Raw genomic sequence first — 57,197 nt, 5'->3', positions numbered from 1 at the left:
CCACGTGCGCGACGCGCGACGCCAGAAGGAGGGGGACACATGGCGGACATCGATGTGGACACCGAGCTGCTCAGGGCCACCGGCCGACAGCTGGGCGACATCGTCGAGACGCTCAAGGGTGCCAAGGAGGACGCGGCGGACCTCGCTGCCCACGTGGGTCACGGCGGCCTCGCCGACCGCGTGCGGGACTTCGCCGACAACTGGCAGAGCCGCCGCCAGGAGATGGTGGAGACCATCGCCGGCCTCGGCAGCGTCTCGGAGAACGTCGGCATCGCGTTCGAGGAGTGGGACAGCGAGCTGGCGCGCGCCATCACCCAGGACCCCGAGACCACGCAGGGAGCGCGCTGATGACCAGGCCCACCGACTGGAGCCCGCTGAACATGTGGGACGACCCCGTCCCGGGCGACCCGGAGGCCGTGGCGACCGGCGCCGACAGCATGGTCGCGACGGCGAGCACGATCTCGGCCGCCGCCGAGAACCTGCGTTCGATCGCGGCGTCGGACGGGATGACGAGCAAGGCCGTGGACAAGTTCCGCGAGCGTGCCAACGAGGTGGCCGCGGAGATCGAGCTCGCGAAGGACCGCTACGCAGACACCGGTACGGCGCTGAACGGGTACGTCCCGCACCTGCGGCACGCCCAGACCTGGTCGGAGACGGCCCTGGAGAACGCGCGGGACGCCCGCACCGCGATGGCCACGGCGTCGGAGGACCTGGCGCAGCACCGCCGCGCCGGGTGGAACGCCGAGGACGACGCCGCCCGGACCAGGGCGGAGGAGAACGCCGACGCGGCACAGACGGCGTACAACGCCGCGGACGGGCGCCTCGAGGCCGCGTTCGCCCTGCTGCGGACCGCTGCGAACCACCGCGACGAGCACGCCGAGATCGCCCGGGGCAAGATCGAGGACGCGCTCGAGATCAACGACCTGGACGACTCGGGCTGGCGGCAGTTCCTCAACAAGAACGCCGAGTTCCTCGACGGCGTCGCCAAGGTGCTCGGCGCGATCGGTGCGGTCATCGCCGTCGTCTCCCTCTTCGTGCCCGGTCTGAACCTGCTCACGATCGCCCTCGTGGTGGGGGTGGGGGCCGCGGCGATCAACTTCGCCCTGGCGGAGAACGGCAACAAGGGCTGGGGCGACTTCGCCTGGGACGTCATCGGCCTGGCCACGCTCGGCGTCGGCAAGATCGGCGCCCTGGCGCTGCGCGGCGTGCGTGCCTCCCGCGCCACGCAGGTGGCCCGCAACCGTGCCTCCGTCCTCACCCCGGCCCGTCCGCGCGGCGTGCCGCGGCGCGGACGCGCCGGCAACCGTGCTTCCCGGCGCCGCTCGCGCACCGGGCGCGAGAGGGCGCGTCAGGAGTACCTGGACGCGACGACCCCGCCGACCACGCGCAACCCGTTCCAGTCGGCCCGGCAGAACGTCGCCGACAACGGCTGGGCCAACGTCCTGCGCTCCGGCGGCGGGGCGGACGCCTACCAGATGAGCTACTACCAGCGCATGGCCGTGCAGGGGCAGGGCGGTGGCCAGGCCGCCGACCAGCTCGTGCGTCTGCAGATGCTCACGGGTGGCTGGTCCAACGCCGAGGGCGCGATGTCGATCTACGGGACCACCGGGTTCGCCAACCCGGTGGCCAGCTGGGGCGGCAACGTCCTCGACTCGATGGTCGGCGACCAGCGCCAGCAGGACGACGTGGGCGGTTACCTCAGGTGAGTGCGTGAGCGGACCTGACGCCGCCCGTGGCCGCCAGGGCTCCTCCCTGACGGCCACCCCCGTGCGCCAGTTCCAGGTGGTCGCGCTCCTCACGCTCGCCGTCTTCGCGTGGGTGTCGCTCTACATCTCTGCCGCGCGGCACGTGATGCCGCGCGGCGGGCTCGTCGGCACGCTCGCCGACGTCACGGCCGGGGGACTGGGGGAGCGCTGGTACTCCTTCGTCGTGGCCGCGCTCTACTGGGGCCACGCCCCGGCGCTGTACCTGCTCGCCGGGTGGGGGCTCGTGCTGGCGGTCCGCACCGTGGCGACCTACCGGCCCGCGACCGCCGACCAGGACCCGCGGGCCATCCCGATCGTGCTGCTGTTCTGGGGCGCGGTGGCGCTGGCAGGCGCCTGCCGGGCCGTCGCGGGCTTCTTCGCGGCGACGTCGTCCTTCCTCGGCAGCGAGTACTTCGGGGTCGCCTTCGGTGCCTTCTGGGTGTGGATCGGCGTGGCCGTGCTCGCGCTGGGGACGGGTATCGTCGGAGCGGTCCTGCGGCGCCGGGAGCGGCGCGAGCGCGCAAGGCGCCGCCGTGAGGGCGCCGAGCGCAAGAGGGCGAGCAGGCAGGCTCGCAAGCGGCCTGGGCGCCAGGACGGCCACGCAGCCGCGACGAACCGGGGAGAGAACCGATGAATGCCGCCGTGACGAGCAGGGGGCGCGCCCACGTGCCGTTCACGATCGTCGTGCCGACGGGCTGGGGTCGCATCCCGGTCGGCAAGGGATCGCGCGAGGCGGTCGAGAAGATCCTCGACAGGACGTTCGCGGGAACCTCCGGGCCGCAGGCGGCGAGGCTCCGCAGCCAGATCCAGGGCGCCCTGCACCGCCAGCTGCGTGCTGCGGCGGCGCAGTCCGGGGTCGAGCTCTACCTCCCCGTGGAGCGGGTGCACGGGATCACGGTGCCGGCGTCCGTGATCGCGAGCGTGCCGAGCCTCGACGGCGACGACGAGCCGATGGACGTGCTGCTGGGCGTCGCCGCCCGGCACCCCGGCGCCGAGGTGATCGAGGTCGGCGGGACGCCCTGCGTCCGTGCGACGCGCGCGGGGCTCGCCTCCGACGGCGGCGGGGAGCTGTCCGGCTCGCCGGTCGCCAGCCGGCAGATCAGCTACTACCTGACCGACCCCACCGACACCTCCCGGTACGTGATCCTCGCGGCCACGATCCTGGAGGCGGACGGCGAGGGCGGAGCTGCGGTGGCCGACGCGGTCACCGAGCTCGTGGACGCGATGCTCACCACCTTCCGCTGGGTGGGGACGGAGGCCGCACGATGAAGTCCGTGAACCTGACCGCGCACCCCGACCCGGCCGTCTGGGTCCTCGTGCCGAACGGCTACCCCGACCGGCGCGGGACCGACCCGCTCGGGTGGGCGCGCTCCGTGGCCGAGGACTACGGCCCGACCGACGCCGAGGGACGCGAGCGCTTCACCCTGCTGATGCAGGACGTCGCGGAGAGCGAGCGGGGACGGGACGAGGGGGACGCCTACCTGTTCCTGCCCGAGGACCTCGGCGCGATGGCCAAGGCACGGCTGCTGTTCGTGCCCACCGCCGCGGTCGGGGAGGACGCCGCGCACGGGCCGCTGGACCCCGCGACCGAGACCTTCGACGCGCAGTACCTCGGCCGTGGCACCCGGACGGTCTCGGCCGGGCGCGCCCATCCCGCCAACGAGGACCTGCTCGTCACGGTGACCTACCGGTGGGACGTCGCGGACCTGACGGTCCTGCTCGTGCTCACCACGCTCGACCCGGCACAGGCCGTGACGATGCTGGACGAGCTCGACGAGTTCGCGGACAACCTCTGGCTCGAGGACTCCGACGGTGAGCTCGTCGGCAGCTGGGACCATGCCGAGGCATGACCCGGCCCGGGCGGACGGCGGCGACCGCGAGCGGGTGAGGTCCTACAACGAGCTCGCCCGGCTCACCCGCGCGGGCCGCCGGGACGAGCTCACCGACGCCGAGCGCGACGTGGTCGGCGCCGGCCGCGGGGACGCCGCCGGCCTGGTGGCCCTCGGCCTGGGCCTGGCCGGCCTCGGACCGATCGGTCTGGTGCCCGGGATCGTCTCCGTCCGTCGCTCCGCCGTGGGCCGGTCGTCCTGGCTCGGCCGCGTCGGCCTGCTGCTGTGCTGCGTCAGCACCGCGGTGATCGTCGGGGCGCTCGTGCTAGCCGTGCGGACCGGCTGAGCCGGCGCCGCCGACGTAGCGTCGCCCGACCCTGCACCGGCACCTCGTCCGTGCAGCCGTCACGCGCTCCACGCGGGCCTCTCGCGTACCCCGGATCGCCGCCGTCGGGTGCCACGCGGAGAGCAGTCAGCTGGGGCGTGCCGGAGCGCATCACTGCAGGTCAGAGCGGTGATGGGTAGTTGTCCCCATCGCCGGGACGCGACAAACGACCGGGCGCCCCGGTAGGAATGACTCAGCGGTTCCCGCCGGTCGGCGGTGGGACCACCAACCCGAAGGGGGAGTGACGCGAAGATGTCGAACATCAACGTCAGCTACGACGAGATGGAGCGCGAGGCCAACAGCCTCGCGACGGCCAAGGAGCAGATCATCGGGGACCTGAACCGGCTTCAGTCCCAGATCCAGAGCCTTGTCGACTCCGGCTTCGTCACGGACCAGGCCTCGGTCCGGTTCAACGAGTCGTACCAGCAGTTCACCCAGGGTGCGCAGTCGACCATCGAAGGCCTGCAGGACCTCTCGGCGTACCTGACCAATGCCGCCAACGCGCTCCGGGACACCGACAGCCAGCTGGCCGCCGGTATCTGATCGACCCGCCGGGCAGCGCCCGGCGTGGGGCGGGCACGGGCCGAGCGCTCGTGCCCGCGGTCGTCCGGCCAGGGTTCCGCGGCACAGGCCCGGTGAGGAAGGCGAGGAGGGGACGTTGCCGTTCGTACCGACGGTCGCCCGCCCCTACCTCTCCGCGGCGGAGGTCAGCGAACCGTGGTCGGCCAACGACACTCTCGCGCCCATTCGGCGCGAGGCGCTGGACGTGCTCGGACGTGCGTACGCCTCCCGTGCCCGGCTGGGCGCCGGGGCGGCGGCATGGCTTCTCGGCATCGCCGCCGCGATGCTCGGTGCCGCGGCGTACGAGCGCTGGCAGATGGCGGCGGCGGACGCGGTCGTGACGTGGCTCGCAGGGGGAGCTACGTTCATCGCCGTCTCCGCCGCCGTCCTCGGCCTGCTGGTGATCCGCGCCGGCAGCCTGCTCTCCCGTGCGGTCGCGGCCTGGCTCGCGACCCCCACCCGGGCGGGGCGGTTCCGGGACGCCGCCCGACCGCACCGGGCCATCGCCACCCGCACGGTCCTGGGGTTCCTGGCGCTGGCCGCCCTGCTGGGCGTGCTGGCCGTCCTGGCCGGGGAGATCCTTCCCAGCGCCGCGGCGCTCGGGCTCACGCCGCTCGACGTGCACGAGCTCAGCCGCGCGGAGGCCAAGGCCGGCGTCACGGTCGATGTGGCCCGGGTGCTCGGTTCCGGCGTCGCCGCGCTGGCGACGGGGCTCGCGACCGTGAGCCTGCTCTCCGGCGCGAACCGGATCCACGCCGCCGCCTGGACCCCCGCTCCCGAAGTGCCGCCCGTCGGGCCGGGGACACCGGGGGCGCGCACGGCACGGCAGACTGTTGCCATGCTCCTCGTGCCCGGCCCGGCCCAGCCCTTCCTCGACCCCGGCGACTACCGGCGCGACTGGACCACCTTCGGCTCCATGATGATCCGCCGTCAGGTCGCGCTCCGCACCCTCTACCCGGCCTACGCCGACCTCGGACGGCTGGCGGTCGGCACCCTGGCCTGGGTCCTCGGTCTCGCCGGCGCCACGCTCGTGCGGGCGGGTGCCGGGCGTGAGAGCGCCCTCGGCCTGACAGGTGCGCCCGCGGTCGTCACGGGCGCCGTCCTGCTGCTCCTGGGCGCCGCGACCGGCGCGCTCGTGATCGTCGCCGGGGCACGGCTGTCCCGCGGGACCGCGCTCTGGGCGATGCTGCCGCACCTGCTGCACGGGGACGGCTCGCGTCGTCCGGCCGGGACCCCGCCGCCCGGCCGCCCGGTGCCGTCGGGAGACCAGGCACCGGCGGGAAGCCTGGTGCCACGGCTGCTCGCCGGGACCGTCGCCGGCATCGTCGCGGTGGTCTGGTCGGTCGACGTCGTCCGGGACGGCGTCGAGGCGCTGGCCGCCTACGCCACCCCCGCCGACCGCGGGAGTGCCCTCGGCTCGCTGCTCGGGGCGACGGTCTCGTGGACCGCCGCCGTCTGCACGCTGCTCGGGCGAGCCCGCGTCCGCGCGGCCGTGACCGGCCGGGTCGGCCCCCGGCTGCACCGGAGCGTGCTCGCCGAGCTGCACGGGCAGGCCGCTGGCTTCGCGTCGGGCCCCGCGACCGGTCCTTTCGCTTCCGGTGATGCCGCCCGCTCCGGCCTCGCCGCCACCTCCGGCCATGTCGCCGGCTCCGGCCCTGCCGCCGCCTCCGGCCCTGCCGCCGGCTCCGGCCTCGCCGCCGCAGCACCGTCCGGGGTCGGCTCCCCGCCGGCGCCGACCGCGCCGGTCTCCGCCGCGCCGCACCGACAAGCGGCTTCCCCACCTGGCGCCGGACCGACGCCCGACGCCCCGACGACGGCATCCTCGACGGCTCAGGAGCCGCGCGGCAGCGTCATCAGCGCCGTCCCCGGCCAGCCACCGGCGACGCGGCAGCCGGTGTCCCGGGCTGCCGCACCCCGGGCCGCCGCGCCCCGGGCTGCCGCGCCCCAGGTCCGCATCGACGGCACCCTGCTGCGGCCGGGCACCTCGCTGGTCGGCCGCGGCCCCGTCCCGCGGGCGGGCGAGCAGATCGACCACACGGTGCCGGTCGCCGACCGGACGCTGTCCAAGACCCATCTCGCGCTGCGGGTCGGGCCCACGTCGGTCTGGGTCACCGACCGCGCCTCGACGAACGGGACAGTGCTCGTGACCTCGGACGGCGAGCAGCGGCTGGAGCCGTGGCGGGAGACCGAGGTCCCGCCGGGCGGGCGGATCCGTGCGGGTGCCACCGTCATCAGCCGCACCGCCGCGGAGCCTGACACCGGCGGCGACGACGTCGAGAGCACCGTCCTGCGGGAGTCCTGAGCAGTCCCGGATCTGAGACGGCCGCGGACGCGGCGTGACGACGCCTGCGCGGCGCGCTAACCTCGCCACGTGCGCATGGTCCGCCCTGGGCAGCACCTGCTGCTCCTTCCGTGCCGCGACGAGGCCTTCTGAGGCCGGCTCCTCGTCGCGGCGATCGTCGTGCCTGGCCATCGAGACGCACCAGCGACGAGGAAGACCGATGAAGACGCAGCACCACATCACCGCCCAGCAGCCCTCCGCCATGCCGGTGGCCAAGTACCGCCCGTTCGAGGAGACCAACGGCGTCGACCTGCCGGACCGCACCTGGCCGAGCCGGCGCACCACCCGCGCCCCGCGGTGGCTGTCCACCGACCTGCGCGACGGCAACCAGGCCCTCATCGAGCCGATGAACGCCCAGCGCAAGCGGCAGATGTTCGACCTGCTCGTGCGCATGGGCTACAAGGAGATCGAGATCGGCTTCCCCGCCGCCTCGCAGACCGACTTCGACTTCGTGCGCTCCCTCGTCGCCGGCGACGCCGTGCCGGAGGACGTGACCGTGTCCGTGCTCACCCAGTCGCGTCCGGAGCTGATCCACCGCACCATCGACTCGCTCGTCGGCTTCCCGCGCGCCACGGTGCACCTGTACAACGCCACCGCCCCGGTCTTCCGCGACATCGTGTTCCGCAACGACCGTGAGGCGACGAAGGAGCTCGCGTCGTCCGGCACCCGCGAGGTCCTCGCCTACGCCGAGAAGGTCCTGCCCGACGACACGGTCTTCGGCTACCAGTACTCGCCGGAGATCTTCGTCGACACCGAGCTCGACTACGCCCTGGAGGTCTGCGAGGCCGTCATGGACGTGTGGCAGCCCGAGGACGGGCGCGAGATCATCCTCAACCTGCCCGCCACCGTCGAGCGCGCGACCCCGAACGTGTACGCCGACCAGATCGAGTGGATGAGCCGGCACCTGTCCCGCCGCGAGCACATCGCCCTCTCGCTGCACCCCCACAACGACCGCGGTACCGGGGTCGCGGCCGCCGAGCTGGGCCTGCTCGCGGGCGCCGACCGGGTGGAGGGCTGCCTCTTCGGCCAGGGCGAGCGCACCGGCAACGTCGACCTCGTCACCCTCGGCCTGAACCTGTTCAGCCAGGGCATCGACCCGATGATCGACTTCTCCGACATCGACGGCGTGCGCCGCACCGTCGAGGCGTGCACCCAGATGGACGTCCACCCGCGCCACCCGTACGGCGGCGACCTCGTCTACACGTCCTTCTCAGGCTCCCACCAGGACGCGATCAAGAAGGGCTTCACCGCCCGCGACGAGCGGGTCGCGGCCGCCGGGGGCGAGGAGTCCGCCGTCGTCTGGGAGCTGCCGTACCTGCCGATCGACCCCAAGGACGTCGGCCGCAGCTACGAGGCGGTCGTGCGGGTCAACTCCCAGTCCGGCAAGGGCGGTGTCGCCTACCTGCTGTCGTCCACCCGGCACCTCGACCTGCCGCGCCGTCTGCAGATCGAGCTGTCCGGCATCGTCCAGAAGCACACCGACGCCTACGGCGGCGAGATCGACGCCGAGCAGCTGTGGTCGATCTTCGCCGACGAGTACCTGCCCCACAGCGCGGCCATGGGGCTCGAGCCGTGGGGGCGCTTCGCCCTCGAGGGCACGACCGTCACGACCGCCGGCGAGGGCGAGGACGCCGTCCTGACCGTGACGCTGGTCGACGCCGGCGAGGAGAAGGTCGTCGCCGCCACCGGCAACGGCCCCATCGACGCCTTCGTCAACGCCTTGGGGGAGGTCGGGGTCGAGGTGAACGTCCTCGACTACGCCGAGCACGCCCTCTCGGCCGGCGGGGACGCGACCGCGGCCTCCTACGTCGAGTGCGAGGTGGGCGGCCAGGTGCTGTGGGGCGTGGGCATCGACCCGTCGACGATGACGGCCTCCTTCAAGGCCATCGTCTCGGCCGTCAACCGCGCCGGGCGCTGAGCCGCACCGGCGACGCCCGTACCGAGGACCGATGGCAGCCGCACGACCCCTCCGCGACTGGCACCTGCCGCCCGGGCTGGGATGGACACCGCAGCGCGACGTCACGGTCTTCGGACATGACGGCCCGCCGCTCCTCGTCGACCCCTGGGAGGTGCTCGAGGCGCCCGGCGGGCCGGTGGGCGTGGCGGTCCTCACCACGCCCCCGGCAGACGTCGCGGCCGCGGACACGCCCGACCGGCACCGGCCGACGCTGCTCGTCGAGCGCCGCGCGCTCGCCGTCACCGCCGGACGCGCCCGTACCCGCCTCGCGCAGCCGCCGCCGGCGGAACCCGGGCAGCCGGTGCTCCCGCGGCACCGCGTGGTGGGGTCCCCGCACGGCCCGGTCACCCTGCTCTCGACGCGCCCGTGGGGCGGGCGCACCGGTCCCGACGTGCGCGTGGTCGCCGTCGTCGTCCCGTCCGGCTCGGCCGACGCGCTCGTCCTGACCCTGACCTGGGACGACGAGCACGGACTGGACGTGCTCGAGTCGCTCGCCGAGAGACTGGTGGCGGGCCTCGAGGTGGAGCTCGGACCGGCTCGGGCGCCCGGGACGTCCCGGTCCGGACGGTCGCCCGGTGCTTCACGGGCCGGGGCGGCGCGTGCCGACCGTTCCTTCGGGCAGCCGTTCCCGCCGCCCGGGTGGGTCGGCACCCGCGCCGGCGGGACGTGGGAGCGCGCCGCGACCCGGTTGACAGCCGTGGCGCGGCGGCTCTTCGGGCCCCGCAGGTTCCGGCGCGCCACGGTCACCGCGTGGGTCGCTGTGGCTCTGCTCGTCGGGGTCATCGCCGCAGGCTGGGACGGCGTCGGCGTCGTACTCATCCTCGCCGCTTTCGCGCTGTGCCTGGCGATGCCCGCGCTGCTCGTCTGGCGGGCCTGGACGGTGGCGCACGGGCTCGTCACCGACCCGGCGCACTACGACCCGTCCCAGCTGCCCGGCACCGCGCGCTCCAGGGGGCTGGTCGCGTACCTGGTCGCCGCCGCCGCGCTCGGCGGCCTGGTGCTGGCGACGGCGCTCGACGGGGCGCCGTGGTGGTACGTGGCCGCCGGCTGGTACTACCTCGCCGCGCACGTGGTGCTCGTGGTCCTCGAGACCGGCCTCGGCCTGGCACCCGCCGTGCGTGACCGGCTCGCCCGGCGCGGGCGGTAGGCGCGGCGCCGGCCACCTGGGATGATGGCGGGGTGAAGCTCTACCGGGACGAGGCTGTGGTGCTGCGCACCCACAAGCTCGGTGAGGCCGACCGCATCATCACCTTCCTGACCCGTGAGCACGGGCAGGTCCGGGCCGTGGCCAAGGGGGTGCGGCGCACCTCCAGCAAGTTCGGGGCGCGGCTGGAGCCCTTCGGCGTCGTCGACGTCCAGCTCTATCTCGGCCGGAACCTCGACACCGTCACCCAGGTCGAGACCATCGCCCCCTACGGGCGCTCACTGGGCGGTGACTACTCGCTCTACACCACCGCCACCGCGATGGTGGAGACCGCCGGCCGGCTCACCGAGATCGAGCGCGAGCCGGCCCCGCAGCAGTATCTGCTGCTCATCGGCGCGCTCCACGCGCTCGCCACCCGCCGGCACGCCGCGTCCCTCGTGCTGGACTCCTACCTGCTGCGCTCGCTCGCCGTCGCGGGCTGGGCGCCGAGCTGCTACGACTGCGCCCGGTGCGGGGCCGACGGTCCGCACCGGGCCTTCAACGCCCCTGCCGGCGGTGCGGTGTGCGACGGCTGCCGGCCGCCCGGCTCGGCCTCCCCGGCCCCGGAGACCATGTCCCTGCTGGGCGCCCTGCTCTCGGGCACGTGGACCGAGGCCGACAGCTCGGAGAACCGCCACCGGAAGGAGGCGTCCGGCCTGGTCGCCTCCTACCTGCAGTGGCACCTCGAGCGACAGTTGCGCTCCCTTCGCATGGTCGAGCGCGCATGAACGGCTCGCACCTCCCGGTCACCTCTGGTGGTGCCGCATGAGGACGCCCGTGCACCCGCCGCCGCACCCCTCCGGCGCCGTCGCCCCGGCCATGGACCCCCGCTTCGTGCCGCGGCACGTCGCGGTCGTGATGGACGGCAACGGCCGGTGGGCCAACGCCCGCGGGCTGCCCCGGGTCGAGGGGCACAAGGCGGGGGAGGCGGCCCTGCTCGACGTCGTCGCCGGCGCGATCGAGCTGGGCATCACGCACGTGTCCGCCTACGCGTTCTCCACCGAGAACTGGAAGCGGTCGCCGGAGGAGGTCCGCTTCCTCATGGGGTTCAACCGCGACGTCCTCCACCGCCGGCGCGACCAGATGGACGCATGGGGCGTGCGGGTGCGGTGGGCCGGCCGGCGCCCGCGGCTGTGGCGGTCCGTCGTCAGCGAGCTCGAGCGGGCGGAGGAGCAGACCCGCCACAACACCGTCTGCACGCTGACGATGTGCGTCAACTACGGCGGGCGGGCCGAGATCGCCGACGCCGCCCGGTCCGTGGCCCGCGAGGTCGCCGCCGGACGGCTCGACCCGGAGAAGATCACCGAACGCACGCTGGCGCGTCACCTCGACGAGCCCGACCTGCCCGACGTCGACATGTTCCTGCGCACCGGCGGGGAGCAGCGGACCTCGAACTTCCTGCTCTGGCAGTCCGCCTACGCCGAGATGGTCTTCATCGACGACGCGTGGCCCGACGTCGACCGGCGCACCCTCTGGCGGGCCGTGGAGACCTACGCCCGGCGCGACCGCCGCTACGGCGGCGCCGTCGACCGCCCGTCACCGGCTCCCGGGGCGCCGGGGTAGGTCGGCGGGACCAGCCAGGTCGGCCGGACTACTCCGGGCGGCGGGCGGTGTCCGGTGTCGCCGCCGTGGCCGGGGTGGGCTCGTCCACCGGGTTGACGAGCAGGGGCACGGCCGTGTGCCGGGTGCGGCGGCGGTGCACCGCGAAGGTCGCCACGCCGACGACCAGCAGCGCCGCGATGCCCGCGATGCCCCACGGGGACCCCGCCGCGGCGGCGAGGGCCGCCTCCCACACGGCGAAGCCGATGGTGGAGTAGATGGCAGCCCAGGCCAGCGCCCCCGGGACCTGCGCGAGCGAGAATCGTCCCCAGCCGATCCGCAGGACGCCGGCGCCGGCCATGATCATCGACTGGAAGCCGACGGTGAGGTAGGCGAACGGGATGGCGACCAGGCCCCACCGGCGGATGACCTCGATGCCCCGGGCGGTCCCCTCGCCCTGGAGCCAGTCGTGCACGCGCTTGCGCCAGCCCTCGTGCGGGTGGGTGCGGCGCAGCGTCTGCTCGGTCACGACACGACCCAGCCAGTAGATGCCCTGCCCGCGCAGCGTGGCGCCGACGTAGAGGAAGGCCAAGACGAACCAGAACGGCATCGACGACAGGAAGTCAGGCACGGACGCTCTCCCCGTACCGGCGGGCGGCGCAGGCGGCGCACGTGCCGAACAGCTCGGCGGTGTGGTCGACGTCGACGAAGCCGTTGTCCTGGGCGACGCGGGCGGCCCAGCGTTCGACTGTCGCGCCCTCGATCTCGACCGTCGAGCCGCACTCGCGGCAGACCAGGTGGTGGTGGTGCTCGGCCCGGGCGCAGCGGCGGTACAGGCTCTCGCCGTCGTCGATGCGGAGCACGTCCACCTCGCCGGCCTCCGCGAGGGACTGCAGGGTCCGGTAGACGGTCGCCAGCCCGATCGACTGGCCCGCCTCGCGCAGCATCTCGTGCAGCTGCTGGGCGCTGCGGAAGTCCTCGGTCTGCTCGAGCAGCTCGCTCATGGCGGAGCGCTGCCGAGTCATGCGTAACATCTCACGCTGCCTCTCGTACCTGGACGTCGTCGTCGACGTCCAGGTGCGGGTCGGTGCCGGCCGCAGGACGCCCGAGCAACGGACGCACGATCGATACTACGGCGTAGACCCCGATCGCGAGGATGACGATGGTCGCACCCGGGGACAGCGCGTAGAAGTAGGTGACGGACAGGCCGACGACGCAGACGACCACGCCGATGCCCATCGCGACGGCCATGGTGGACCGGAAGGAGCGCGAGAGGAGCTGCGCGATCGCGACCGGCACGATCATCAGCGCCGAGACGAGCAGCACGCCGACGACGCGCATGGCGACGGAGACCGTCAGCGCCGCCATGACGGCGACGAGCACGTTGAGCGCCCGCACCGGCAGACCGGCCGCGCGGGCGAACTCCTCGTCGTGGCACAGGGCGAACAGGGCGGGGCGCAGACCGAGGCCCGCGCCGAGGATCACCACGGCCAGGACCACCGTGAGCCACACGTCCAGGGTGCTCACGGTCGCGATGGAGCCGAACAGGTAGCCGTTGAGGTTCGCCGTCGTGCCCCCGGCCAGGCCGATGAGCAGGACGCCGCCGGCGATGCCGCCGTAGAAGAGCAGGGCGAGGGCGACGTCGCCGCTCGTCTTGCCCCGCTCGCGGACCACCTCGATGAGCAGCGCACCGACGACGGAGGCGACGACGGCGCCCGGCACCGCCAGCGCGTCGTGCGGGGTCAGGCCGGCCGCGGACCCGGCGAGCCAGCCCATCGCGACGCCGGTGAGCGCCACGTGGCCGATCCCGTCGCCGAGGAGGGCGAGGCGGCGCTGGACGAGGTAGGTGCCCATGACCGGCGCGGCCACGCCGACGAGGACCGCCACGATCAGGGCCCGCTGCATGAGCGGGCTCGCGAGCATCGCGCCCAGGGTGGTGAGGACGTCCATCACAGCTCCACGTTGAGGTCGGGCACGTGGTGGTCGGGCACCTGGTCGCCGCCGTGGGCGTGGACGTGCTCGTGCTCGGGGTCGTCGTGCCCGGGTGCGGGCCGCGGCGGCGCGCCGTCGTGCACGACCCGCCCGTGGCGCAGCACGACGCAGCGCTCGACGAGGGGCCCGAGCTCGCCGAGCTCGTGGAGGACGACGAGGATCGTGCGGCCGTCCTCGTGAAGGGTGGCGAGCGTCCCGGCGAGCTGCTCCTTGGAGTCGCGGTCGATGCCGGCGAGCGGCTCGTCGAGCACCAGCAGGTCGGGGTCGCGGACCAGGGCGCGGGCGATGAGGACCCGCTGCTGCTGGCCCCCGGAGAACACCTGGACGCTGTCGCGGGCGCGGTCGGCCAGCCCCACCTGGTCGAGGGCCTCGAGCGCCCGGCGGCGGCCCGCGGCACCGGGCCGCACCCGCCGGCCGTCGAGCAGGCCGGACGTCACGACCTCGAGGGCGGTGGCGGGCACGCCGCCGCCGGCGGTCACGCGCTGGGGGACGTAGCCGACCCGGCCCCAGGCGACCTGGCGGGACTCGGTGGTGACGTCGCGACCGTAGAGCCGGGCCCGCCCGCGCGTGATCGGCACGACCCCGACGAGCGCCTTGACGAGCGTGGACTTGCCGGAGCCGTTGGCCCCGAGGAGGGCCACCGTCTCGCCGTCGGTGACGGTCATGTCGATCCCGCGCAGGATCGTGGAGCTGCCGAGCACGACCGAGAGGTCGTCGGTGCTGACGGGGTGGTCCATGGCGGGCAATCCTCCCACCTCCGGTGCGTGCCGCCGGGAGATCGTGGTCGTCACGAGCAGGCGAGGGCGTCGGCGAGCGCCTGCAGGTTCGTGCGCATGACGTCCTGGTAGTCGGCGGCGGGGTCGAGCTGGGCGCCGAGCGGGTCGAGGACCGCGACCTCGACGCCGAGGTCGGCGGCCAGGGACTCCGAGACCTGGCGGTTGACCAGGCTCTCGGCGAAGATCGTCGTGACGCCCTCGGCCTCGACGACGTCGCCGATCTCGGCGAGCCGGGCGGGGGAGGGCTCGGACTCCGGGTCGAGCCCCGAGATGCCGACCTGCTCCAGGTCGTAGCGCTCGCCGAGGTAGCCGTAGGCCTCGTGCCCGACGACGATCGTGCGGGTCTCGCAGGTCTCCAGGGTGTCGGCGTAGTCCGCGTCGAGAGCGGTCAGCTCGGCGACCAGGGCCGCGGCGTTGGCGGCGTAGTCCTCGGCGTTGTCGGGGTCCACGTCGGAGAGCTCGTCCGCGACGGCGTCGGCCACCTCGGCCAGCCGGGTCGGGTCGAGCCAGAAGTGCGGGTCGCCGTCGGCGTGGGAGTGTCCGGCGTGGTCGTCGCCGTGCTCCTCGGCCTCGTGGCCGGCGTCGGTCTCGTGCCCGGCCTCGTCCTCGTGCCCGGCCTCGTCCTCGTGCCCGGCCTCGTCCTCGTGCCCGGCCTCGGCCGAGGCGGACCCGCCGGCGTGCTCGGCGTGCTCCTCCGCGGTCTCGGCGGCGACGGGGGCGACGTCCAGCACCCGGGCGGGGGAGGTGGCGTCGACCGCCTCGTCCATCGCGGCCTGGAACCCGGAGAGGTAGACGACCAGGCCGGCGGCATCCAGGCGCGCGACGTCCGCCGGGGCGAGCTCGAGGTCGTGCGGGTCGACGCCGGGCGGCGTCACGGACTCGACGCTCACGTGGTCGCCGCCGACCTGCTCCGCGACGTACTGCAGCGGGTAGAAGGAGGCCAGCACCGAGAGGCCGTCGTCCCCGCCAGCAGTCCCCGTGGACGCGGCCGAGCAGGCCGCCAGCGGCAGAACGGCGGCGAGGGCGGGGGCGGCGCCGGTGCGGAGGCGGGGCAGCGTCATGAGGATCATTCTCATTGCACCTGAGAATGAGTGTCAACTGAGCGTGCGGTGAGCCACCTCACGGGCGGTCCGCCCAGCGGCCCGGATCGGCCCCGGCGTCCGGCATGGGTAGGTTGGTCCCCGCAGCGCGCGGACCGCCGTCACCCGACGGCGCCCGGCGCTGCCGCCCGCACCAGCCAGGTGCGGGTCAGCACCGAGCACCTGGAGTCGACAAGTGGCAACCCCCTCACGCCTGGACAACGTCATCAACCTCGCCAAGCGGCGCGGCTTCGTCTTCCCCTCGGGGGAGATCTACGGCGGCACGCGCTCGGCCTGGGACTACGGTCCGTTGGGCGTGGAGCTGAAGGAGAACATCAAGCGCCAGTGGTGGCGCGCGATGGTGACCTCGCGCGACGACGTCGTCGGCCTCGACTCGTCGGTGATCCTGCCGCGCCAGGTGTGGGTGGCGTCGGGCCACGTCGGCGTCTTCACCGACCCGCTCACCGAGTGCCTCTCCTGCCACAAGCGCTTCCGCGCCGACCAGATGGAGGAGGAGTTCGAGGAGAAGAAGGGCCGGGCCCCCGAGGGCGGCCTCGCCGAGATCGCGTGCCCGAACTGCGGCACGCGTGGTCAGTGGACCGAGCCGCGTGACTTCAACATGATGCTCAAGACCTTCCTCGGTCCGGTCGAGGACGAGTCCGGCCTGCACTACCTCCGCCCGGAGACGGCCCAGGGCATCTTCGTCAACTTCGCCAACGTCATGACCTCGGCCCGCAAGAAGCCGCCGTTCGGCATCGGCCAGATCGGCAAGTCCTTCCGCAACGAGATCACGCCCGGCAACTTCATCTTCCGCACCCGCGAGTTCGAGCAGATGGAGATGGAGTTCTTCGTCGAGCCCGGCACCGACGAGACCTGGCACCAGTACTGGATCGACGCGCGCACCGAGTGGTACACGTCCCTCGGCATCGCGGCCGAGAACCTGCGCCACTTCGAGCACCCGCAGGAGAAGCTCTCCCACTACTCCAAGCGCACCGTCGACATCGAGTACCGCTTCGGCTTCTCCGGCAGCGAGTGGGGCGAGCTCGAGGGCATCGCCAACCGAACCGACTTCGACCTGGCCACCCACACTGAGCACTCGGGCCAGGACCTCAGCTACTTCGACCAGGGCAAGAACGAGCGCTGGGTGCCCTACGTCATCGAGCCAGCAGCGGGCCTGACCCGCTCTCTCATGGCGTTCCTCGTCGAGGCCTACACCGAGGACGAGGCCCCGAACACCAAGGGCGGGGTCGACAAGCGCACCGTGCTCAAGCTCGACCCGCGGCTCTCGCCGGTCAAGGCGGCGGTGCTGCCCCTGTCGCGCAACGAGCAGCTCTCCCCGGTGGCGAAGGACCTCGCCGCCGAGCTGCGCCAGTACTGGAACGTCGACTTCGACGACGCCGGTGCCGTCGGGCGGCGCTACCGCCGACAGGACGAGATCGGCACGCCGTTCTGCATCACCGTCGACTTCGACTCCCTCGAGGACCAGGCCGTCACGGTGCGCGAGCGCGACACGATGGCCCAGGAGCGGATCGGCCTCGACAAGGTGCGCAGCTACCTCGCCGAGCGCCTGATCGGCTGCTGACACCCCCGCGAGCGGCTGATCGGCTGCTGACCCCCCGGACGACGACGGCGGAGCTCGTCGTCGTCCGGGCCGCGGCGGCCGGAGTCGTCGAGGGGATGTCGCCGCGCCCGGGCCCGCCGAGTGCGGCCATCTCGGCGTGGGCTCCCGGGCCCGCCCGGGCCGACGGGTGACCATGGCACGGTGAGCCACTCCCACGCCGCCGACCTCGAGCTGGCCCCCTCCGAGGCCCGGCGCGCCCGCACGATCCTGACCGCCCTCGTCGTCCCGCTGCTGCTGGCCACGGTCGTCGGGCTGATCGCCCTGTGGCCGCGCGGGGAGACACCGATCGGGTCGGTCCCGCTCGCCGGCACCGGGATGACGATCGAGTCGGGCACCGTGGTGGAGGTCGTCGACGACGCCCAGGGCCAGGTGCGCGTGGAGCTCGCCACCGGCTCGGGCGCCGGGCAGGTCGTGCCGGTCCAGGTCCCGCCCGAGACGATGGCCAACGGGATGGGCGTAGGTGACGCCGTGCGCCTGATGTTCAGCCCGCAGGCGATGGGGACGGGCAGCCCCTACGTGTTCTGGGACTTCGAGCGCACGGCGCCGGTCGGCCTCCTCGCGCTCGGGTACGCCGTGGTGGTGCTCGCCGTGGCGCGCTGGCGCGGGCTCGCCGCGATGGTCGGGCTCGGCGGCTCGCTCGCCGTGATCGTCGTCTTCGTGCTCCCGGCGATCATGCTCGGCGCGTCGCCGCTCGTCGTCGCGCTGGTCGGTGCCTCGGCGATGATGTTCCTCTCGCTCTACCTCGCGCACGGCGTCTCGATCCGGACGACGACGGCGCTGCTGGGCACGTTCGTCGGACTCGCCGTCACCGTCGCGCTGGCCGCGTGGGGCACGCGGGCGGCCAACCTCACGGGCGCGTCGTCCGAGCACTCGCTCATCCTGCTCAGCACCTTCCCCAACCTCTCGCTCGCGGACCTGCTGCTCTGCGGCATCGTCATCGCCGGCCTGGGCGCGCTGAACGACGTCACCATCACGCAGGCGTCGGCCGTGTGGGAGATCCACGCCGCCAACCCGTCGGTGCCCCGGCGGCGGCTGTTCACGCAGGGCATGCGGATCGGGCGCGACCACATCGCCTCGACGGTCTACACGCTGGCGTTCGCGTACGTCGGCACCGCGCTGCCGATGCTGATGGTCGCCGCGCTGATGGACCGGGCGGTGCTCGACACCCTCATGGCCGGCGAGATCGCCGAGGAGGTCGTGCGCACCCTTGTCTCCTCGATCGGGCTGGTGCTGGCGATCCCGGTGACCACCGGTATCGCGGCCGCGCTGGTGCGCACGAGCCGCCCCGGCCGTCGGGACAGCGGTGCGTCCGCCGAGCCGACGGCCACGGCCGTGCCGGTGGTGTGATCGGTACGCGCCGTGGCCGGCGGCGTGATCGGTGTATGCGGCGGTGCCGGTGATTCGATCGGTGTCCGCTCCGGTGTGGTGCCCCGGAGCGATCCGTCGGGGCCGGCTACCCGGCGCGGAAGCGGTGCGTCAGCGCGTCGACGAACACGGTGCTGATGTCCGCCGGGTTGCGGGCGAGATAGCTGCGGCCGCCGGTCTGCGCGGCGATGAGCCGGAGCACCTCCTCGTCGGTCCCGGGGCCCATGCCGACGGTGATGATCGGGATCGGCTTGCTCGGCTCGACGCTGGCCTGCAGCTGCGCGAGCAGCTCGTCGAGCGAGATGCCGACCGCGTCCTCGTTCCTCCCGTCGGTGAGCAGGACGACGGAGTTGACGTACCCGGGCTCGTAGTTCTCCTGGACCTCCCGGTACGCGGCGAGCACCGTGTCGTACAGACCGGTGTCGCCGCGGGTGTGGATCGGCAGAGTGGCGGCGGCGGCGAGCAGCGCGTCGCGATGGGTGCCGGTGCCGCTGTCGACCGCGAGCGGGGCGATCGGCGCGAGCTCCGTCCAGTCGTTGCCGTTGCGGTGGTCGGTGGAGAACATCCAGAGCCCCACCTGGGACGTCGGCGGGAAGATCTTCAGAGCCGTCTGGGCCGAGGCCCCCGCGAGGGCGATCCGGGTCTGGTCCCCGGCGGGCTGCAGCATCGATCCCGAGACGTCGATGACCGCGAGCATGCGCATGTCGACGGAGACGGTGCTCCAGGTCGTCGCCACGGCTTCCGCCGCATCGATTGACGGGCCCGGCATCGTGGTCACCGCGCCGGTGGCGAGGCTCGCACCGCCCGGTATCTCCGTGCCGTCGGGCCCGCGGAACCCTGCCTCCTCCCGGTCCGCCTGGCCCGCCTCCCCGGTGAGGGACTCCTCGAGCTCGGACACGGCGAGCTGCATGCTGTCGTCGAAGTCCGGGCCGGGGATGGGCACCCACGAGTAGGTGACCGCGGCGGCCGCCTCGGCCGGGACGACCGCCTCGAGGGGGGTGTCCGAGTTCGTGCCGCGCTGACGCAGGATCTGCTGCTCGGTGGCGGGGAGCGCGGGTGCGCCCTCGTCGTCGGTGCTCGCCCAGGTGAGCAGCTCGTCCTCCGGAGCGGTCTGCCGTGACATCGTGATGATCCGCGCGCCGAGAAGCTGTTCGCCCTGGGGCGTGGCACCCAGGGCCGCGCTGGCCGAGTACAGCAGCAGCAGGCTCGTGGTCGACTCGTCGGGCTCGGCGAGGCGCAGCTCGAGCGGGCCGGTGAGGATGGCCTGCCACGGCTGCGGGCCGGTGATGCGCGTCGACCGCGCCATCGAGGTCGGGACGGCGAGGACCACGGGGCTGGTGGCCAGCGTGGGACCGACGACGAGCGCAGGCTCCTCGCGGTCGAGGTTCACCCGTGCCACCCAGACGTCGGAGTCCGGGATCCACACGTGCGGCACGTCGGCGCCGGTGCTGATCAGCTCTGCCGCGTCGGCGGAGGTGGCCGCGGTGACGGTGTAGGTCGTGCAGCCGTCGTCGCTCATGAGGCGCTCTGCCGCCGTCTCGACGACGGGCGCGAAGTCGGCCGTCGTGGTGACCCGGACGTCGACCGGCGCGTCGCAGGCTGCGGCACTGGTCGGCGCCGGGGCCGAGGCCGCCTGCTCCGGGGCGTCGGCACGGCGGACCCCCCACACCAGCACGCCCACCACGACGAGGATCACGACGAGGCCCAGCGCCCCGGCCAGGATCAGACCGTTACGCCGCGTCGCGCCCCCGTCCATGCAGGAAAGATAGTCCTGCCACCGTCCGGGCCGGAGGAGAATGGTGCACCGGATCGCCACCGCTCGGTTCCGCCCTGGGGCCGGCCACCGGAACCGCCGCCACGGCGGCACCGGTGGCGCGAGCGCGCGATCTCACAGCCACGCCGGCTGCGCCCCGGCGGCCACGGCAGGGACAATGGTCCGATGACGACCCTCCAGATCGGCCAGGTGAGCCTGGGCAGCCCCGTGATCCTGGCCCCGATGGCGGGGGTGACGAACCCACCGTTCCGCAGGCTGTGCCGCGAGGCCGGCCTCGACGGTCTGCCCGAGGACGCTGACCTCTCCGTGCCGGGACGGCACGCCCCCGCCGGGCTGTACGTGACGGAGATGATCACCTCCCGTGCGCTGGTGGAGCGCACCCCAGAGACGATGCGCATGATCACCCCGGACCCGGACGAGCCGGTCCGCTCGGTCCAGCTGTACGGCGTCGACCCCGCCACCATCGCCGCCGCGGTGCGCATCCTGGTGGCCGAGGACCGTGCCGACCACATCGACCTGAACTTCGGCTGCCCCGTCCCCAAGGTCACCCGCAAGGGCGGCGGCGCCGCGCTGCCGTGGAAGCGCGAGCTCTTCGACGCCATCGTCACGCAGGCAGTGGGCGCCGCGCGCGAGGCCTCGGCAGGTCGCGACCACGAGGTGCCGATCACCGTCAAGATGCGCATGGGCATCGACGCCGACCACCTGACCTACCTCGACGCCGGGCGCCTCGCCGAGCGGGCCGGCGTGGCCGCCGTCGCCCTGCACGCGCGCACCGCCGCCCAGCACTACTCGGGCGAGGCGCAGTGGGAGACCGTCGCCCGCCTCAAGGAGGCAGTCACCACGGTGCCCGTCCTCGGCAACGGCGACATCTGGTCCGCCGAGGACGCGGCCGAGATGATGCGTGTGACGGGGTGCGACGGGGTCGTGGTCGGTCGTGGCTGCCAGGGGCGTCCGTGGCTGTTCACCGACCTGGTGGCAGCCGCCCACGACTCCGACCGGCGGGTGACGCCGGGGCTGCGCGAGGTGGCGGCGGTGGTCCGGCGCCACGCCGAGCTCATGGTCGAGCACTTCGGCGAGGAGGCGCGGGCGCTGCGGGAGATGCGCAAGCACATGTCCTGGTACCTCAAGGGCTACGTGGTCGGCGGCGAGGCCCGCCACGACCTCGGACTCGTCTCCTCGCTAGCCGAGCTCGACGAGCGGCTGGCCGCGCTCGACCTGGACCAGCCCTACCCCGGGGAGGGCGCCGAGGGGCCGCGCGGACGGGCCGGCACGCCCAAGCAGCCGCACCTGCCCGACGGGTGGCTCTCGTCCCGGGAGATGGACGCCGAGCTGCGGGCGATGCTGGCCCAGGCCGAGCTCTCGGTCTCCGGCGGCTGACGTCTGCGGCGGCTGAGCGGTCCTCCGCGCGGCTGGCTTCAGGGGACGCATCACTGGATCCGCCGCCTGCTGCGTCACCGGTGGGCGCCGCCCACGAGGTCGCTCAGATGGCTGCTATACCGACCACTTCAGCGACCCCGTCGGGGCGGGCAACCGGTCCCGGCGCGGGATCAGCGCGCAACCCTCACCGGGGCGGGGTCAGCGCGCGAGCCACGCGGTGGTGTCGACCGGGATGCGGACGCTCCCGTCCGGGCCGGTGGTGAGCGGGCCGCTGGCGATGAGCACCCGGTGCCCGTCGGGCACCGGCAGTGACCGGCGCCCGAGGTTGGTCACCACGACCACGTCGGGCCGTCCGTCGTGCTCGTCGTGCGCCGCGGCGTTCCGCACGGCGACGACGCTGGTGGACTCCCGGTGCTCCGCCTCGGTGGTCAACGACCCGGAGCCGAGGCCCAGCTCGCGGCGCAGCCGCAGCGCCGCGCGGTACAGCTCGAGCGTCGAGCCCTCGACCCCGTCCTGAGCGTCGGCGGCGAACTCGGCCCAACCGGCGGGCTGGGGGAGCCAGCTCTCGCCCGTGGCGGAGAAGCCGAAGGCCGGTGCGGCCGCCTCCCAGGGCAGCGGCACGCGGCACCCGTCGCGCCCCTTCTCGGCCCCGCGGGTGCGGAAGAAGGCGGGGTCCTCGCGCTCGTCGTCGGGCAGCGCGGTGTGCTCCGGCAGGCCGAGCTCCTCGCCCTGGTACAGGTAGGCCGAACCGGGCAGGCCGAGCATCAGCAGGGTGGCGGCACGCGCCCGGCCCAGGCCGAGCTCGACGTCCGGCTGCGGGTCCTCCGCGCCGATGCCGTTGGGTCCCTTGCCGGTGCGGGACAGCCCGAGCCGGGAGGCGTGCCGCACGACGTCGTGGTTGGACAGCACCCACGTGGTGGGCGCCCCGACGGCGTCGTTGGCCTCGTACGACGCGGCGATGCAGCGGCGCAGGTCCGCCGCGGACCAGGGACTGACGAGGAACGCGAAGTTGAAGGCCTGGTGCATCTCGTCCGCACGCACGTAGCGGGCCAGCCGCTCCACCGGCTCCACCCAGGCCTCCGCCACGAGCACCCGCTCGCCGTCGTACTCGGCCAGGACCCGGTTCCAGGACCGGTAGATCTCGTGGACCCCGTCCTGGTCGAACATCGGCGGCCGGTGGTGGTGGACGGTGCCGTCGGGCTCGACCGACGGCGCGTCGGGATCCTCCTCGGCGCCCTCGACCATCGTGACGTGGCCGCTCCAGTCCGGCAGGCCGGCGGCCTTGACCAGGCCGTGGGCGACGTCGACCCGGAAGCCGTCGACCCCGCGGTCGAGCCAGAAGCGCAGCACCGACTCCATCTCCGCGCGGACCGCCGGGTTCTCCCAGTTCAGGTCCGGCTGGGACGTGTCGAAGAGGTGCAGGTACCACTGGGTGTCGTGCTCCCACGCGCTGCCCGGGGCGTCCGGACGGTTGCGCACGCGCGTCCACGCGGCACCGCCGAAGATCGACTCCCAGTTGTTGGGCGGCTCCTCACCGGTCTCGCCGTCGCCCTCCCGGAAGACGTAGCGCGCCCGCTCGGGGCTCCCGGCGCCGGCCGCGAGGGCCGCACGGAACCACTCGTGCTCGTCGGAGGTGTGGTTGGGGACCAGGTCGACGATCACGCGCAGCCCGAGCTCGTGCGCCCGCGCGATGAGCGCGTCGGCGTCGGCGAGCGTGCCGAAGCGCGGGTCGACGTCGCGGTAGTCGGCGACGTCGTAGCCGCCGTCGGCCTGGGGGGAGCGGTAGAAGGGCGAGAGCCACAGCGCGTCCACCCCCAGGCGCGCCAGGTGGTCCAGGCGCGCGGTGATGCCGGGCAGGTCGCCCATCCCGTCGCCGTCGCCGTCGGCGAAGGAGCGTGGGTACACCTGGTAGATCACCGCGTCGCGCCACCACTGCCCGGCAGCGGAAGGGGCGGGTACGTGCAGGGTCTGCGGGGTCGTCGCGGCGGTCGGGGACGCGGTCACTTCACTCCTACGTCGGTGGCTGGGGCTGGTGGGCCAGGGTGGCACGGGGGACGGCGTCGACGCACGTCCGTCCCGCGGGCCGCGTCCGGGCGGCGCCGACGGGTCAGAATGTCACGGGAGCCGCGTCGGTCGACCCGCGCACGATGAGCTCGGGGACGAAGATCAGCTCGGTGCGCGGCACGGACGCGCCGCCGATCTCCGCGGCGAGGGTGGTGACGGCGGCCTGGCACATGGCGTCGACCGGCTGGCGCACCGTGGTCAGCGGCGGGTCGGTGAACGGGATGAGCGTGGAGTCGTCGTAGCCGATGACCGACAGGTGCTCGGGCACCCGGCGGCCGCGGTAGCGTGCGGCCCGGACCGCGCCGAGCGCCATCAGGTCGGAGCCGCAGATCACGGCGGTGCAGCCCGCGTCCATCAGCGTCGTCGTCGCGCTGACACCGCCCTCGACGGTGTAGAGCGTGGTGACCACCTGCGGGTCGTGCACGTCCACGTAGGTGGTCATGGCCTCCACGAAGCCCTCGCGCTTGCGCTTGGCGGGGACGAAGCGGTCCGGCCCGATGGCCAGGCCGATGTTGCGGTGGCCCTGGGAGGCGAGGTGGCGCACGGCGAGGTCCATGCTGCCGATCTCGTCCGTGGAGAACGACGGCGCGTCGACGGCCGGGTTGTGCCCGTTGATGAGCACGAACGGCAGACCGAGGTCGCGCAGCCGCTGGTAGCGGGCCGGGTCGGCGTGGGTGTCGGCGTGCAGGCCCGAGACGAAGATGATGCCGTCGACGCCGTGCTCGAGGAGCATGTCGACGTACTGGTCCTCGGTGGTGCCGCCGGGCGACTGGGTGCACAGCAGCGGGGTCAGGCCGGCCGTGGCGAGCAGGGACTCGATGGCCTGGGCGAAGGCGGGGAAGACCGGGTTGCTCAGCTCGGGGACGATCAGCCCGACCAGGCCCGCGGAGCGGGAGCGCAGCTTGTCGGGGCGTTCGTAGCCGAGCATGTCCAGGGCGGCCAGGACGGCGCGGCGGGTCTCGCCGGCGACGCCGGGCTTGGCGTTGAGGACCCGCGACACGGTTGCGGTGCTGACGCCGGCCTGCTCGGCCACGTCAGTCAGCCTGGTGCGCCCTTGCATGGCAGTTACCGACCTTCTTGTACGGGTGCGCGGCTGTGCGCACGTGCTCGGTGAAGAGTGTTGCCTGAAAGTTACTGCAAGTAGTTGCAATCGCGCCAGCGCCCGGTTTACTGTCGTCGCATCCGGACAGTCGGCGGTGACGCCGCACCACCGGCATGACCAAGACACCAGCCCTCTTACTTACAGGAGATGCAAGATGCGACGGAGCATCACCCTCGCGGCCGCGGTCGGCGTGACGATGGCCCTGGCCGCCTGCTCGGGCGGCAGCACCGACGGCGAGACCGCTGCCGGTTCCACCGACGAGACCGGTGCCGCCGAGGAGGAGACCTCCGCGGCCGGCGCCGGCGGCGCCCTCACGATCTGGGTCGACGAGACCCGCCAGGCCGCCGTCGAGGAGGCGGCGACCGCCTTCGAGGAGGAGACCGGCGCCACCGTCGAGACGGTGCTGAAGAACTTCGACGACATCCGGGCGGACTTCAACGCCCAGGTCCCCACCGGTGAGGGGCCGGACATCACTGTCGGCGCCCACGACTGGCTCGGCGAGCTGACGGCCAACGGCGTCGTCGCCCCGATCGAGCTGGGCGAGAAGGAGGCCGAGTTCGAGACCGTCGCGGTCGAGGCCTTCACCCAGGACGGCCAGGTCTACGGCCTGCCCTACGCGGTGGAGAACATCGCCCTGATCCGCAACACGGCGCTCGCTGCCGAGGCGCCGGCCACGTGGGACGACGCCGTCGCCGCCGGGCAGGCCGCCGGCACCCCCTACCCGATCCTCATCCAGATGGGTGAGGAGGGTGACCCCTACACGATGTACCCGCTGCAGACCTCCTTCGGCGCCCCGGTCTTCACCCAGAACGAGGACGGCTCCTACACCCCGGAGCTCGCGCTGGGCGGCGAGGCGGGCAACGCCTTCGCGCAGTGGCTGGCGGAGCAGGGCTCGACCGGGGTGCTCGACACCGCGGTGACCTACGACATCGCGCTGGCGGCGTTCGCCGCGGGCGAGTCGCCGTTCATCATCGGCGGCCCCTGGATGATCGAGTCCTTCGAGGGCCTCGACCTCGCCATCGACCCGATCCCGAGCGCCGGCGGCGAGCCGGCCCAGCCGTTCGCCGGGGTCGCGGGCTTCTACATCAACGCGCAGAGCGACAACGCCCTGCTCGCCAACGACTTCCTCGTCAACTTCATGGCGACCGAGGACGCCCAGATGGCGCTGTACGAGGCCGGCAACCGCCCGCCAGCCCTGACCGCGGCGGCCGAGGCCGCCTCGGCGGACCCGATCACCGACGGGTTCCGCACCGTGGGCGCCGACGCCGTCCCGATGCCCTCCATCCCCGAGATGGGCTCCGTGTGGGCCTTCTGGGGCGTCACCGAGGCCGGCATCGTCAACGGCTCGCTCGAGCCGGTCGCCGGCTGGGAGAAGATGGTCGCCGACATCCAGGGTGCGCTGGACGCAGCCTGACCCCAGGCCGGACCTGACCGGTCCGTGGGGCGCGCAGCCGGCAGGTCCGGCTGCGCGCCCCGCACAGGGACGACGGCGACGCCGCCGGCGGCCCGCCCCGTCCCACAGCCCGACCGCGCACCGTCCGGTCGGCCGCACGAGGAAGTGTCGGAGCGTCGAGACGCTGCCGACCGGAGGTCTTGATGAGCGTGAAGTCGCCGGTGGCCCCGTCCCGGAAGTCCGCGCGTCCGCCACGGACGTCGGAGTCCCACGCCACCAGGTTCGGCCCCGGCTTCTTCGTGAAGCTCGTCCTCATGGCGCTGGTGAACGCCCTGGGCGTCTACGTGGTCATGGCGGCGTGGGGCGAGGAGTCCTACGGCATCCTCGCCGTCATGGTGGTCCTGCTCCTGGCCGCCAACTACGTCTACTTCGGCCGGCGCACGCTGCCGATGAAGTACCTGCTCCCCGGGCTGGCGTTCCTGCTCGTCTACCAGGTCTTCGTGATCGGCTACACCGGCTACGTCGCGTTCACCAACTACGGCGACGGGCACAACTCCACCAAGGGCGACGCGATCGAGGCGCTGCTCATCCAGAACGAGCGCCGCGTGGAGGGCTCCTCGGCCTACCCCCTGGTCGTTCTCGACGACGGCGGTGAGCTCGCCTTCGGCATCATCAACGACGACGGGGACGTCCGGGTCGGCCGCGCCGAGGTCCCGCTGGAGACGGCCGGGGACGCCGTCGTCGCGGACGGCACCATCACCGAGGTGCCCGGGTACGAGATCCTGCCCCGCCAGGAGATCCTCGAGCGCCAGGGCGACGTGACCGAGCTGCGGGTGCCGGTCTCCGACGACCCCGAGGACGGCTCGATCCGCACCCAGGACGCACGCTCCGGGTACGTCTACATCTCCACGCTGCATTACGACGAGGCCGCCGACACGATGACGGACACCCTGACCGGGACCGTCTACACACCCAACGACGAGGGCCAGTTCGAGGCGGCCGACGGCACCGTCCTGCCGGTCGGCTGGAAGGTCGCCGTCGGTCTCGACAACTTCGCCACGGCCTTCGGCGACTCGCGCTACGCCACGCCGTTCGTCGAGGTGCTGCTGTGGACGTTCGCCTTCGCGGTCCTCTCGGTCGTCTCGACCTTCCTGCTCGGACTCTTCCTGGCGATGGTCTTCAACGACGAGCGGGTCAGGGGCCGGAAGATCTACCGCACGCTGCTGATCCTGCCGTACGCCTTCCCGTCGTTCCTCGCCGCGCTGCTGTGGTCCGGCCTGCTCAACCGCCGGTTCGGGTTCGTCAACCAGGTGCTGCTCGGTGGCACCGAGATCGAGTGGCTCACCGACCCGTGGCTCGCCAAGCTCTCCGTCCTGGGCGTGAACCTCTGGCTGGGGTTCCCCTACATGTTCCTCATCTGCACCGGTGCGCTGCAGTCGATCCCGAAGGACGTCCTCGAGGCGGCGACGATCGACGGCGCGGGCAAGATCCGGTCCTGGTGGTCGGTCACGCTGCCGCTCCTGATGGTCTCGACGGCGCCGCTGCTCATCTCCTCGTTCGCCTTCAACTTCAACAACTTCAACCTCGTCTACATGCTCACCGGCGGTGGACCGCCGATGACCGACGCGTCGGTGCCGATCGGCCACACCGACATCCTGATCTCGATGGTGTACTCGATCTCCGGGCTCGACGGCACGGCCGCCAAGAACTACGGGCTCGCGAGCGCGCTGTCGATCGTCATCTTCGTGATCGTCGCGACCATCTCGGTGCTGAGCTTCCGCAAGACCCGCGTGCTCGAGGAGATCAACTGACATGACCACCCAGACAGCACAGCCCGTCACGCAGAACCGGGTGAGCCGGAAGCGCTGGTTCACGGAAGTCGGCATCAAGCACGTGGTCGGGGTGGTCGCCGTGGTCTACGCGGCCTTCCCGATCGTCTACGTCATCTCCGCCGCACTGAACCCCAGCGGCACCCTGACCGGCTCCAACGACCTCTTCGGCACGATCAGCTCCGCGAACTACGCCGACCTCAACGGCACGCTGTTCTGGACGTGGGTGCTCAACACGCTGTTCATCGGTGTGGTCACCGCCGTCGGCACGGTCCTCATGGGTTCCGCGGCCGCCTACGCGTTCTCCCGGTTCCGGTTCACCGGGCGTCGGTTCGGCCTCATGGCCCTGCTGGTGATCCAGATGTTCCCGCAGCTGCTGGCGTTCGTGGCGATCTTCCTGCTGCTGCTCGGCCTCGGCAACGTCGTTCCCGTGCTGGGCCTGAACAGCCAGATCGGCCTGATCTGCGTCTACCTCGGTGGTGCGCTCGGCGTGAACACGTTCCTCATGTACGGGTTCTTCAACACGATCCCGAAGGAGCTCGACGAGGCCGCCAAGATCGACGGCGCCTCCCACGCCCAGATCTTCTTCACCATCATCCTGAGGCTCGTGGCCCCCATCCTCGCCGTCGTCGGCCTGCTCTCGTTCATCGCCTCGTTCAACGACTTCATCCTCGCCCGGGTGATCCTGCAGTCCGAGGAGAACTGGACCCTCGCCGTCGGCATGTACGGGTTCGTCTCGGACCGCCTGGACGCCAATTGGGGGCTGTTCGCCAGCGGTGCCGTGATCTCCGCGATCCCGGTGCTGCTGCTGTTCCTGTTCCTCCAGCGCTACATCGTCGGCGGGCTCACGGCCGGCTCGGTCAAGGGCTGACGCCCGGCGCTCACTCCAGAGCGATCCACACGGTGGTGTCGGGCGGGACGATGACGGTCTCGTCGAGCGGCATCGGGAGGTCCTCGCTGGCGTGCAGCAGGTCCCGGTCGGCCGGGACGTACAGGTCGTCGCCACCGAGGTTGACGAGGACGAGCACCTTCGAGCTGATGAAGGCGAGGGTGTCGGTGCCGGGCGGGTCGTCCACCCAGGCGAGGTGCCCGGTGCCGAGGCCGAGCTCGCGCCGCAGCCGCAGCGCGTGGCGGTACCGCTCGAAGAGGGAGCCGGCGCGCCCACGCTGCTGCGCAGCCTCGCGCGAGACGTGCTCGACGGTCGTGGCGGGATCGACGCCGCCGGGCACCATGTCCACCGCCTCGCCCTGCCGGAGGTACACGACCCCGGGCAGCGCGATCATGAGCAGGGTCGCCGCGTGCAGTCGGCGCCGCAGCGCGGCCGGGGTCGGGGCGTCCCACGCCTGCGGGCCGGCGTCAGTGGCCTCGGTGTGGCCCGTGACGCGCGAGAGGGTCCACCCGGCGGGAGCGCCGACGGCGTCCCGCTGGAGATAGGCGTCGGAGATCGTCGCCCGCAGCTCGTCCGCCCGCCACGCGACGCGGGCGAGACGGTCGTCGCGGCTGATGTGCAGCCAGTCCTCGTGGAGGTGCGCGGCGACGTCCTCGGGGTCGACCGAGCTTACGGCACCCGTGATGATCCGCTCCTCGCGCTCGGCCACCAGGGCGTGCAGCGCACCGATGTCGACGCCGGCATGCTCGTGCGGGCCGGGCCCCTCGGGCACGCCCGCCCCCTGCAGGTCGACCCCGTCGGCGCCGCGGTCGAGCCAGGCTGTCACCCGGTCCAAGTGCCAGGCGGCGCGGTCGACCACGTCGTCCGGGGCGTCGTCCCCAGTCACGCCGGCGATCAGCCGCAGGTTGCGCTGACCGACACGTCGGACGAGCTCGTCGACCGCCGCGCCGCCCGACTCGGTGCGGGGATCGACGTCAGGCACCCGGACCTGGACGGCGTTCGCGCCGAGCCGCGCCACGTGGGAGACCTCCTTGGCAAGGGCGAGCAGCCCGGCCTCGTCCACCGGCCCGGGGACCCGGTAGACGACGGCGTCGCGCCACCACGGCACGGCCCCCCGGCTGCGCCGGTGCACCAGCGTGGTGGTGGTGACCTCCCCGAGCCGGGTCGCGGGACGCGCCGCCTCGGCGGTCTCCTCGGCGGACTCGGCCCTCGTCGTCTCGGTCATCTCGTCATTGTGACCCAAGACCTACCCGGGCACACGAGATCACGTAGGCTCGCGGCGTGCCCACGGACCCAGACCTCTTCGACCGCGAGGTGCGGACGTACGAGGCGGCACGCGCGGCAGGCGAGCACGACCCGTACACCGACCGCGACCGCGAGCGGTGGTGGCCGGAGGCGGCCAAGAGCCCTCGGCGGACCGCGTTCGAGCGGGACCGCGCCCGAGTGCTGCACTCCTCGGCGCTGCGCCGTCTGGGGGCGAAGACGCAGGTGCTCGGGCCCTCGAGCGACGACTTCGTGCGGACCCGCCTCACGCACTCGCTCGAGGTGGCGCAGGTGGGGCGCGAGCTCGGCAAGGCGCTGGGCTGCGACCCGGACGTGGTCGACACCGCCTGCCTGTCACACGATCTCGGCCACCCCCCGTTCGGCCACAACGGCGAGCGCGCCCTGCACGAGGTCGCCGCGGACATCGGCGGCTTCGAGGGCAACGCCCAGACGCTGCGCCTGCTCTCCCGGCTGGAGCCCAAGACCTTCACCGACGACGGCACCGGCGTCGGCCTGAACCTGACCCGGGCGAGCCTGGACGCGGCGACGAAGTACCCGTGGCTGCCGGGGGAGGGCCCGCACCGGCCCGACGGGTCCACGACCGCCAAGTTCGGCGTCTATCCCGACGACCTCGGCGTGTTCACCTGGCTGCGGCAGGACGCCCCCGAGCGGCGGCGCTGCCTCGAGGCGCAGGTGATGGACCTCGCGGACGACGTCTCCTACTCGGTGCACGACGTCGAGGACGCCATCGTGGGCGGACGGGTCGACCTCGAGGGGCTGCGCACGCCCGGCGAGCAGCAGCGCGTGGTCGACCAGGTGCGCCGCTGGTACGACCCCGCGGTTGACGACGACGAGCTGGGGGCCGCCCTCGAGGGGATCGTGGCGAGCCCGGTCTGGCGGCGCTCGCACGACGGCTCCCGCCGCGACCTCGCCGGGCTGAAGGACATGACGAGCCAGCTCATCGGCCGCTTCTGCGGGGCCGCCGAGGACGCCACCCGGGACGCCTACGGACCGGGCCGGCTCACCCGGTACGCCGCCGACCTCGTGGTGCCCAACCGCACGGTCGCCGAGATCTTCGTCCTCAAGGGGGTCGCGGCGCTGTACGTCATGGCGCCGCGCGAGCAGGAGCCGCTCTACCTCTCCCAGCGCACGATCCTGTTCGACCTGGCCGACGCGCTGGTCGCCTCCCCGCGCCACCTCGAGGGTCCGTTCGCGGCGGACTGGGACGAGGCGGGGGACGACGCCGGTCGGCTCCGCGCGGTCGTCGACCAGATCGCCTCGCTCACGGACACCTCGGCCCAGCAGTGGCACGCACGGCTGTGCGGGATGCTCTCCGAGGTGTACTGATCAACAGGCCCGTCGCCTCCCGCCGCCCTCCCCGGCGGCGCGCAGTTGCGGCCGCCGGGCGACCTACACTGGCGCCATGGCAGGCCTGATCCGACGCGAGGACATCGCGACCGTCCGCGAACGCGCCCGGATCGAGGAGGTCGTGGGCACCTACGTCACCCTCAAGGCCGCCGGCGTCGGATCGATGAAGGGCCTGTGCCCCTTCCACGACGAGCGCACCCCCTCCTTCCACGTCCGCCCGCAGCTCGGCCTGTGGCACTGCTTCGGCTGCGACGAGGGCGGCGACGTCATCTCCTTCGTGCAGAAGATCGACCACCTGCCGTTCACCGAGGCCGTCGAGCACCTCGCGGCGAAGGCCGGGGTGCAGCTGCGGTACGAGGACGGCGGCAACGGGCGCCCGCGCGAGGAGCCGGGCCGCCGGCAGCGGCTGATCGAGGCGCACCGGGTCGCCGAGGAGTTCTACGCGGCGCAGCTCGACTCCCCGGGCGCCGCCACCGGCCGGCAGTTCCTCGCCGAGCGCGGCTTCGACCGTGCCGCGGCAGCGACGTTCGGCGTCGGGTACGCCCCGCAGGGCTGGGACCACCTCGTCCGGCACCTGCGCGGACGGGGCTTCACGGAGGCGGAGCTGACGCTGTCCGGGCTCGTCTCGCAGGGCAACCGCGGCATCTACGACCGGTTCCGCGGCCGGCTCCTGTGGCCGATCCGCGACATCACCGGCGAGACCGTCGGCTTCGGAGCGCGCAAGCTCTTCGACGACGACCCAGGGCCGAAGTACCTCAACACCCCCGAGACCCCCATCTACAAGAAGTCGCAGGTCCTGTACGGGCTCGACCTGGCCAAGCGGACGATCGCCAAGGAGCGACGCGTCGTCGTCGTCGAGGGCTACACGGACGTCATGGCGGCACACCTGGCCGGGGTGGGCACCGCGGTGGCCACCTGCGGCACGGCGTTCGGCACCGACCACGTCCGCATCGTGCGCCGCCTCCTGGGCGACTCCGCCGACGCGGCGGCCGGCGTCATGTTCTCCTCGGGCGCGACCCGCGGCGGCGAGGTCATCTTCACCTTCGACGGGGACGCCGCCGGGCAGAAGGCCGCCCTGCGCGCCTTCGAGGAGGACCAGCGCTTCGCGTCGCAGACCTTCGTGGCGGTCGGTCCGGACGGGCTGGACCCCTGCGACCTGCGGCTGCAGCGCGGGGACGCCGCCGTGCGCGAGCTCGTGTCCTCCCGTCAGCCCCTGTTCGCGTTCGCGATCCGGTCCGTCCTCGCGCAGCTCGACCTCGCGACGGCGGAGGGCAGGGTCGCGGCGCTGCGCTCGGGGGCACCGGTGGTCGCCGGGATCCGGGACCGGGCGCTGCGCGCCGAGTACGCGCGTGAGCTCGCCGGCTGGCTGGGCATGGACGAGCCCACGGTCCGGCGCGCGGTGCAGGCCGCCGAGCGCTCGGTCGGGCGCAGCGGCGGCCCGGACGCGCCGGACCGTGGCGAGCGGGCCCAGGGCAACGGCTACCCCGCCCGGCGCCCCGAGGGACGCGGCGCCGGCCCCTCGTACGGCCGCGACAGCGATAGCGGGCGACCCGGCGCCTACCGGGAGGACCCGGTGGCCAAGCTCGAGCGACAGGTGCTCGAGGTCGTCCTCCAGCTGCCGCAGCACGCCCTTGGTGCCGGTTTCGACACGCTCGCCCCGGACACCTTCACCGTGCCGGCCTACCGTGGTGTGCACGACGCCATCCGCGCGGCGGGCGGCACGACGGCGTACGGGCAGCAGGTCGAGCGGCTCGCCGCCCAGGCGGCGAGTGCGGACGCCGCCCGGCACGCCGCGGCCTGGTGGGCCGAGCAGGTGCGCGAGAACGCGGTCGGGCCGGTGGCCGGGGTGATCACCGAGCTGGCCGTCGCGCCGCTGCCCGAGGACCGCGCCGAGGCGCTGGCGGGCTACGCGCAGGGCGTCCTCGTCGCCCTCATCCGGATGGGCCTGACCCGCGAGATCGCGGACGTCAAGGGCCGGCTCCAGCGTGCGGACCCCAACGACCCGGGCTACGCGCAGATCTTCACCGACCTGATGACCCTCGAGAACCGCCGTCGAGCCCTGAGCCGCGACTGAGCCGGTTCCGGGCACCGCTGTCCACGACGTGCCCCGCAGGTCGCGCGCAGGCCAGATTTCTGTAGCGTCGCCGGTGGTGGCCGACACAGGGGGAGGCCGGCCGAGGGGAGGGAAGAGTCGTGGTCGAGCGTTTCCGCGTCCCGCCCTCCGACGCCGGTGACGCCGCCTCGCGCCCCGGCGGGAGCCTCGCCGAGGGAGGCCCCGGCACCGAGCACGACCCGCCGCGGCCCGAGACACCGACGGAGCCGGGCGCCGCAGCCTCCAGCCTCGAGGAGGTGCCGGACGCGCTCGAGGAGGAGGACGAGGAGCTCTTCGAGCGCCGCGACGACCCGCCGCGTGCGGCCTTCTCGCTCTATGGCGACTACTCGCCGGCGACGACGTACCGCGGCGAGTCCGCCGACCTCGCGGGCGGTGGCGCCGCGGCATCTGACGTCGGCACCCCGCAGCGGTCCCGGCGACGGTGGGTGCCGTGGGCGGTCGGCGGCGCCGTCGGGGCAGCGGTCGCCGGTGGGGCGGTGGTCGTCGCCCTGACCGGCGGGGACGACCCGGCGGCCCAGGCCATCAGCAACCCGAGCGCACCGTCGCGCACCGCGGCGCCCGTGCCCACTCCCGACCCGCCGGTCCCGACGGCCCCGGGCGGCGACGGTACTGGCGCGCCGGACGTCGACGCCACGGTGCCGCCGGCCTCCGAGCTCGTCCCGGTGGGGGAGAGCGCCACCGTCGGCAGCTGGGAGATCACGCTCGAGGCCACCGACCTGGACGCCCAGGCGACGATCGACGCCGGCGACAACCCGCTCTACGACGGCCTCGCGGACGGCGAGGTGCTCGTCCTGACGACCGCCACGGTCACCAACACCGCGAACGAGCCGCTCGATCCCGGGCTGGACCTCCTGACCGGCTTCCTGGGCGCCGACGGCGTGGAGTACAACGTCCTGAACGGCGGGGTCTGCCTCGCGGACGAGAGTCTCCTGGACGTCGGCGAGATCGGCCCGGGCGAGAGCGTGTCCGGGAGCGTGTGCCAGGCCGTCCCCGGCGACGCCGTCGCCGACGGGTCCTGGATCGTCCGGCCGGCGGAGAACTACACCAGCCGGGTCGCGTTCGCCGTGGAGTAACGTCCAGGCGTCCAGGCGTCCAGGCGTCCAGGCGTCCACGCGCTCCGGACGACCCACGACGGCGGCTCCGGACACCCACGACGGCGCAGGAATGACGCCAGAGGCGTCGCGGGGAATGACAGAGGCCCGGAACCGCTGTGGTTCCGGGCCTATCGGCTCCCGCGACTGGATTCGAACCAGTAACCGTCCGATTAACAGTCGGATGCTCTGCCGTTGAGCTACGCGGGATCGCGAGATGAGACTCTAGCAAATTTCTCGAGGCGCCCGGCCCCCGGAGGGCGAGCCGCTCATGTGGCAAGTCCCACAGCGGCACGGGCCCGACGCTCGAGGTCGTCGATGAGCTCGCGCTCGGCGGCATCGCCACGCAGCGCACCCTGCGCGGTCAGCTGGGAGAAGAGCTGCCCGGCCTCGTCCCGGCGGATGTTGACCCGGACGAACGCCCCGCCCGGGGTGTCCATGCTCTCGGTGTGGACGACGGAGGACTGGACACGCTCGCGCAGCACCGCGGTGAAGTCGGCGACCTCGTCGTCGGCAGTGGTGAGCACCAGCGGCGAGACGCGCCCGTCCACCCAGGTCACGGTGAACTCGCGGGCGTCACCGTCCCACGAGCCGTGCTCCACCTCGTGCCAGGGATGCCGGTCCTGCACGCCACCGGCCCCGACGACCACGAGTGCGCCGGCGGCGACGACGGCCCAGCTGCCGTCGGTCAGCTCGGCGGCGGCGAGCGGCTGGTCACGCCGGTCGAGACGAGCCGTGACGCCCTTGGGCATCCTGGGATGACGACGACCGAGGATCATGGCTGACACGGTAGCCCGCCGGGCGACGGTACGCTGGACGCCGTCGTGGTGCGGTCGCGCCACGTGCGCCCCTGTAGCTCAGCCGGTCAGAGCAGCGGACTCATAATCCGTCGGTCGCGGGTTCAAGCCCCGCCGGGGGCACCGTCGTGCTCAGCGGCCGGTGGTGGAGAAGTGCTGGTAGTCCTTCGGGCTGCTCCACGCCCCGCCCCAGCTCCAGCCGCGTGCGGCGAAGGCACGCACCACCTCGTCGCCCGCGTGGATCATGCCGGCCGCGTCGCGGCTCCGGTCGGCATACGGCGCGCCGGCGGGCGGCAGCACGGTCGAGCCGACGACGTACGGGTTGACCAGCGGGTTGACGTCGATCGCGCGCCCGTAGGAGTGCTCGGAGAACGACGATCCGCCGGTGACGGCCCGGCAGTTGAAGGCGCTGGTGTTGTTCGCGGCCATGCTGGCGTCGTCGTCGGCGCCGTACTCGGCGACGGGCACCATGCGGTGGATCGGGAACCTGGCGTCGTAGAGGTCCTCCAGCACGTCCGCCACGTCGCCTGCCAGGGCGGCCGCCACCACGACGCGTCCGGTGCGCACGTTCCCGCCGTCGTCCCAGTGGCTCGCGACCACCGTGCGCAGGCCGGCGGGCGCCACCGGGCAGCCCGGGCGCCACGACGCCCCGATGTCGGCGGCCGTGACCGGCACGATCGAGACCTGGAAACCGGGGTGCCTGCGGATGCCGAGGGTGTCCTCGCCGTCACCGTTCCAGTCACCGACGTAGACCTCGTCACCGGCGCGGCCGTAGACCAGGACGAGGTCGGCCTGGCCGGCGGCGATGGTGTTCTTCACGTAGTACGTCGCACCACGACGCACCGTGAAGGTGTCGTCGCCGTCGCCGTCCCAGTCACCGGCGAGGGTGATGTCCCCGGCTCGGCCGTAGACCACGACCTGGTCGGCCTGGCCGGCGGCGATGGTGTTCTTGACGAAGTACTGCGCACCGCGGCGCACCGCGAAGGTGTCCAGGGTGTCGCCGTCCCAGTCGCCCACGACCACCTGGTCGCCCGAGCGGCCGTAGACCACCACCTGGTCGGCGGGACCGCCGGCCAGGTCGTTCTTCACGTGGTACTCCGCGCCGCGTCTGACCGCCAGGGTGTCCACGCCGTCGCCGTCCCAGTCGCCCACCAGGACCGTGTCACCGGGCCGGCCGTAGACGAAGACGTGCTCCGCCTCACCACCACGCGGGGCGTTGTTGACGTAGAAGACGTTGCCGCGACGGACCGTGATGGAGTCGGTGCCGTCACCGTCCCAGTCACCGATGAGGACCTCGTCAGCGAACCGGCCGTACATGAACACATGGTTCGCCGTGGTGTCCCACGCATCGTTGAGGAAGAACCCGAACTGCTGCCCGGACGGGTCCTCGGGCGCGGCCGCGGCGGGCGTGGCAGCACCGGCGAGAAGCAGCGCGGCAGCTCCGAGAGCGACCGCGGCTCTCGCCAGGGTGGCGCACGCGCGCAGGGACCGCAGCATCGTCGTCTCCAGCCGGCCAGGGCACGGTGGGCCCCGACCGATCACACGGTAGTTCAGCCGTCACCGGCGCGCCTGGCGGGGCAGCCGGGCCGTGCCCACGGCGGCCCGGCGGTTAGGACCACCCCGCCGAGCGTGGAAACATACGCCCATGGCCATGCGTGAGATCCGAGTCGTCGGCGATCCCGTCCTGCGCACCCCGTGCGAGGAGATCACCGACATCGATGCCCGAGTCCGCTCCCTGGTGGAGGACCTGCTCGAGACCGTGGACGCCGACGGCCGCGCCGGCCTGGCCGCCAACCAGATCGGCGTCGGGCTCCGGGCGTTCTCCTGGAACATCGACGACGAGGTCGGCTACATCCTCAACCCGCGCATCGTCGAGGTCTCCGAGGACGAGTACCAGGACGGCGACGAGGGCTGCCTCTCCGTGCCGGGCCTCTGGTTCCCGACCAAGCGCGCCTGGTACGCGCGGGCCGAGGGGATCGACCTCGACGGCAAGCAGGTCATCGTCGAGGGCGAGGAGCTCATGGCTCGCTGCATCCAGCACGAGGTCGACCACCTCGACGGCATGCTGTACCTGGACCGCCTCGACAAGGCCGTCCGCCGCAAGGCGATGAAGGCGATCCGCGAGCAGCTCTGAGCCGCTCGCGCCACGCCCGCCGCCGCTGGTGGTGGCGCCGCCGCCCGGTATCGGGCATGATGTGACCGAGTTCGCCGCGCGAACATGTCACGCCTGGTCAGGCCCGAGGTCGTTGGGGAAGACGCACCTCGAACAAGACCAGGAGGAGTCGACATGAATGGTGCCTACACCCGCGGCGTCATCTTCGTGCACTCTGCACCCCGTGCGCTGTGCCCTCACATCGAATGGGCAGCCGGCACGGTGCTCGACGCACGGGCCACCATGGAGTGGACGGCGCAGCCGGCCGCCTCCGGCCTGTTCCGTGCCGAGTTCTCCTGGATCGGCCCGGTCGGCACGGGGGCGCGTCTGGCATCGGCGCTGCGCGGATGGACCCACCTGCGTTACGAGATCACCGAGGAAGCGAGCCCGGGCTGCGACGGCGGACGCTGGTCGCACACGCCCGAGCTCGGGATCTTCCACGCGCAGACGGACGCCCACGGCAACGTGGTGGTCCCGGAGGACCGCATCCGTGCAGCGCTCGAGCACGCCGCCGACCCGGCCCGGATGCGCACGGAGCTCGACCTGGCGCTGGGGCAGGCCTGGGACGACGAGCTCGAACCGTTCCGCTACGCCGGGGCGGGCGCGCCGGTGCGCTGGCTCCACCGGGTCGGCTGATCCCACGGCCGGCCGACGGCGGCGCCTCCACCGGGGAAGGGGAGGCGCCGCCGTCGGGGGTCACGGGCAGTCGGTCCGGTCGTCCACGACCGCCGGCGTCACGTCGGCGGCCTCGGCCCGACCGAGGTTCCACTCCAGGAGGTCCCGCGGGGGCGCCTCGGGGCCGTCGGGGAGGGCGCAGCGGCGCAGGTCGGCCGGCAGACCCTTGACGATCGTCGGTGCGGCGTCGGGCCCGAGAGTCGCCAGGTACCAGGTGTCGATCTTCCCGGTCTCGTCGTAGCGCTCGATGTTCCGCTCCGCGACCCACGCCTCCGGGTTCGCGAGCCCGATCACCAGGAGGAACACCGCGCCGGAGGCGAGGGCGGCACGGGGCAGCCACGCGCCCGACCAGCGGATCCCGGCGACCATCACCAGCACGACGACGACACCGAGCCACAGCTCGAAGGCATCCACCAGCACCCGGAGCACCGTGTAGCCGAACGCCTGCTGGTACACCGCCATGCGGAACAGGGCGGAGGCGACGACGACGAGGGTGAGCACGCACAGCAGACCGAGCACCACCCGCAGGACGAGCCGGTCGCGCGACGTCGCCGCCGACGCCTTGCGGACCGTGAGCGCGACGGTTGCCAGCGTCAGCGTGGTCGCGAGGGTCAGCTGGCCGAAACCCTGGTGCACGTAGTCGGCGTAGCTCATCCCCGTCATCCGACGCACGTAGTCGTGGCCGCCCCACATCGCCGACGCCTGCGCGACGACGAATCCGGCGAAGACCGCGACGACGACGCCCACCGGGACCAGCCACTCCCACCTGCGGGTGACCGGTCGGGCCTCCGGCAGACCCACCTGCTCCACCCGCGGCGGGTTGAGGGCCAGGTAGCACCCGGCCAGGACGACCCCGCCGACGGCGACGAGCACGAACGAGCGGAAGATCATCGAGTCCCAGGCGAGGTCGGGCACGACCGCCGCGGCCCAGGAGCCGAAGACGGCGTCGCCGGAGGCGAAGAGCCCGCCGAAGACGACGAGCGCGACCAGGGAGATGGCCGCGGTCCGCAGTACGGGCCAGAGCAGGCGGTGCCCGCTCGTCGCGGTGATCGTCCGGCCCAGCAGGGGCAGCCCGCGCAGGGCCGACAACGCCCAGGCAGCGACTCCCGCCGCCATCGGCAGGACCCGTCGGGCGTCCGTCAGCGCGGTCGTCACGAGCACGGCGACGACCAGCATGGAGAGGACCGCCAGCCACTCCGCGGCCCGGAGCACGACCATCGAACCGAGCCCGAGGCACAAGAGGACCGAGAACGACGTCCACGGGCCGCTCCTGCGCACCGAGGTGGCCAGCACGACGCCGCCGGCCAGCAGCAGCACCAGCAGCGTTCCCACGCCCCACTGCCGCTCGGGCAGCACGAGGGCGGCGACGGCGCCCACGGCCAGGGACGCGAGGAGCGCGACCGGTGCGGTGCGCGGCCCGCGCTCCGGCCACAGGCCACCGAAGACGGCCTCGGCGAACGAGGGCCGCTGCACGGACAGGGCCGCTGAGCCCCCGGAGGGAACCGACGGCGGGACGGACGTGGTCGTGGACATGGCGTGCTCCTCGGGACGATGGACGGAACCGGGGGGTCGGTGCGAGGGAGCCGGGCGCTGGGTGGCCGACTCCGCGACGGTGGCCGGTGCGGCCGCTGCCGGCCCAGGGGTGGGAGAGGGTGCGGCTGGGGCGACGTGCACGGGGGACGGGGCGGGCTCGGCGCCGCTCCCGCTCGGCGGTGCGGGTCGGCGCGGGAGGACCGCACGGATGCGCGCACCCGACGCCCCCGGCGCCGGCGGCAGCGACGCGATGGAGCCGCCGTGCAGCTCGCAGACCCAGCTGGCGATCGCCAGGCCGAGGCCGGTCCCTCCGCCGCCGCCGTCGCTGTCCGACCAGTAGCTGGTGAAGACGCTCTCGGCGCGGTCGGCGGGGATGCCCGGCCCCTCGTCGGTGACCTCGAGGAGCCACCGGTCCGGGCCGTCGGCCGCCGCGCGGACGACGACCTCGCCACCGGTCGGGGAGTGGCGCGTCGCGTTGTCGAGCAGGTTCGCCACCACCTGGCTGAGCCGGGCGGCGTCGCCCTCGACCTCCAGGTCCGGCGGGCTCACCCGGCTGGCGTAGCGCACGTCCCGCCCGCCCACGCCGGCCTCGGCCACCGCCTGCTGCACGAGGTCCGCGACGCGGACCGGGCCGAGCTGCAGCGACGCGGCGCCGCCGTCGACCCGGCTGAGGTCCAGCAGGTCGCCCACCAGGTCGCTCAGCCGTTCGGACTGGGCCAGCGCGCTCTGCAGGGTGGCGTCGTCGGGAGTGACGACGCCGTCGACCAGGTTCTCCAGGAGCGCCCGCTGGGCGGCGAGCGGTGTGCGGAGCTCGTGCGAGACGGTGGCGAGGAGCTGGCGGCGCTGGCGGTCCGCCGCGGCGAGGTCTGCCGCCATCGTGTTGAACGCCCGGGCGAGGCGTCCGACCTCGTCGGCCGACGTGGCGGTGACCCGCTCGGAGTAGTCGCCGGTGGCCATACGGGCGGCCGCCCGCGTCATCTCCCGCAGCGGCGACGTCATGCCGCGGGCCAGCCACTGTGTGACGCCGAGCGCGGCCGCCACCGTGACCGGGACGGTCAGCCACCACGGCACCCCCGCACGGTTGCCGATCTCGGAGACGAGGACCGCGGCCACGATGCTGAGGCCGACGAGGATCCCGAACTTGAGCTTGACGGACCCGATCCCGTCCAGCGGGCGGTCCGGGCCGACGGCAGGGCCGGTCACCGTCCGGTCTCCATGGCGTAGCCGACGCCGTGGACGGTGCGCACCCGGTCGGGGCCGATCTTGGCGCGCAGCGCCTTGACGTGGCTGTCGAGGGTGCGGGTGCCGCGGGCGTCCGCCCAGCCCCACACCTCCCGCATGAGGTCCTCGCGGGAGCGGACGGTGCCCGGCGCGGCGGCCAGGGTGAGGAGGAGGTCGAACTCCAGCGGCGTCAGGTGGACCTCTGCGCTGCCAACGCTCACGCGCCGACCCGCCCGGTCGATGGTGAGGTCGCCGAGCTCCATCCTGGGCTCTCGCGACGCCGCGAGCTCTTGGGCGCGGTCGACCCGGCGCAGCAGGGCGCGGATACGGGCGACGACCTCACGCATCCGGAACGGCTTGGTCACGTAGTCGTCGGCGCCGACTGCGAGCCCGACCAGCATGTCCGTCTCCTCGACGCGGGCGGTGAGCATCAGCACCGGGACGGGCCGCGTGGCCTGGACGCGTCGGCACACCTCGATCCCGTCGAACCCGGGCAGCATGACGTCCAGGACCACGAGGTCTGGCTGGTGCTCGGCGTGCGCGGCCACGGCGCCGGGACCGTCGTAGGCCTGGACGACGGCGAAGCCCTCGGCCACCAACCGGTCTGACAGCGCCTGGTTGATCGTCACGTCGTCCTCGACGACGAGCAACGTCCGGGCCTTGGTGGTCGGGTTCTGCGTCATGCCCCGAGCCTAGGAGCGGCGGTGTGTCGCTCCCGCCGGGCGGCTGTGGAGATTGTGTGAAGATCCGTCCGGCGTCAGTGCCCCGCCTTCCAGGCCACGGCACGCAGCGCGGTCAGGCCCACGTGCCCATGCCGAAGTGAGCGAGAGGCACCTCATCCCACAGGGCTGATCCGCGCCGAGGCGTCTCGCGGCTAGCCTCGGCCCACCACCGCCGGGCGAGCCCGGCTCCAACGAGGGGGTTGGACATGTCTGAGACCGCGCTGGGACGGACGCGACCGGTCGCACTGCTGCTGACGGCGATGGCGCTTCTCGCCGCGCTCGTCGTGGGTGCCTCACCCGCGGACGCGCACGGCAAGGGCCGGGGCGGGCACCACGATGCGGTGCCGCGGCCGGAGGAGACGGCCACCGCCGTCGGGTACGGCGGCGCAGTGACGGCGCTGGACTCCTACGCCACGGCCGCCGGGATGGAGGTGCTCCGGAGAGGGGGTAACGCCGTCGACGCCGCGATCGCTGCCTCCGCGATGCTCGGCGTGACCCGACCGTACGACGGCAGCATCGGCGGCGGCGGGTTCTTCGTCATCTACGACGCGAGGCGCGACGAGGTCACCACTATCGACGCCCGCGAGACCGCGCCGGCCGCGACCGAGCCGGACGTCTTCCTCGAGGACGGCGTCGAGACCCCCTTCCCCGAGCGGCGCGTCTCCGGCCTCTCCCAGGGCGTGCCCGGGCTCGTCGCGGGCTGGGAGCTCGCGGCCGAGCGCTACGGCCGGATGCCCCTGCACAAGCTGCTGCGTCCGGCGGTCGAGGTCGCCGAGCGCGGCTTCGTCGCGGACGAGACGTACGAGATCCGCACGACGGCGAACGCCGAGATCTTCAACCGTTTCACCTCCTCGCGCGACCTCTTTCTCGTCGAGGGCGAGGACGCCGCGGGTGCGCCGGCGTTCGTCTCGCCGGAGCCTGGCGACGTGGTGCGCAACCCCGACCTCGCGGACACCTACCGGCTCATCGCCCGCCACGGCACCGAAGCGTTCTACGGCGGCGAGATCGCCGAGGCGATCGTGGACACGGTCCAGAGCCCGCCGCTCGTCCCGGGCGACACGGGACCTGCGGTCCGACCGGGGCTGATGGAGCTCGGCGACCTCGACGCCTACGAGGCGAAGTGGCGCGACCCGACCCGGGTGGAGTACCGCGACTTCACCGTGTTCGGCATGGGGCCGCCGTCGTCCGGCGGCACCACCGTCGGGCAGGCGCTCAACATCCTCGAGAACTTCGATCTCGGTGCGATGCCCGAGGCCGACGCGCTGCACCTCATGCTCGAGGCCGAGGCCCTGGCGTTCGCCGACCGGGGCAGGTACCTCGGCGACCCCGACTTCGTACCCGTGCCGGTCGAGGGGCTGCTCGACCAGGGGTACGCCGACGAGCGCGCCGCACTCATCCTCCAGCCGTTCCAGGCGGCGCCCCGGCCCGTGCCCTTCGGCGTCCCGCCGGGTGCACCCGCAGCCGACGTCATCCCGGCGGGTGCGCCCGCCGCCGGGGGCGTCGTCGGTGCGTCCGAGAATGACGCAGTCCCGGCCGTGGTGCCCGCGTCGACCAGCAACACCACGCACCTGACGACGACGGACCGGTGGGGCAACGTCGTCGCCCTCACCTTCTCCATCGAGCAGATCGGCGGGAGCGGCATCGCCGTGGACGGCTACGGCTTCCTGCTCAACAACGAGCTCACCGACTTCTCGACGGCGGTGGGCGAGGCGAACTCGCCCGACGGCGGCAAGCGGCCGCGCTCGAGCATCGCCCCGACCATGATCTTCCAGGACGGCGACCCGTTCCTGGCGTACGGCACCCCGGGCGGAGCCACGATCATCACCACCGTGCTGCAGGTCGGCCTCAACGTGATGGACCTCGGGATGGACCTGCCCGACGCCATCGCCGCGCCGCGCCTGCTCAACGCCAACAGCCCCACCACACCGGCGGAACCGGAGGTGCCGGCCGCGACCCGCGAGGTCCTGGCTGCCTACGGTCACATGCTTGTGCCTCCGACGCCGTCGCCCATCGGTGACGCGATCGGCAATGCCAACGGCATCCAGTTCGGCCGGCACGGGCTCCTGGCGGCCGCGGAGCCGGTCCGGTTCGGTGGTGGCAGCGCGACGGTCCTGAAGCACTGGCGGTCCTGAGCGGTCGCGGCCACGGGCGCTCCGGTGCGACCGCCGTGACGCGTCATGCTGCGTGGTTGCGGAAGAGGTCCTGCCGGCGTGCGAGCCCGAGCTTGCGGAGCACGGCCCGGACGTGGGTCTTGACCGTGGGCAGCCCGAGGTGGAGGGCGGCGGCGATGTCGGCGTTCGGGCAGTGCTGCAGCAGCAGCCCGAGCACCTCCCGCTCACGGGGCGTGAGGTGCTCGGGGGCGAGCTGCTCGGCAGGGTCGTGATGTCCGTCGCCGGGCGGCGGGCCGATCTCGTGGTGCGCTGGCGCCCACACGCGCCGGCCCTCGATGGTGGCCCGGACGGTGGCCAGCAGGGTCGCCGGCGGGCTCGTCCGGTGCACCAGGCTGTCCGCACCGGCCAGGTACATGGCGGTGACCTCCGCCGGTGCGGTGCGGGCGGTCAGCACGAGGACGGCGGGTGCCGCCTCGTCCTTGATCGTCCGGCACAGGGCGGGCCCAACGGGCCGGCCCCCGAGCACGACGTCGAGCACGACGAGGCGCGGACGGCGGACCGCGACGTCGTGCACCGCCTGCGCGACGGTCGTCGACTCAGCGACCACGGCGAGGTCCGGGTGGCCGGACAGGACCGCGCGCACACCCAGGCGGACGACCGGATGGTCGTCCACCAGCACGATGTCGGGCATCGCGAGCCTCCGCCCCAGGCACCTCGTGCGCCTCAGGCTGCCGGTGCTCGACGCGCACCGCAAGACGGCGGCGCCGGTGGGCATGCGCGGCCGCCGCGGTGACGGCGCGTGTTCTCGGCGCGAAAGGTCCAGTCGTGCACCTCGACTCGTGGCGGCCAGGCGATCGTGCCCGACGACTCCATCCGGTGCTGTCCGGTGGAGCGCGAGAACCTCCCAGGCGTCTTAGGCTCGGGGGCATGCCGCTCGACCACCTCGGCATCAACGTCCCCGACGTGGCGCCCGCCCGCCGCTACTACGACGCGCTGATGCCGCTGGTCGGCTTCGAGCCGTTCGTCGCCGGAGAGGACTGGTTCTCCTACGCCCCGGCCCGCGGAGACGGGACCCAGCTGTTCTTCTACACCGCCCAGGAGGTGGGGTCCTACTCCCGGCGCCTGCCGGGCCTGCAGCACCTGTGCTTCCGGGTCGGCTCCCGCCAGGAGGTCGAGGCCGCGCACGCGTGGGCGCACGAACGAGGCGACGAGATCCTGCACGCGCCGCGGACCTTCCCGGAGTACCACCCGGACCACTACGCCACGTACTGGCTCGACCCCCACGGCTTCAAGCTCGAGGTCGTCTCCTTCGAGCACGTGGGCTGACCGGGTCAGGCGGAGGTGACGATCAGGGCGACGTTGTGCCCGCCGAAGCCGAAGGCGTTGTTGACCGCGGCGATCTGACCCGAGGGGAGCTCGCGCGGGTCGTCGCGCACCAGGTCGATGGTGATGCCGTCCTGGAGGTCGACCACGTTGATGGTCGGCGGAGCGGTCCGCTCGCGCACCGCGAGCACCGTCAGCACGGTCTCGAGCGCGCCGGCGCCGCCGAGCAGGTGCCCGGTCATGGACTTCGTCGCCGAGACGGCGGTGTCGTCGCCGACCACGCGGCCGATGGCGGCGGCCTCGACCCCGTCGCCCGCAGGCGTGGAGGTGGCGTGGGCGTTGACGTGCACCACGTCAGAGCCGGTGAGCCCGGCATCTGCTAGCGCGTCGCGCATGGCCCGCTCCTGCCCGGCGCCGGAGGGGTCGGGCGGGGCGATGTCGAACGCGTCGGCGGTCATGCCGACGCCGGCGACCACCGCGTGCACCCGGGCCCCGCGCGCGGCAGCGTGCTCGGCGGACTCCAGCACGACGATGCCGGCGCCCTCGCCCATGACGAAACCGTCGCGGGCGACGTCGTACGGGCGCGAGGCGCCCTCGGGGTCGTCGTTGCGGGTGGACAGCGCCTGCATCTTGGCGAAGGCGGCGAGCGGCAGCGGGTGGATGGCCGCCTCGGTCCCGCCGGCGATGACGATGTCCGCACGACCGCTACGGATCATCTCGACCCCGTAGCCGATGGCCTCCGCACCCGAGGCGCAGGCCGAGATCGGGGCGTGCGCTCCGGCCTTGGCCCCGAACTTCACCGAGACGTTCGCCGCGGGGGAGTTGGCCATGAGCATCGGCACCGTCAGCGGCATGACGCGGCGCGCCCCCTTGTCCTTGACGACGTCCCACGCGTCGAGGATGGTCCAGACGCCGCCGATGCCGGAGCCGACCACGGCGCCGAGGCGCTCACCGTCCACCTCGGGGCTGCCCGCGTCCTCCCACGCCTCACGGGCGGCGACGACCGCGTACTGCGCCGAGGGGTCCATCTTGCGGGTCTCGGGACGCGACAGGACCGTCTCAGGGGACACGGCGAGCTGGCCGGCGAAGTTCACCGGGATCTCGTAGCGCTCGGCCCAGTCGTTGTCCAGGGTGCGCACGCCGGACCGGCCGGCGAGGATCGCCTCCCAGGTGGAGGCGACGTCACCGCCGACGGGGTTCGTGGTGCCCAGACCGGTGATGACGACGGTGGGCTGTGCCATGAGGTGCTCCAGGGGCTCGGGCCGGGGGTCCGGCGTCGATGTCGGTCAGGGCGAGGTGCCGCGGCTCTGGTGCGGCGCGGGCTGTGCGGACGCAGCAGGCTGTGCGGACGCAGCAGGCTGTGCGGGCGCAGCGGGCTGTGCGGGCGCGGTGCGCGCCGCGGCGGGGGTGCACCGCGTGGGTGCACCCCCGGCCGGATCAGGCCTGCTGCGCGCTGTTGATGTAGTTGACCGCGTCCTGGACGGTCTTGAGGTTGCCGACCTCCTCGTCGGGGATGCGGACCTCGAACTTCTCCTCGGCCAGCGTCGCGATCGTCATCATCGACAGGGAGTCGACGTCGAGGTCGTCGGTGAAGGACTTCTCGGCGGTGACGGAGTCGGTGGGCAGGCCCGTCTCCTCGTTGACGATCTCGGCCAGGCCGGCAAGGATCTCCTGCTCGCTGAAAGCCATGGGTGTTCTCCGTTTCGTTGGGTCCTGCATTGTCGGTTGACAGTCTGGTGGGGTCGACGTCCGAGTGCCACGCAGGCACGCGGGCCGGGCTCGGCCCAGGGTTACGGCAGTACGACGACCTGCGCGGCGTAGGCCAGGCCCGCGCCGAAGCCGATCTGCAGCGCGACGTCGCCGCTCTTGGCGTGGCCCTCGCGCAGCAGGCGCTCGGTCGCCAGTGGGATGGACGCCGCCGAGGTGTTGCCGGTCTCGGCGATGTCCCGGGCCACCACGACGTCGTCGCGCAGCCCGAGCTTCTTGACCATGTGGTCGATGATGCGCATGTTCGCCTGGTGGGGGAGGAACACGTCGATGTCCTCCGGGCGCAGGCCCGCGGCCTCGATGGCCTGCTCGGCCACCGGGGTCATCTGGAAGACCGCCCACTTGTACACGGACGGACCCTCCTGGCGCAGGGTCGGCCACTCGACCTCGGCGCCTGGCTCGGCGTTGCGGTAGTCCAGCCAGGAGTGGGTCTGGCGGATCATCGTGGCGGCCGAGCCGTCCGAGCCCCACACCGTGCGGCCGATGCCCGGCTCGTCGGTGGGGCCGACGACGGCGGCACCTGCGCCGTCGCCGAGGAGGAAGCTGATGGAGCGGTCGGTGGGGTCGATGAAGTCGGACATCTTCTCCACGCCGATCACGAGCACGTGGCGGGCGGTGCCCGCGCGCACGAGGGCGTCGGCCTGGGCGATGCCGTAGGCGTACCCGGCGCAGGCGGCGGAGATGTCGTAGGCGGCGGCAGGCGTGGCGCCGATGCGGTCCGCGACCACGGCGGCGAGAGACGGGGTCTGCTCGAACCAGGTGACCGTCGAGACCATCACGGCCTCGATGTCCGAGCCCTGCAGGCCGGCTGCCTCCAGCGCGGCGCGCGCGGCACCCTCGGCGAGGTCGACGACGGACACGTCCTCGCCGGCACGCCGGCGCGAGACGATCCCGGTGCGCTGCCGGATCCACTCGTCGGAGGAGTCGATCGGGCCGACGATGTCGTCGTTCACCACCACCTGCTCACCGCGGACGCCGCCGACCCCCAGGATTCCGGCGTGCTGGACGGGTTGCGCGGCGCGCAGGGCGGTACGGGTCATCGGGTTCCTCCGTGGCGGGTCATGAGCTCGCGTGCTGCGGGCAGGTCGTCCGGGCTCTTCAGGGCCACGGTCTCCACACCGGGCAGCGTACGGCGTGCGAGCCCGGTGAGGACTCCGCCGGGGCACAGCTCGACCACGCCGGTGACGCCGAGCGCGAGGAGCTGCTCGCAGCACAGGTCCCAGCGCACCGGGTTGGCGACCTGGGTGACGAGCCGGGCGAGGGCGTCCGCACCGGAGGCGACGACGGCGCCGTCGGCGTTGGAAAGCAGCGGCACGGCCGGGTCCGCCGGCGCGATCTTGGCGGCCGCGCCGCGCACATGCTCGACGGCGGGGGCCATGTGCTCGGTGTGGAACGCCCCGGCGACCTGCAGCGGGATGACCCGGGCACGGGCGGGCGGCTCGTCGGCAAGCGCCTGGAGCTGCTCGGTAGTGCCGGCGGCCACGACCTGGCCGCCGCCGTTGACGTTCGCCGCCGTCAGTCCGTGGCGTGCGATCGCCTCGTCGACCTCCTCCGGGCGGCCGCCGACGACGGCGGTCATGCCCGTGGGGCGGGCAGCGGCCGCCTCGGCCATGGCGCGCCCGCGCTCACGGACCAGGACCAGGGCCTGGTCGTCGGTGAGCACCCCGGCCACCGCACTGGCGGCGAGCTCGCCGACGGAGTGTCCCGCCGTGACGTCGGCCGCGGGGACGGGCCCGTCGAGGGAGAGTGCGTGCAGACTGAGCAACGACGCGGCGACGAGGAGCGGCTGTGCCACCCGGGTGTCCCGGATGGTCTCGGCGTCGGCGGTGGTGCCGAGGGCGAGAAGGTCGAGCTCGGTGACGGCGGCGTAGTTCTCGAGGCGGTCGCGCAGGCCGGGGAGCTCGAGCCAGGCCGAGAGCATGCCGGGGGTCTGGGCGCCCTGTCCAGGGCAGAGGAGGGCTAGCACCTCTCAACAATGCCAACCGTGGGCGTTCCGCCCTCGGCCACGACGCCTACACAGTCACGTCCGGGCGTTTGTGGGGTTCCCACAATCGGGTGAGCCACGTCTCCTCTACAGCCCGCTGTGCCCGGCGGAGCTGCCCGCGAGCCGCCCGACGGCGAGGGCGACCTGGAGGACGAACCCCTCGCGGGCGTCGGTAGGGTCCCAGCCGACGAGCTGGCCGATGCGCCGCAGCCGGTACCGCACGGTGTTCGGGTGGACGTACAGCGCGCGGGCGGCGCCCTCGAGGGAGCGGCCCTGGGCGAGGTACTCCTCCAGGGTCTGCACCAGCGGTGCACCGCCCGCGACGAGCGGCTTGTAGAGCTCCTCGATGAGGGTGCGGCGGGCGAGCGGGTCGCCGTTGAGCATGCGCTCGGGCAGCAGCTCGTCGGCGGCGACGGGGCGTGGTGCGCCGGGCCAGGCCCGCACGGCCAGGAGCGCGGCGAGCGCGGCACGGGCCGAGCGGCCGGCGTCCCCGACCTCGCGCACCTCCGGACCCAGCACGACCGGGCCCGGGTCGAAGCGCGGCAGGAGCGAGACGGCGGCCTCGCGCAGGTCGCCCTCGCCACCGAGGACGACGACCACGCGCTCGCCCTGGATCCCCACCAGGGCGTCCGCGGCCGCACGACGGCAGGCCCGGCGCAGGTCGGCCGTGCGTCGCTCGTCCATGTCGGTGGGCGACTGGCCGACCATCACCAGCGTGGACCCGCGCCCGGACCAACCGAGGGCAGCGATCCGCGAGCGCAGGGACTCGTCGCCGCCGCGCACGAGCGAGTCCACCACCAGCGCCTCGAGCCGCGCGTCCCAGGCACCGCGCGTCTCTGCGGCGCGGGCGTAGATCTCGGCGGCGGAGAAGGCGACCTCGCGCGAGTAGACGAGCACCGCCTCGCGCAGGTCGCGCTGCTGCCCGGGCTCGGCGAGCTGCACGGCGTTGTCCTCCACCACCTCGACGACGATCCGCACGAGCTGGAGGGTGTGCTGCAGCGAGATGGAGCGGGTGAGCTCGGGCGGGGCGGCGCGGAAGATCTCCTGGGCGTTGTAGGAGCCGGCGCGGGGCTCCTCGTACCAGCTGATAAACGCGGCGATCCCGGCCTGAGCCACCAGGCCGATCCACGAGCGGTCCTCCGCCGCGAGGGAGCGGTACCAGTCCAGCTCGGCGTCCAGACGCCGCATCGCCGCCGAGGTGAGCATGTCCGACCCGCCCCGGAGGCGGCGCACGACGTCGGAGCTGCCCACCTCGCGACCGGTCCGCTCGCTGGCTGTCATGGGGGTGAGCATAGGTCAGGACCGGGACGGTTCTTGTCAGATGCCTACAAAGGCGAGGAGCCGGCGGACGCACGTCCCCGTGGGCGCCGGGCTCGTGCGGATCATCGTGGCAGCACCGCGCCGCGGCCGCCGCGTGGGCGTGCGGGAGCGCTGGCGCGGCGCAGAGCCGCCCCTGTCAGCGGACCAGTGTCACCCGGCGGCGTGCGCCGCCACCGGATAAGGTCGGGCACATGTCGTTGATCGCACGCCTTCGCTCCCTGCTCTCGCGCAAGAAGCCGGTCACGCGCGTCGGTACCCGCCGCCCGTCAGCCGCCGCTCCGGCCGCCGACGCACCTCGGGAGGACGCGCTGCGTGCGCAGCTCATCGACGACCCGAACAACATCGAGGCCTTCGCCGCCCTGGCGGAGCTGGTCCGCCGACGCGCCGCCGGGGTCGGCCCGGCCGACCCGCTGACCGCCGACCAGCGGCCGGCGGACCAGGCCCGCGCCGAGGATCTCGCGGTGTGGTCCCTCGCCGAGGAGATCGCCGGCAACCCGAGGTCCTGGTACGCGCTGGTCGAGCTGGGCCGCCTCTCTCTCGAGGACGACCACGAGGGTGCCATGCGTCGCCTGGCGGGCGCCTGCGAGCGGGAGCACACCGGCCTCGCCGTCGCCGAGAGCGTACGGATGCTGCGCGAGGCCGGCATGCCCGGCGAGGCCCTCGGCCTGGGTGTGGGCCACTGGGCGCCCCAGGACCACGTCGTCGAGGCCGGTCGTCAGGTGGTGCTCGCCGCACTCGAGGCCGGGCGCCCCTTCGACGCCCGCCGTCACCTCAACGCCCTCTCCGAGGCGCCCGACCGCGCGGCGGCCGAGGCCGTCGTGGCCGAGCTCGAGCCGGCCGTCGCGGCCGGGGAGGCGACGCCCGCCCCCTGAGTCGCCCCAGCGGCGCCGCCCACCCGTGCGCAGCCGTCGAGGCGAAGCCACCCTTGAGACGCGCCCCCGTGGCGACGCCCACCCTGTGAGCCCGTACCGAGCGCGCCCGACACCACCCCAATACCGAGAGACCCACGCCGTGGGCTCCGGCGAGTGACACGTCGCGCACCCTCTCGGACGCCAAGAAGCCACCGAAAGGTGTCGCTCGGCGCATCAGCCATGCCGAGTGACACGTTCGCGTCGAGGATCCCGCTGGCGAACGGTGCGGAACGTGTCAGTCGGCGACGCTGGAACCGGCCCGGTCGTCGATTGACACGTTCGCGTCCATGATCCCGCCCGTGAACGGTGCGCAACGTGCCAGTCGGCGGCGCTGGAGCCCGCCCGGTCGTCGAGTGACACGTTCGCGTCCATAATCCCGCTCGCGAACGGTGCACAACGTGCCAGTCGGCGGCGGTGTGGTGGGTGGGTTGTGTGTGTCGACGGGGGTGCGGTTGCGTCGGGTGGAGGCTCGGCGTCGGGCTGGTGCGAAACGGTGTCCGTGGAACGCACGACGCCCCGCCGTCCTCTCGGACGGCGGGGCGCTGTGCGGTCAGGCGGCGACGGTCAGGAGTCGCCGCCCGCCGTGCCGGACTCACCGGCGTGGACGTTGAACAGGTCGTACTTCTCGATGGCCTGGCGCGGCACGTCCTTGTCGATCTCGCCACGGTCGGCCAGCGCCTGCAGGGCCCGGACCACCATGGAGTGCGAGTCGATGAGCAGCTGGCGGCGGGCCGCCGGTCGCGTGTCGGAGTAGCCGAAGCCGTCAGCACCGAGGGTGTAGTAGTCGCCCGGGACCCACTGCCGGATCGAGTCCTGCACCTGGTGCTCGTAGTCGCTGGTGGCCACGTACGGGCCGCCGGCGTCGCGGAGCTTGGTGGTGACGTAGGCCTCCTGGCGCTCCTCCTGCGGGTACAGGAAGTTGTGGCGCTCGGCGGCCAGACCGTCCTTGCGGAGCTCGTACCAGCTGGTCACCGACCAGACGCCGGCCCGCACGCCCCAGTCCTCGGCGAGCAGCTCGCGGGCGTGCAGCGCCCACGGCACCCCGACGCCGGAAGCGAGCAGCTGGGCGCGCGGACCGTCGCCCTCGGGCTCGGCGACCCGGTAGATGCCCTTGATGATGCCGTCGACGTCGACGTTCTCCGGCTCGGCCGGCTGCGTCATCGGCTCGTTGTAGACCGTCAGGTAGTACATGACGTTCTGGTCGCGGGAGTCCTCGCCGTACATCCGCTGCAGACCGTCCTTGACGATGTGGCGGATCTCGTAGGCGTAGGCCGGGTCGTAGTGCACGAACGCGGGGTTGGTGGAGGCGAGCACGGGGGAATGCCCGTCCATGTGCTGGGTGCCCTCACCGGCGAGCGTCGTGCGTCCGGCCGTGGCCCCGATGACGAACCCGCGGGCCAGCTGGTCGCCGGCCGCCCAGAACTGGTCGCCGGTGCGCTGGAAGCCGAACATCGAGTAGAAGATGTACACCGGGATCATCGGCTCGTGGTGCACCGCGTACGAGGTGCCCACCACCTGCATCGCCGCGGCCGAGCCGGCCTCGTTGATGCCCGTGTGCAGGATCTGCCCCTGCTCGGACTCCTTGTAGCTGAGCATCAGGTCGTGGTCCACCGAGGTGTAGTTCTGCCCCTTGGTGTTGAAGATCTTCGCCGTCGGGAAGATCGAGTCCAGACCGAAGGTGCGCGCCTCGTCGGGGATGATCGGCACGAACCGCCGGCCGATCTCCTTGTCCTTCATGAGCTCCTTGAGCAGGCGGACGAACGCCATGGTGGTGGCGATCTCCTGCTTGCCCGAGCCCTTGGCCAGGATCTCGTAGGGCTTGTCGCCCGGGAGCGTCAGCGTCTGCGGCTCGGTGATCCGCTCGGGGACGAACCCGCCGAGCGCCTTGCGCCGCTCGAGCATGTACTGCAGCGTCTCGTCGGAGGGGTCCGGGCGGTAGTACGGCGCGTTGTAGGGGTCCTCGAGCTGCTCGTCGGAGATCGGGATGCGCAGCGCGTCACGGAGCATCTTCAGGTCCGTGGTCTTCATCTTCTTCATCTGGTGCGTGGAGTTGCGCCCGGCGAAGCTCGGACCCAGCCCGTAGCCCTTGACGGTGTGCGCCAGGATGACCGTCGGCTGACCGGTGTGGGCGGTCGCCGCCTTGTACGCCGCGTAGATCTTGCGGTAATCGTGCCCGCCGCGCTTGAGCGCCCAGATCTCGTCGTCGCTCATGTTCTTCACGAGCTCCTTGGTGCGCGGGTCGCGACCGAAGAAGTGCTCGCGCACGTAGGCGCCGTCGTTGGCCTTGTAGGTCTGGTAGTCACCGTCGAGCGTCTCGTTCATGAGGTTGACGAGCGCCCGGTCCTTGTCCGCGTTGAGCAGGGCGTCCCACTCGCGGCCCCAGATGACCTTGATGACGTTCCAGCCGGCCCCGCGGAACTGGGCCTCGAGCTCCTGGATGATCTTGCCGTTGCCGCGCACCGGGCCGTCGAGGCGCTGCAGGTTGCAGTTGACCACGAAGGTGAGGTTGTCCAGGTTCTGCTGGGCGGCCTGCTGCAGCATGCCGCGCGACTCCGGCTCGTCCATCTCGCCGTCGCCGAGGAACGCCCACACGTGCTGCTCGGAGGTGTCCTTGATCCCGCGCTCGTGCAGGTAGCGGTTGACCCACGCCTGGTAGATGGCCTGGGCGGGCCCGAGGCCCATCGAGACGGTGGGGAACTCCCAGAAGTCGGGCATCCGGCGCGGGTGCGGGTAGGACGGCAGCCCCCGGCCGCCCTCCGGGTGGGAGTACTCCTGACGGAACCCGTCCAGGTCCGTCTCGGACAGCCGGCCCTCGAGGTAGGCGCGGGCGTAGTTACCGGGGGAGGCGTGCCCCTGGAAGAAGACCTGGTCGCCGCCGCCGGGGTGCTGCTTGCCCCGGAAGAAGTGGTTCAGGCCCACCTCGTACAGGGTCGCGAGCGAGGCGTAGGAGGAGATGTGGCCGCCGACGGAGATCTCCGGGCGCTGGGCGCGCGTGACCATGACGGCCGCGTTCCAGCGGATCCAGCCGCGGTACTTGCGCTCGACCGCCTCGTCGCCGGGGAAGTAGGGCTCCTCGTGCACACCGATGGTGTTCACGTAGGGCGTCGTGATCGGGTTCGGGATCGACACCGACCGCTCACGAGCGCGCTTGAGCATGTTGAGGAGGATGTACCTCGTGCGCGGACCGCCGCGCTCGTCGATGAGGCCGTCCAGGGACTCCAGCCACTCCTGGGTCTCCTCGGCATCGATGTCCTTCACCTGGCTGAGGAGTCCGTTGATCAGCGGCGAGGACTCGTCTCGTGAACTCACGCGTTCCCTCTTTCGATTCGTGGCGTCGACTGTGACGACGCTGGGCTCTGGCGCACATTCAGACTAGGACCATTGTCGTCCCTTGACCCACCAGCAGGCGAACCTTGGCCCGCTGCTGGCACTGTGATACTGCCGACAGCCACATCCCGGCCGATCGCGGCCGGTGTTGCGCGCTTGCGCGCGGGGCTCGCACTACGGTGAGGTTGGGCACACACGCCGCTGCCGGATCACCGGGCGGCCGAGCACGGGTGGCAGCGAGCCACCCAGGGAAAGGTAGGACACACGTGGCAGGCAGCGCGGGCGCGGGAGCCGGCACCAGGTTCGGCTTCACCACCGGGCAGGTGATCCAGGAGTTCGGCTACGACGACGACGTCGACGACGACGTGCGGGGCGCCGTCGAGGAGGCCACCGGTGCCGAGCTGGTGGACGAGGACTACGGGGACGTCTGCGACGGGACGCTGATCTGGTGGCGCGCGGACGACGGCGAGCAGGAGGACCTCACGGACCTGCTCGTCGACGCACAGCAGAACCTCGACGACGGTGGCCTCATCTGGGTGCTGTCGCCGAAGCCGGGCCGGCCGGGACACGTGCGCCCCGGCGACATCGAGGAGGCCGTGCGGACCGCCGGCATGAACGCCACCTCGGCGGTCTCCGCGGGCGAGACGTGGTCCGGCATCCGGATCGCCGTCCGCAGCAGGGGCCGCTGAGTGCCGACGCTCACCCTCGCCGTCGGGCAGCAGGCCCCCGACTTCGAGCTGCCCGACACCCACGGCACCCCGGTCCGGCTGTCCGCGCTGCGCGGCGGGCCGGTCGTCGTGGTGTTCTTCCCGTTCGTGTTCTCCGGGATCTGCACCACCGAGCTGTGCGAGCTGCGCGACAACATCGCCGACTTCGCAGCCCACGGCGCCCGCCTGCTCGCCATCTCCACCGACGCCATGTTCGCCCAGCGCGCCTGGGCCGAGTCCGAGGGCTTCGGCTTCGACCTGCTCTCGGACTTCTGGCCCCACGGCGAGGTCGCCCGGAGCTGGGGCGTGCTGGACGAGAGCAACGGCCACGCGCTGCGCGGCAGCTTCCTGGTCGACGCCGACGGGGTGGTCCGCTGGGCGGTCGTCAACCCGCGGGGCGTGGCCCGTGACCTGGACGCCTACCGCGAGGCCCTGACCGCACTCGCCGACCGGTGACGCGCCGCGCGGCGCGCCACCGGTCGTGCGACCTGCTCTACGCTGTGCGGGCGCACGACGTGCGCAGGGGCCTGTAGCTCAGTTGGTCAGAGCGCCGCGTTTACACCGCGGAGGTCGTCGGTTCGAGACCGGCCGGGCCCACCAGAACGTCGATCGTTTCGCACGATCCCCGCGTGCACGGACGTCTCGCACGAGCGCCGCGTGGACGGACCTGCGCAGGGTCGGACCGGCTCAGGCCTCGCCGCTCCGTCTTGGACGGCGCCACAGGAGGACGACCGCGACGAGCCCGGCCACGCAGGGCAGCATGCCCGCCCAGCCGAGGAGCGGCGGCAGGCCGGTGTCGCCGGAGGTGTCGCGGACGAGCAGGTTGAACAGTGCGACGCTCGTGCCGAGGGTGAACATCCCGGCCGCCGCCCAGCGTGCCCACCGCCTGCCGGTGCGCGCCGCCCAGATCGAGCCGAGCCACCCGGCGACGCCGAGCGCCCCGAGGACGGACAGGTAGATCACGTAGGTCATGGCCGCCGTGTCGATGCGCGCCTGGCTGTACGAGGGATAGCCAGCACGGATGTGACCCGCCAGCACGTCGGAGCTGGCCTGGTCGAGGTAGACGACGAGCGTCGCGACGACGGCGAGCGCCAGGCCGACGTACATCGCCCCGACGGCCGAACGGGGATAGTGGGTTGCAGTCATGCGGTGGCAGTCCTCTCTTGTGGTCCGCGACTTATCGAATGCGTTCCGAAAGTAACCGCCGTCCGCGGGGTCGGTCAACGGGATTCGTCGTGCCGGGGGTCCCTCGCGCCGCGGGCGGAGCAGGGAATGATGGGGACGTGTCCAGATCGAACGCCTCGCCCGGCCGCACCGGCCGGCCGCCGACCACCTCCCGCGCACAGATCCTGAGCGCGGCCAGGCAGATCATCGACAGGGACGGCTGGGACAAGCTGACCGTCCGGCGGATCGCCGGCGAGCTCGGCGTCGGGACGACGACGCTGTACCACCACGTGCGTGACCGCGAGGACCTCCTGATCCAGCTGCTGAACGACCACGTCGAGCAGACGGTGCACCCCGATCTGCCGAGCGCGCCCAGGGACCGCATCGTCGCAGCGGCGACCGCGATCCACGACGCCCTCGCCGCGTGGCCGTGGGCGGCGGAGGTTCTGACTGTGGACGGCTTCCTCGGCCGCCTCGACGAGCCGGCCCTCCGGGTCGTGGAGAGCATCGTGGGCGGCGCTGTCGAGCACGGGTGCACGCCGGAGCAGGCGGTCGATGTGTTCCGCGACGTCTGGTACTACACGGTCGGTGAGATCCTCGTACGCGCGCGGTCCAGGCGCACCAGCGCCCGGGTCGTGCCCGTCGACCGTGACGGCTTCTTCGTCGGCGGGATCGACGCGGTCCGGCTCCCGCACCTCGCCGCGATCGGGGACCGGTGGCCGGAGCTGGCAGCGCGTGACACCTATCCGGACGGCCTGGCGGCCCTCGTCGACGGCCTGCTCGCCCGGGCGGTGCCGGCGGCTCACCCGGCACCGTGACGCGGCACGAGGGGCAGACCACGCCGTAG

At 73.0% G+C, this 57,197-nt stretch carries 50 protein-coding genes and 3 tRNA genes; 31 read left to right on the top strand and 22 right to left on the bottom strand.

The features are described 5' to 3' along the window. Positions 1-39 precede the first annotated feature (39 nt). The 12 genes from GD748_RS12850 to GD748_RS12795 all read left to right on the top strand — a co-directional run bounded on the left by GD748_RS12850 (position 40) and on the right by GD748_RS12795 (position 11,564). Positions 40-348: a hypothetical protein gene (locus GD748_RS12850; RefSeq protein ID WP_152195564.1), complete on the top strand. Its 309-nt coding sequence runs from the start codon at positions 40-42 to the stop codon at positions 346-348. After that, complete coding sequence (locus GD748_RS12845) at positions 348-1,706, top strand: DUF308 domain-containing protein (protein ID WP_152195563.1); 1,359 nt, start codon at positions 348-350, stop codon at positions 1,704-1,706. Before GD748_RS12850 ends, GD748_RS12845 begins: the two co-directional genes overlap by 1 nt. Positions 1,707-1,710: 4 nt before the next feature. Next, positions 1,711-2,379 carry a hypothetical protein gene (locus GD748_RS12840; RefSeq protein ID WP_152195562.1) on the top strand — a complete coding sequence of 223 codons (669 nt, stop codon included), beginning with the start codon at positions 1,711-1,713 and terminating at the stop codon, positions 2,377-2,379. Beyond that, positions 2,376-3,014: a hypothetical protein gene (locus GD748_RS12835; protein ID WP_152195561.1), complete on the top strand. Its 639-nt coding sequence runs from the start codon at positions 2,376-2,378 to the stop codon at positions 3,012-3,014. The genes GD748_RS12840 and GD748_RS12835 overlap by 4 nt, the downstream gene beginning before the upstream one ends. Further along, positions 3,011-3,595: a hypothetical protein gene (locus GD748_RS12830; RefSeq protein WP_152195560.1), complete on the top strand. Its 585-nt coding sequence runs from the start codon at positions 3,011-3,013 to the stop codon at positions 3,593-3,595. The genes GD748_RS12835 and GD748_RS12830 overlap by 4 nt, the downstream gene beginning before the upstream one ends. After that, positions 3,582-3,920, top strand: a complete 339-nt coding sequence (locus GD748_RS12825) for a hypothetical protein (protein WP_152195559.1) — start codon at positions 3,582-3,584, stop codon at positions 3,918-3,920. The genes GD748_RS12830 and GD748_RS12825 overlap by 14 nt, the downstream gene beginning before the upstream one ends. 291 nt (positions 3,921-4,211) lie before the next feature. Next, on the top strand, positions 4,212-4,502 hold the full coding sequence (locus tag GD748_RS12820) for a WXG100 family type VII secretion target (protein ID WP_152195558.1): 291 nt from the start codon (positions 4,212-4,214) through the stop codon (positions 4,500-4,502). 115 nt (positions 4,503-4,617) lie between these two features. Further along, positions 4,618-6,822, top strand: a complete 2,205-nt coding sequence (locus GD748_RS12815) for an FHA domain-containing protein (protein ID WP_152195557.1) — start codon at positions 4,618-4,620, stop codon at positions 6,820-6,822. A 199-nt stretch (positions 6,823-7,021) separates the two neighbouring features. Further along, positions 7,022-8,779 (top strand): 2-isopropylmalate synthase, encoded by a 1,758-nt coding sequence (leuA, locus tag GD748_RS12810; RefSeq protein WP_226921284.1) that lies wholly within the window; start codon positions 7,022-7,024, stop codon positions 8,777-8,779. A gap of 31 nt (positions 8,780-8,810) precedes the next feature. After that, entirely contained in the window at positions 8,811-9,965 is a 1,155-nt protein-coding gene (locus tag GD748_RS12805; RefSeq protein WP_152195556.1) for a hypothetical protein, read from the top strand. A 32-nt stretch (positions 9,966-9,997) separates the two neighbouring features. Further along, positions 9,998-10,729, top strand: a complete 732-nt coding sequence (gene recO, locus GD748_RS12800) for a DNA repair protein RecO (RefSeq protein WP_152195555.1) — start codon at positions 9,998-10,000, stop codon at positions 10,727-10,729. Positions 10,730-10,766: 37 nt separating this feature from the next. Next, positions 10,767-11,564, top strand: a complete 798-nt coding sequence (locus GD748_RS12795) for an isoprenyl transferase (protein ID WP_152195554.1) — start codon at positions 10,767-10,769, stop codon at positions 11,562-11,564. 28 nt (positions 11,565-11,592) lie between these two features. Here the strand turns inward: GD748_RS12795 and GD748_RS12790 are convergent, their stop codons facing one another. The 5 genes from GD748_RS12790 to GD748_RS12770 are packed head-to-tail and all read right to left on the bottom strand — an operon-like array spanning position 11,593 to position 15,369. Continuing rightward, complete coding sequence (locus GD748_RS12790; RefSeq protein WP_226921282.1) at positions 11,593-12,171, bottom strand: DedA family protein; 579 nt, start codon at positions 12,169-12,171, stop codon at positions 11,593-11,595. Further along, positions 12,164-12,574, bottom strand: a complete 411-nt coding sequence (locus GD748_RS12785; RefSeq protein WP_152195553.1) for a Fur family transcriptional regulator — start codon at positions 12,572-12,574, stop codon at positions 12,164-12,166. The genes GD748_RS12790 and GD748_RS12785 overlap by 8 nt, the downstream gene beginning before the upstream one ends. 1 nt (position 12,575) lies before the next feature. Then, complete coding sequence (locus GD748_RS12780; protein ID WP_152195552.1) at positions 12,576-13,490, bottom strand: metal ABC transporter permease; 915 nt, start codon at positions 13,488-13,490, stop codon at positions 12,576-12,578. After that, positions 13,490-14,269: a metal ABC transporter ATP-binding protein gene (locus GD748_RS12775; protein ID WP_152195551.1), complete on the bottom strand. Its 780-nt coding sequence runs from the start codon at positions 14,267-14,269 to the stop codon at positions 13,490-13,492. The genes GD748_RS12780 and GD748_RS12775 overlap by 1 nt, the downstream gene beginning before the upstream one ends. Before the next feature lie 50 nt (positions 14,270-14,319). Continuing rightward, a complete protein-coding gene (locus tag GD748_RS12770) occupies positions 14,320-15,369 on the bottom strand; it encodes a metal ABC transporter substrate-binding protein (RefSeq protein WP_152195550.1) in 1,050 nt (349 codons plus the stop codon). A gap of 214 nt (positions 15,370-15,583) precedes the next feature. On the opposite strand from GD748_RS12770, the gene GD748_RS12765 reads away from it, so the two are divergent. Next, positions 15,584-16,969 (top strand): glycine--tRNA ligase, encoded by a 1,386-nt coding sequence (locus GD748_RS12765; protein ID WP_152195549.1) that lies wholly within the window; start codon positions 15,584-15,586, stop codon positions 16,967-16,969. Positions 16,970-17,149: 180 nt separating this feature from the next. Then, complete coding sequence (locus tag GD748_RS12760) at positions 17,150-18,355, top strand: YibE/F family protein (RefSeq protein WP_226921280.1); 1,206 nt, start codon at positions 17,150-17,152, stop codon at positions 18,353-18,355. Between the two features lie 106 nt (positions 18,356-18,461). On the opposite strand, the gene GD748_RS12755 is transcribed toward GD748_RS12760, so the two are convergent. Further along, complete coding sequence (locus tag GD748_RS12755; RefSeq protein WP_152195548.1) at positions 18,462-20,129, bottom strand: VWA domain-containing protein; 1,668 nt, start codon at positions 20,127-20,129, stop codon at positions 18,462-18,464. 183 nt (positions 20,130-20,312) lie between these two features. On the opposite strand from GD748_RS12755, the gene dusB reads away from it, so the two are divergent. Beyond that, a complete protein-coding gene (gene dusB / locus GD748_RS12750) occupies positions 20,313-21,524 on the top strand; it encodes a tRNA dihydrouridine synthase DusB (protein ID WP_152195547.1) in 1,212 nt (403 codons plus the stop codon). Between the two features lie 198 nt (positions 21,525-21,722). On the opposite strand, the gene GD748_RS12745 is transcribed toward dusB, so the two are convergent. After that, positions 21,723-23,528, bottom strand: coding sequence for a glycoside hydrolase family 13 protein (locus GD748_RS12745; protein WP_405002682.1), 1,806 nt, complete (start codon positions 23,526-23,528; stop codon positions 21,723-21,725). A gap of 103 nt (positions 23,529-23,631) precedes the next feature. Then, a complete protein-coding gene (locus tag GD748_RS12740; RefSeq protein WP_152195546.1) occupies positions 23,632-24,648 on the bottom strand; it encodes a LacI family DNA-binding transcriptional regulator in 1,017 nt (338 codons plus the stop codon). A gap of 196 nt (positions 24,649-24,844) precedes the next feature. On the opposite strand from GD748_RS12740, the gene GD748_RS12735 reads away from it, so the two are divergent. From GD748_RS12735 to GD748_RS12725, 3 genes are all read left to right on the top strand, one after another. Then, positions 24,845-26,104 (top strand): sugar ABC transporter substrate-binding protein, encoded by a 1,260-nt coding sequence (locus tag GD748_RS12735; RefSeq protein WP_152195545.1) that lies wholly within the window; start codon positions 24,845-24,847, stop codon positions 26,102-26,104. A 182-nt stretch (positions 26,105-26,286) separates the two neighbouring features. Further along, a complete protein-coding gene (locus tag GD748_RS12730) occupies positions 26,287-27,894 on the top strand; it encodes an ABC transporter permease subunit (RefSeq protein WP_152195544.1) in 1,608 nt (535 codons plus the stop codon). A gap of 1 nt (position 27,895) precedes the next feature. Continuing rightward, entirely contained in the window at positions 27,896-28,783 is an 888-nt protein-coding gene (locus tag GD748_RS12725) for a sugar ABC transporter permease (protein WP_152195543.1), read from the top strand. Positions 28,784-28,793: 10 nt separating this feature from the next. On the opposite strand, the gene GD748_RS12720 is transcribed toward GD748_RS12725, so the two are convergent. Beyond that, positions 28,794-30,026 carry an alpha-amylase family protein gene (locus tag GD748_RS12720; protein ID WP_152195542.1) on the bottom strand — a complete coding sequence of 411 codons (1,233 nt, stop codon included), beginning with the start codon at positions 30,024-30,026 and terminating at the stop codon, positions 28,794-28,796. Positions 30,027-30,115: 89 nt separating this feature from the next. On the opposite strand from GD748_RS12720, the gene GD748_RS12715 reads away from it, so the two are divergent. From GD748_RS12715 to GD748_RS12705, 3 genes are all read left to right on the top strand, one after another. Beyond that, a complete protein-coding gene (locus tag GD748_RS12715) occupies positions 30,116-31,411 on the top strand; it encodes a deoxyguanosinetriphosphate triphosphohydrolase (protein ID WP_193312949.1) in 1,296 nt (431 codons plus the stop codon). 76 nt (positions 31,412-31,487) lie between these two features. Further along, entirely contained in the window at positions 31,488-33,506 is a 2,019-nt protein-coding gene (gene dnaG / locus GD748_RS12710; protein WP_152195540.1) for a DNA primase, read from the top strand. Between the two features lie 119 nt (positions 33,507-33,625). Further along, complete coding sequence (locus GD748_RS12705; protein ID WP_152195539.1) at positions 33,626-34,618, top strand: hypothetical protein; 993 nt, start codon at positions 33,626-33,628, stop codon at positions 34,616-34,618. 156 nt (positions 34,619-34,774) lie between these two features. Here the strand turns inward: GD748_RS12705 and GD748_RS12700 are convergent. Then, positions 34,775-34,846 (bottom strand) — tRNA-Asn (locus GD748_RS12700). A 59-nt stretch (positions 34,847-34,905) separates the two neighbouring features. Next, a complete protein-coding gene (locus tag GD748_RS12695; RefSeq protein ID WP_152195538.1) occupies positions 34,906-35,415 on the bottom strand; it encodes a hypothetical protein in 510 nt (169 codons plus the stop codon). A gap of 67 nt (positions 35,416-35,482) precedes the next feature. Here GD748_RS12695 and GD748_RS12690 point away from each other — a divergent pair. Continuing rightward, positions 35,483-35,556 (top strand) — tRNA-Ile (locus tag GD748_RS12690). A 9-nt stretch (positions 35,557-35,565) separates the two neighbouring features. On the opposite strand, the gene GD748_RS19540 is transcribed toward GD748_RS12690, so the two are convergent. Further along, positions 35,566-36,930 carry a M15 family metallopeptidase gene (locus tag GD748_RS19540; protein ID WP_226921278.1) on the bottom strand — a complete coding sequence of 455 codons (1,365 nt, stop codon included), beginning with the start codon at positions 36,928-36,930 and terminating at the stop codon, positions 35,566-35,568. Positions 36,931-37,078: 148 nt separating this feature from the next. On the opposite strand from GD748_RS19540, the gene def reads away from it, so the two are divergent. Further along, a complete protein-coding gene (def, locus tag GD748_RS12680; protein WP_152195537.1) occupies positions 37,079-37,567 on the top strand; it encodes a peptide deformylase in 489 nt (162 codons plus the stop codon). Between the two features lie 153 nt (positions 37,568-37,720). Then, a complete protein-coding gene (locus GD748_RS12675) occupies positions 37,721-38,221 on the top strand; it encodes a DUF3145 domain-containing protein (RefSeq protein WP_152195536.1) in 501 nt (166 codons plus the stop codon). Between the two features lie 60 nt (positions 38,222-38,281). On the opposite strand, the gene GD748_RS12670 is transcribed toward GD748_RS12675, so the two are convergent. Beyond that, the gene (locus tag GD748_RS12670; protein WP_152195535.1) at positions 38,282-40,996 is read right to left on the bottom strand and encodes a DUF4153 domain-containing protein; all 2,715 of its coding nucleotides are present in this window, start codon (positions 40,994-40,996) and stop codon (positions 38,282-38,284) included. Next, complete coding sequence (locus GD748_RS12665; RefSeq protein ID WP_152195534.1) at positions 40,993-41,697, bottom strand: response regulator transcription factor; 705 nt, start codon at positions 41,695-41,697, stop codon at positions 40,993-40,995. Before GD748_RS12665 ends, GD748_RS12670 begins: the two co-directional genes overlap by 4 nt. Before the next feature lie 245 nt (positions 41,698-41,942). Here GD748_RS12665 and ggt point away from each other — a divergent pair, with 245 nt between their 5' ends. Beyond that, entirely contained in the window at positions 41,943-43,868 is a 1,926-nt protein-coding gene (gene ggt, locus GD748_RS12660; RefSeq protein WP_152195533.1) for a gamma-glutamyltransferase, read from the top strand. A gap of 43 nt (positions 43,869-43,911) precedes the next feature. Here the strand turns inward: ggt and GD748_RS12655 are convergent, their stop codons facing one another. Beyond that, positions 43,912-44,538 (bottom strand): response regulator transcription factor, encoded by a 627-nt coding sequence (locus GD748_RS12655; protein WP_193312933.1) that lies wholly within the window; start codon positions 44,536-44,538, stop codon positions 43,912-43,914. Positions 44,539-44,774: 236 nt separating this feature from the next. Here GD748_RS12655 and GD748_RS12650 point away from each other — a divergent pair, with 236 nt between their 5' ends. Further along, positions 44,775-45,173 (top strand): VOC family protein, encoded by a 399-nt coding sequence (locus GD748_RS12650; protein WP_152195531.1) that lies wholly within the window; start codon positions 44,775-44,777, stop codon positions 45,171-45,173. Between the two features lie 5 nt (positions 45,174-45,178). On the opposite strand, the gene GD748_RS12645 is transcribed toward GD748_RS12650, so the two are convergent. The 5 genes from GD748_RS12645 to GD748_RS12620 all read right to left on the bottom strand — a co-directional run bounded on the left by GD748_RS12645 (position 45,179) and on the right by GD748_RS12620 (position 50,202). After that, positions 45,179-46,411 carry a beta-ketoacyl-[acyl-carrier-protein] synthase family protein gene (locus GD748_RS12645; RefSeq protein WP_152195530.1) on the bottom strand — a complete coding sequence of 411 codons (1,233 nt, stop codon included), beginning with the start codon at positions 46,409-46,411 and terminating at the stop codon, positions 45,179-45,181. A gap of 196 nt (positions 46,412-46,607) precedes the next feature. Then, positions 46,608-46,859 carry an acyl carrier protein gene (locus GD748_RS12635; RefSeq protein WP_152195529.1) on the bottom strand — a complete coding sequence of 84 codons (252 nt, stop codon included), beginning with the start codon at positions 46,857-46,859 and terminating at the stop codon, positions 46,608-46,610. A gap of 101 nt (positions 46,860-46,960) precedes the next feature. After that, the gene (locus GD748_RS12630; RefSeq protein ID WP_152195528.1) at positions 46,961-47,977 is read right to left on the bottom strand and encodes a beta-ketoacyl-ACP synthase III; all 1,017 of its coding nucleotides are present in this window, start codon (positions 47,975-47,977) and stop codon (positions 46,961-46,963) included. Then, positions 47,974-48,903, bottom strand: coding sequence for an ACP S-malonyltransferase (locus GD748_RS12625; RefSeq protein ID WP_152195527.1), 930 nt, complete (start codon positions 48,901-48,903; stop codon positions 47,974-47,976). Before GD748_RS12625 ends, GD748_RS12630 begins: the two co-directional genes overlap by 4 nt. A 105-nt stretch (positions 48,904-49,008) precedes the next feature. After that, entirely contained in the window at positions 49,009-50,202 is a 1,194-nt protein-coding gene (locus GD748_RS12620) for a PucR family transcriptional regulator (RefSeq protein WP_319593316.1), read from the bottom strand. A gap of 230 nt (positions 50,203-50,432) precedes the next feature. On the opposite strand from GD748_RS12620, the gene GD748_RS19535 reads away from it, so the two are divergent. Next, a complete protein-coding gene (locus tag GD748_RS19535) occupies positions 50,433-51,113 on the top strand; it encodes a hypothetical protein (protein ID WP_193312932.1) in 681 nt (226 codons plus the stop codon). A 603-nt stretch (positions 51,114-51,716) separates the two neighbouring features. On the opposite strand, the gene aceE is transcribed toward GD748_RS19535, so the two are convergent. Continuing rightward, the gene (gene aceE / locus GD748_RS12610) at positions 51,717-54,461 is read right to left on the bottom strand and encodes a pyruvate dehydrogenase (acetyl-transferring), homodimeric type (protein WP_152195525.1); all 2,745 of its coding nucleotides are present in this window, start codon (positions 54,459-54,461) and stop codon (positions 51,717-51,719) included. A 284-nt stretch (positions 54,462-54,745) separates the two neighbouring features. On the opposite strand from aceE, the gene GD748_RS12605 reads away from it, so the two are divergent. The 3 genes from GD748_RS12605 to GD748_RS12595 all read left to right on the top strand — a co-directional run bounded on the left by GD748_RS12605 (position 54,746) and on the right by GD748_RS12595 (position 55,786). Beyond that, on the top strand, positions 54,746-55,168 hold the full coding sequence (locus GD748_RS12605; protein WP_152195524.1) for a DUF3052 domain-containing protein: 423 nt from the start codon (positions 54,746-54,748) through the stop codon (positions 55,166-55,168). Next, positions 55,169-55,642, top strand: coding sequence for a peroxiredoxin (locus GD748_RS12600; protein WP_152195523.1), 474 nt, complete (start codon positions 55,169-55,171; stop codon positions 55,640-55,642). Between the two features lie 67 nt (positions 55,643-55,709). Then, positions 55,710-55,786, top strand: a tRNA-Val gene (locus GD748_RS12595). Positions 55,787-55,873: 87 nt separating this feature from the next. On the opposite strand, the gene GD748_RS19530 is transcribed toward GD748_RS12595, so the two are convergent. Then, on the bottom strand, positions 55,874-56,332 hold the full coding sequence (locus tag GD748_RS19530; protein ID WP_193312931.1) for a hypothetical protein: 459 nt from the start codon (positions 56,330-56,332) through the stop codon (positions 55,874-55,876). A gap of 137 nt (positions 56,333-56,469) precedes the next feature. Here GD748_RS19530 and GD748_RS12585 point away from each other — a divergent pair, with 137 nt between their 5' ends. Then, positions 56,470-57,168 carry a TetR/AcrR family transcriptional regulator gene (locus tag GD748_RS12585; RefSeq protein ID WP_226921276.1) on the top strand — a complete coding sequence of 233 codons (699 nt, stop codon included), beginning with the start codon at positions 56,470-56,472 and terminating at the stop codon, positions 57,166-57,168. Positions 57,169-57,197: the final 29 nt, after the last annotated feature.

Source organism: Georgenia subflava (assembly GCF_009193155.1).
Taxonomy (GTDB): Bacteria; Actinomycetota; Actinomycetes; order Actinomycetales; family Actinomycetaceae; genus Georgenia; species Georgenia subflava.
Note: the sequence above shows the minus strand (reverse complement) of the source record. Positions and strands in the feature narration are given on the sequence as shown.

Coding starts and splice junctions, on each gene's coding strand:
- ggt (WP_152195533.1), top strand. CDS start 41,943: ATGTCTGAGACCGCGCTGGGACGGACGCGACCGGTCGCACTGCTGCTG.
- GD748_RS12725 (WP_152195543.1), top strand. CDS start 27,896: ATGACCACCCAGACAGCACAGCCCGTCACGCAGAACCGGGTGAGCCGG.
- GD748_RS12655 (WP_193312933.1), bottom strand. CDS start 44,538: ATGCCCGACATCGTGCTGGTGGACGACCATCCGGTCGTCCGCCTGGGT.
- GD748_RS12795 (WP_152195554.1), top strand. CDS start 10,767: ATGAGGACGCCCGTGCACCCGCCGCCGCACCCCTCCGGCGCCGTCGCC.
- GD748_RS12835 (WP_152195561.1), top strand. CDS start 2,376: ATGAATGCCGCCGTGACGAGCAGGGGGCGCGCCCACGTGCCGTTCACG.
- GD748_RS12780 (WP_152195552.1), bottom strand. CDS start 13,490: ATGGACGTCCTCACCACCCTGGGCGCGATGCTCGCGAGCCCGCTCATG.
- GD748_RS12845 (WP_152195563.1), top strand. CDS start 348: ATGACCAGGCCCACCGACTGGAGCCCGCTGAACATGTGGGACGACCCC.
- GD748_RS12650 (WP_152195531.1), top strand. CDS start 44,775: ATGCCGCTCGACCACCTCGGCATCAACGTCCCCGACGTGGCGCCCGCC.
- GD748_RS19540 (WP_226921278.1), bottom strand. CDS start 36,930: ATGCTGCGGTCCCTGCGCGCGTGCGCCACCCTGGCGAGAGCCGCGGTC.
- GD748_RS12805 (WP_152195556.1), top strand. CDS start 8,811: ATGGCAGCCGCACGACCCCTCCGCGACTGGCACCTGCCGCCCGGGCTG.
- GD748_RS12825 (WP_152195559.1), top strand. CDS start 3,582: ATGCCGAGGCATGACCCGGCCCGGGCGGACGGCGGCGACCGCGAGCGG.
- GD748_RS19535 (WP_193312932.1), top strand. CDS start 50,433: ATGTCGTTGATCGCACGCCTTCGCTCCCTGCTCTCGCGCAAGAAGCCG.
- GD748_RS12620 (WP_319593316.1), bottom strand. CDS start 50,202: ATGACAGCCAGCGAGCGGACCGGTCGCGAGGTGGGCAGCTCCGACGTC.
- dusB (WP_152195547.1), top strand. CDS start 20,313: ATGACGACCCTCCAGATCGGCCAGGTGAGCCTGGGCAGCCCCGTGATC.
- GD748_RS12770 (WP_152195550.1), bottom strand. CDS start 15,369: ATGACGCTGCCCCGCCTCCGCACCGGCGCCGCCCCCGCCCTCGCCGCC.
- leuA (WP_226921284.1), top strand. CDS start 7,022: ATGAAGACGCAGCACCACATCACCGCCCAGCAGCCCTCCGCCATGCCG.
- GD748_RS12665 (WP_152195534.1), bottom strand. CDS start 41,697: ATGACGCAGAACCCGACCACCAAGGCCCGGACGTTGCTCGTCGTCGAG.
- GD748_RS12785 (WP_152195553.1), bottom strand. CDS start 12,574: ATGTTACGCATGACTCGGCAGCGCTCCGCCATGAGCGAGCTGCTCGAG.
- GD748_RS12735 (WP_152195545.1), top strand. CDS start 24,845: ATGCGACGGAGCATCACCCTCGCGGCCGCGGTCGGCGTGACGATGGCC.
- GD748_RS12820 (WP_152195558.1), top strand. CDS start 4,212: ATGTCGAACATCAACGTCAGCTACGACGAGATGGAGCGCGAGGCCAAC.
- GD748_RS19530 (WP_193312931.1), bottom strand. CDS start 56,332: ATGACTGCAACCCACTATCCCCGTTCGGCCGTCGGGGCGATGTACGTC.
- GD748_RS12635 (WP_152195529.1), bottom strand. CDS start 46,859: ATGGCTTTCAGCGAGCAGGAGATCCTTGCCGGCCTGGCCGAGATCGTC.
- GD748_RS12695 (WP_152195538.1), bottom strand. CDS start 35,415: ATGATCCTCGGTCGTCGTCATCCCAGGATGCCCAAGGGCGTCACGGCT.
- dnaG (WP_152195540.1), top strand. CDS start 31,488: ATGGCAGGCCTGATCCGACGCGAGGACATCGCGACCGTCCGCGAACGC.
- GD748_RS12675 (WP_152195536.1), top strand. CDS start 37,721: ATGAATGGTGCCTACACCCGCGGCGTCATCTTCGTGCACTCTGCACCC.
- GD748_RS12720 (WP_152195542.1), bottom strand. CDS start 30,026: ATGACCGAGACGACGAGGGCCGAGTCCGCCGAGGAGACCGCCGAGGCG.
- GD748_RS12755 (WP_152195548.1), bottom strand. CDS start 20,129: ATGGACGGGGGCGCGACGCGGCGTAACGGTCTGATCCTGGCCGGGGCG.
- GD748_RS12850 (WP_152195564.1), top strand. CDS start 40: ATGGCGGACATCGATGTGGACACCGAGCTGCTCAGGGCCACCGGCCGA.
- def (WP_152195537.1), top strand. CDS start 37,079: ATGGCCATGCGTGAGATCCGAGTCGTCGGCGATCCCGTCCTGCGCACC.
- GD748_RS12630 (WP_152195528.1), bottom strand. CDS start 47,977: ATGACCCGTACCGCCCTGCGCGCCGCGCAACCCGTCCAGCACGCCGGA.
- GD748_RS12730 (WP_152195544.1), top strand. CDS start 26,287: ATGAGCGTGAAGTCGCCGGTGGCCCCGTCCCGGAAGTCCGCGCGTCCG.
- GD748_RS12645 (WP_152195530.1), bottom strand. CDS start 46,411: ATGGCACAGCCCACCGTCGTCATCACCGGTCTGGGCACCACGAACCCC.
- GD748_RS12830 (WP_152195560.1), top strand. CDS start 3,011: ATGAAGTCCGTGAACCTGACCGCGCACCCCGACCCGGCCGTCTGGGTC.
- GD748_RS12775 (WP_152195551.1), bottom strand. CDS start 14,269: ATGGACCACCCCGTCAGCACCGACGACCTCTCGGTCGTGCTCGGCAGC.
- GD748_RS12740 (WP_152195546.1), bottom strand. CDS start 24,648: ATGCAAGGGCGCACCAGGCTGACTGACGTGGCCGAGCAGGCCGGCGTC.